The organism is Clostridium sp. CS001, from assembly GCF_020443565.1.
Lineage (GTDB): Bacteria > Bacillota > Clostridia > Clostridiales > Clostridiaceae > Clostridium_AD.
The window spans coordinates 57,672-99,998 of record NZ_JAIZZN010000013.1 but is presented as its reverse complement, the minus strand read 5'-3'; the positions used below and the strand labels follow the sequence as shown (position 1 = coordinate 99,998).

General features: G+C 32.3%; 35 protein-coding genes and 2 riboswitches (1 of these 37 cut by a window edge). Of the genes, 32 read left to right on the top strand and 3 right to left on the bottom strand.

Annotated features, from left to right (window positions below; genetic code table 11):
- Nucleotides 1–134 precede the first annotated feature (134 nt).
- The 11 genes from atoD (at nucleotide 135) to LGK97_RS10595 (ending at nucleotide 12,332) form a co-directional block, all read left to right on the top strand.
- Nucleotides 135–788 carry an acetate CoA-transferase subunit alpha gene (gene atoD, locus LGK97_RS10645; protein WP_226259747.1) on the top strand — a complete coding sequence of 218 codons (654 nt, stop codon included), beginning with the start codon at nucleotides 135–137 and terminating at the stop codon, nucleotides 786–788.
- Nucleotide 789: 1 nt separating this feature from the next.
- On the top strand, nucleotides 790–1,455 hold the full coding sequence (locus tag LGK97_RS10640) for a 3-oxoacid CoA-transferase subunit B (RefSeq protein WP_226259746.1): 666 nt from the start codon (nucleotides 790–792) through the stop codon (nucleotides 1,453–1,455).
- Nucleotides 1,456–1,469: 14 nt separating this feature from the next.
- Entirely contained in the window at nucleotides 1,470–2,507 is a 1,038-nt protein-coding gene (locus tag LGK97_RS10635) for an L-erythro-3,5-diaminohexanoate dehydrogenase (RefSeq protein WP_226259745.1), read from the top strand.
- Between the two features lie 107 nt (nucleotides 2,508–2,614).
- Nucleotides 2,615–3,868 (top strand): lysine 2,3-aminomutase, encoded by a 1,254-nt coding sequence (gene ablA, locus LGK97_RS10630; protein ID WP_226259744.1) that lies wholly within the window; start codon nucleotides 2,615–2,617, stop codon nucleotides 3,866–3,868.
- Nucleotide 3,869: 1 nt separating this feature from the next.
- Nucleotides 3,870–4,913: a hypothetical protein gene (locus LGK97_RS10625; protein ID WP_226259743.1), complete on the top strand. Its 1,044-nt coding sequence runs from the start codon at nucleotides 3,870–3,872 to the stop codon at nucleotides 4,911–4,913.
- A gap of 1 nt (nucleotide 4,914) precedes the next feature.
- Complete coding sequence (locus tag LGK97_RS10620; RefSeq protein WP_226259742.1) at nucleotides 4,915–6,384, top strand: MutS-related protein; 1,470 nt, start codon at nucleotides 4,915–4,917, stop codon at nucleotides 6,382–6,384.
- Nucleotide 6,385: 1 nt separating this feature from the next.
- Complete coding sequence (locus LGK97_RS10615) at nucleotides 6,386–7,942, top strand: lysine 5,6-aminomutase subunit alpha (protein ID WP_226259741.1); 1,557 nt, start codon at nucleotides 6,386–6,388, stop codon at nucleotides 7,940–7,942.
- Nucleotides 7,942–8,730, top strand: coding sequence for an OAM dimerization domain-containing protein (locus LGK97_RS10610; protein WP_226259740.1), 789 nt, complete (start codon nucleotides 7,942–7,944; stop codon nucleotides 8,728–8,730). The genes LGK97_RS10615 and LGK97_RS10610 overlap by 1 nt, the downstream gene beginning before the upstream one ends.
- 185 nt (nucleotides 8,731–8,915) lie before the next feature.
- Nucleotides 8,916–9,866, top strand: coding sequence for an AAA family ATPase (locus LGK97_RS10605; RefSeq protein ID WP_226259739.1), 951 nt, complete (start codon nucleotides 8,916–8,918; stop codon nucleotides 9,864–9,866).
- A gap of 10 nt (nucleotides 9,867–9,876) precedes the next feature.
- Nucleotides 9,877–11,016 carry a DUF58 domain-containing protein gene (locus LGK97_RS10600; protein WP_226259738.1) on the top strand — a complete coding sequence of 380 codons (1,140 nt, stop codon included), beginning with the start codon at nucleotides 9,877–9,879 and terminating at the stop codon, nucleotides 11,014–11,016.
- Nucleotides 11,013–12,332 (top strand): hypothetical protein, encoded by a 1,320-nt coding sequence (locus LGK97_RS10595; protein ID WP_226259737.1) that lies wholly within the window; start codon nucleotides 11,013–11,015, stop codon nucleotides 12,330–12,332. Before LGK97_RS10600 ends, LGK97_RS10595 begins: the two co-directional genes overlap by 4 nt.
- 370 nt (nucleotides 12,333–12,702) lie before the next feature.
- Here LGK97_RS10595 and LGK97_RS10590 read toward each other — a convergent pair whose 3' ends face one another.
- Both LGK97_RS10590 and abc-f read right to left on the bottom strand, forming a co-directional pair.
- Nucleotides 12,703–13,920 (bottom strand): IS256 family transposase, encoded by a 1,218-nt coding sequence (locus LGK97_RS10590; RefSeq protein WP_226259736.1) that lies wholly within the window; start codon nucleotides 13,918–13,920, stop codon nucleotides 12,703–12,705.
- Nucleotides 13,921–14,050: 130 nt separating this feature from the next.
- Complete coding sequence (gene abc-f, locus LGK97_RS10585) at nucleotides 14,051–15,973, bottom strand: ribosomal protection-like ABC-F family protein (RefSeq protein WP_226259735.1); 1,923 nt, start codon at nucleotides 15,971–15,973, stop codon at nucleotides 14,051–14,053.
- A 325-nt stretch (nucleotides 15,974–16,298) separates the two neighbouring features.
- Here abc-f and LGK97_RS10580 point away from each other — a divergent pair, with 325 nt between their 5' ends.
- From LGK97_RS10580 to LGK97_RS10505, 16 genes are all read left to right on the top strand, one after another.
- Nucleotides 16,299–16,937, top strand: coding sequence for a redox-sensing transcriptional repressor Rex (locus LGK97_RS10580; RefSeq protein WP_226259734.1), 639 nt, complete (start codon nucleotides 16,299–16,301; stop codon nucleotides 16,935–16,937).
- Nucleotides 16,938–17,130: 193 nt separating this feature from the next.
- Nucleotides 17,131–17,910: a short-chain-enoyl-CoA hydratase gene (locus tag LGK97_RS10575; RefSeq protein WP_226259733.1), complete on the top strand. Its 780-nt coding sequence runs from the start codon at nucleotides 17,131–17,133 to the stop codon at nucleotides 17,908–17,910.
- 21 nt (nucleotides 17,911–17,931) lie between these two features.
- Nucleotides 17,932–19,071 (top strand): acyl-CoA dehydrogenase, encoded by a 1,140-nt coding sequence (locus LGK97_RS10570; RefSeq protein WP_226259732.1) that lies wholly within the window; start codon nucleotides 17,932–17,934, stop codon nucleotides 19,069–19,071.
- 13 nt (nucleotides 19,072–19,084) lie between these two features.
- Nucleotides 19,085–19,867 (top strand): electron transfer flavoprotein subunit beta/FixA family protein, encoded by a 783-nt coding sequence (locus LGK97_RS10565; RefSeq protein WP_226259731.1) that lies wholly within the window; start codon nucleotides 19,085–19,087, stop codon nucleotides 19,865–19,867.
- Nucleotides 19,868–19,886: 19 nt separating this feature from the next.
- Nucleotides 19,887–20,891: an electron transfer flavoprotein subunit alpha/FixB family protein gene (locus LGK97_RS10560; RefSeq protein WP_226259730.1), complete on the top strand. Its 1,005-nt coding sequence runs from the start codon at nucleotides 19,887–19,889 to the stop codon at nucleotides 20,889–20,891.
- Nucleotides 20,892–21,011: 120 nt separating this feature from the next.
- A complete protein-coding gene (locus LGK97_RS10555) occupies nucleotides 21,012–21,854 on the top strand; it encodes a 3-hydroxybutyryl-CoA dehydrogenase (protein WP_226259729.1) in 843 nt (280 codons plus the stop codon).
- A 121-nt stretch (nucleotides 21,855–21,975) separates the two neighbouring features.
- The gene (locus LGK97_RS10550; protein ID WP_226259728.1) at nucleotides 21,976–23,889 is read left to right on the top strand and encodes a sigma-54-dependent Fis family transcriptional regulator; all 1,914 of its coding nucleotides are present in this window, start codon (nucleotides 21,976–21,978) and stop codon (nucleotides 23,887–23,889) included.
- A gap of 348 nt (nucleotides 23,890–24,237) precedes the next feature.
- A complete protein-coding gene (locus LGK97_RS10545; RefSeq protein WP_226259727.1) occupies nucleotides 24,238–25,404 on the top strand; it encodes an iron-containing alcohol dehydrogenase in 1,167 nt (388 codons plus the stop codon).
- A gap of 378 nt (nucleotides 25,405–25,782) precedes the next feature.
- Nucleotides 25,783–25,886: riboswitch (glycine riboswitch) on the top strand.
- A 263-nt stretch (nucleotides 25,887–26,149) separates the two neighbouring features.
- Nucleotides 26,150–27,019, top strand: coding sequence for a sulfide/dihydroorotate dehydrogenase-like FAD/NAD-binding protein (locus LGK97_RS10540; RefSeq protein WP_226259726.1), 870 nt, complete (start codon nucleotides 26,150–26,152; stop codon nucleotides 27,017–27,019).
- Nucleotides 27,019–28,401 (top strand): NADPH-dependent glutamate synthase, encoded by a 1,383-nt coding sequence (gene gltA, locus LGK97_RS10535; RefSeq protein ID WP_226259725.1) that lies wholly within the window; start codon nucleotides 27,019–27,021, stop codon nucleotides 28,399–28,401. Before LGK97_RS10540 ends, gltA begins: the two co-directional genes overlap by 1 nt.
- 332 nt (nucleotides 28,402–28,733) lie before the next feature.
- A complete protein-coding gene (gap, locus tag LGK97_RS10530; RefSeq protein ID WP_226259724.1) occupies nucleotides 28,734–29,750 on the top strand; it encodes a type I glyceraldehyde-3-phosphate dehydrogenase in 1,017 nt (338 codons plus the stop codon).
- A gap of 325 nt (nucleotides 29,751–30,075) precedes the next feature.
- Entirely contained in the window at nucleotides 30,076–30,318 is a 243-nt protein-coding gene (locus LGK97_RS10525) for a C-GCAxxG-C-C family (seleno)protein (RefSeq protein ID WP_226259723.1), read from the top strand.
- A gap of 797 nt (nucleotides 30,319–31,115) precedes the next feature.
- Nucleotides 31,116–32,519, top strand: coding sequence for an RNA-guided endonuclease TnpB family protein (locus tag LGK97_RS10520; RefSeq protein ID WP_226259722.1), 1,404 nt, complete (start codon nucleotides 31,116–31,118; stop codon nucleotides 32,517–32,519).
- 322 nt (nucleotides 32,520–32,841) lie between these two features.
- Nucleotides 32,842–33,045: a C-GCAxxG-C-C family (seleno)protein gene (locus LGK97_RS10515; RefSeq protein ID WP_226259721.1), complete on the top strand. Its 204-nt coding sequence runs from the start codon at nucleotides 32,842–32,844 to the stop codon at nucleotides 33,043–33,045.
- A 21-nt stretch (nucleotides 33,046–33,066) separates the two neighbouring features.
- Nucleotides 33,067–33,948, top strand: coding sequence for a DNA-3-methyladenine glycosylase family protein (locus LGK97_RS10510; protein WP_226259720.1), 882 nt, complete (start codon nucleotides 33,067–33,069; stop codon nucleotides 33,946–33,948).
- 83 nt (nucleotides 33,949–34,031) lie between these two features.
- Complete coding sequence (locus LGK97_RS10505; RefSeq protein WP_226259719.1) at nucleotides 34,032–34,745, top strand: TVP38/TMEM64 family protein; 714 nt, start codon at nucleotides 34,032–34,034, stop codon at nucleotides 34,743–34,745.
- 33 nt (nucleotides 34,746–34,778) lie between these two features.
- Here LGK97_RS10505 and LGK97_RS10500 read toward each other — a convergent pair whose 3' ends face one another.
- Complete coding sequence (locus LGK97_RS10500; protein ID WP_226259718.1) at nucleotides 34,779–35,438, bottom strand: TIGR01906 family membrane protein; 660 nt, start codon at nucleotides 35,436–35,438, stop codon at nucleotides 34,779–34,781.
- A gap of 329 nt (nucleotides 35,439–35,767) precedes the next feature.
- On the opposite strand from LGK97_RS10500, the gene groES reads away from it, so the two are divergent.
- The 5 genes from groES to LGK97_RS10475 all read left to right on the top strand — a co-directional run.
- Nucleotides 35,768–36,055: a co-chaperone GroES gene (gene groES, locus LGK97_RS10495; protein ID WP_226259717.1), complete on the top strand. Its 288-nt coding sequence runs from the start codon at nucleotides 35,768–35,770 to the stop codon at nucleotides 36,053–36,055.
- A 75-nt stretch (nucleotides 36,056–36,130) separates the two neighbouring features.
- Nucleotides 36,131–37,756 carry a chaperonin GroEL gene (groL, locus tag LGK97_RS10490; protein ID WP_226259716.1) on the top strand — a complete coding sequence of 542 codons (1,626 nt, stop codon included), beginning with the start codon at nucleotides 36,131–36,133 and terminating at the stop codon, nucleotides 37,754–37,756.
- A 233-nt stretch (nucleotides 37,757–37,989) separates the two neighbouring features.
- Nucleotides 37,990–38,087: riboswitch (purine riboswitch) on the top strand.
- Between the two features lie 445 nt (nucleotides 38,088–38,532).
- Nucleotides 38,533–39,987 (top strand): IMP dehydrogenase, encoded by a 1,455-nt coding sequence (guaB, locus tag LGK97_RS10485; RefSeq protein WP_226259715.1) that lies wholly within the window; start codon nucleotides 38,533–38,535, stop codon nucleotides 39,985–39,987.
- Nucleotides 39,988–40,023: 36 nt separating this feature from the next.
- The gene (gene guaA, locus LGK97_RS10480; RefSeq protein WP_226259753.1) at nucleotides 40,024–41,553 is read left to right on the top strand and encodes a glutamine-hydrolyzing GMP synthase; all 1,530 of its coding nucleotides are present in this window, start codon (nucleotides 40,024–40,026) and stop codon (nucleotides 41,551–41,553) included.
- 591 nt (nucleotides 41,554–42,144) lie between these two features.
- On the top strand, nucleotides 42,145–42,327 hold the start of the coding sequence (locus LGK97_RS10475) for an O-antigen ligase family protein (RefSeq protein ID WP_226259714.1). It continues 672 nt past the right edge of the window; the window shows 183 of its 855 coding nt (coding positions 1–183); its start codon is at nucleotides 42,145–42,147; its stop codon lies beyond the right edge, outside the window.

Genomic DNA, 42,327 nt, shown 5'->3' with positions numbered 1-42,327 from the left:
ATTCTAGAGACTTGTCAAGTGTTTTATGCAAAAAAAGTGGGGGAAACAACAAAAATCAATGAAATTAAAAATGAGTAATCACAGGGGCTAAGGAGTTTCCGTGAACGCTCAGGTATTACAAGGAGGAAAGGTAAATGAATAAAGTTGTATCTTTAGATCAAATTAGACCACTACTTAAAGATGGAATGTCAATAATGATAGGTGGATTTTTGGCATGCGGGACACCTGAAAATTTAATAGATTTAATAATAGAAACAAACGTTAAAGATTTAACTATAATAGCAAATGATACTAGTTTTGTAGAGGTAGGAATAGGTAAGCTTATTGTAAATGGTCAAGTTAAAAAGGTTATAGCTTCTCATATAGGTACAAATGCCGAAACAGGAAGGCTTATGACAGAAGGAAAGATGGAAGTAGAACTTGTACCACAAGGAACTCTAATTGAAAGAATAAGAGCCGCAGGTGCAGGACTTGGTGGAGTACTTACACCAACAGGTGTTGGAACAATGGTTGAAGAAGGAAAACAAAAACTAACCATCGAAGGAAAAGAATATTTGTTAGAACTTCCAATTAAAGCAGATTTAGCCCTTGTTTATGCAAGTGTTGTAGATGAAATTGGAAACGCACTTTATTATGGAACAACAAGAAACTTTAACCCTACCATAGCTACTGCTGCAGAAACTGTGATAGTTGAAGCTCAAAGCATTGTTAAAGTAGGAGAAATGGATCCGAATAATATCGTTACTCCTAGTGTGCTTGTTGATTATATTGTAAAGGGGGTAAGCTAAGATGATTACAGATAGTAAGATTGCAAAACAAATCATTGCGAAAAGAATTGCAAAAGAACTAAAAGATGGTCAACTTGTTAACTTAGGAATAGGCCTTCCAACATTAGTTACAAATTATATTCCAGAAGGAGTGCATGTTACTTTTCAATCTGAGAATGGAATGGTTGGGATGGGAGCGGCACCAAATGAATCCCAAGAAAACGCTTGCATAACAAATGCAGGAGGACAACTTAGTACAATACTTTCTGGAGGAGCTTTTTTCGACAGTGCGATGTCATTCACTTTAATAAGAGGTGGACATGTTGATATGACTGTTCTTGGAGCACTAGAAGTAGATCAAGAAGGAAATTTGGCTAACTGGATAGTACCAGGAAAAATGGTTCCAGGTATGGGTGGAGCTATGGACTTAGTAGTAGGAGCTAAAAAAGTTATTGTTGCAATGCAACATACGGCTAAAGGAATTCCTAAAATATTAAAGAGATGTGCATTACCTTTAACAGCTAAAGCACAAGTTAACCTTATAGTTACAGAGCTTGGAGTAATGGAAGTTACAGCTAAGGGTCTTGTACTTACTGAAATTCATAAAGAAACTACAGTTGAGGAAGTTAAATCACTTACTGATGCAGAACTTATAATATCAGACAATCTAAAAATAATGGATGTATAATAGGAGGAAAAATAATGAAAATAGGATGTAAATACGGAACTCACAGAGTAATGGAACCAAAGGGTGTATTGCCACAACCAGCAACTAAGATTTCAAATGACATGGATCTATTTGATAATGAAATCTTAATTGATGTTCAAGCATTAAATATAGATTCAGCTAGCTTTACTCAAATAGAGGAAGAAGCTGGACATGACATCGAAAAGATAAAAGCTAAGATTCTTGAAATTGTTGCTACAAAAGGAAAAATGCAAAACCCGGTAACTGGATCAGGCGGAATGCTTATTGGAACAGTTGAAAAAATAGGTGAAGCTTTAATTGGAAAAACAGATCTTAAAATTGGAGATAAAATCTCTACATTAGTTTCACTATCATTAACTCCGTTACAAATAGATGAGATTATAGATGTTAAACCAGACATTGACAGAGTTGTAATTAAAGGAAAAGCTATTTTATTTGAAAGTGGATTATATGCAATACTTCCAAAAGATATGGATGAAAACTTAGCATTAGCAGCATTAGACGTTGCAGGAGCACCAGCTCAAGTTGCTAAACTTGTTAAACCTGGCCAATCAGTTCTTTTACTTGGTGCAGCAGGAAAATCAGGAATGCTTTGCTGTTATGAAGCAGTTAAAAGAGTTGGACCAACAGGGAACGTTATTGGTCTTGTAAGAAACGAAGAAGAAGCAGCAAGACTTAAAAGACTAAACTTAAGAATGCATATTGTTATTGGAGATGCTAGAGAAGCTATTGATGTAATGAACGCTACTCTAGAACACAACAATGGGCAAGAAGTAGATGTAGCAATAAACATAGTAAATGTTCAAAATACTGAAATGTCAACAATATTACCAGTGAAAGATGATGGAATTGCTTACTTCTTCTCAATGGCTACAAGCTTTACAAAAGCAGCACTTGGGGCTGAAGGTGTAGGTAAAGACATTACCATGATAGTAGGAAATGGATACACTAAAGGACATGCTGAAATAACTCTTGAAGAATTAAGAGAAAATGAAACATTAAGAAAAGTATTCGAAGAATTATACGTTTAATTGTAATTTAAAGATGCAGTATAATGCTATATTGTAGTCTTAAAATATATTAATTTATCCGCTATGAATTATAAAATTTGAAATAATTATATGATGGAGGTAACAATATGAAAGTTAATAGAAGATTTGAGTTATTTAAAGATGTTACAGATGAGCAGTGGAATGATTGGAAATGGCAGGTTAAAAATAGAATTGAAACTGTAGAGGAACTAAAGAAATATATACCATTAACAGAGGAAGAAGAAGAAGGCGCTAAAAAATGTGTTCAAACACTAAGAATGGCTATAACTCCCTACTACTTAGCATTGATAGATCCAACTGATCCTCATGATCCTATAAGAAAACAAGCTATACCAACAGGACTTGAGCTTCATCAAGCACATGCTGATCAATTAGATCCACTACACGAGGATGGAGATTCTCCAGTACCAGGTCTTACTCATAGATACCCAGATAGAGTATTACTATTAATAACTGACATGTGTTCAATGTACTGTAGACACTGCACTAGAAGAAGATTTGCAGGACAAAGCGACAATGCTATGCCAATGGAAAGAATTGATAAAGCAATTGAATACATCAGAAATACGCCACAAGTTAGAGACGTATTATTATCAGGTGGAGATGCTCTACTTGTTTCAGATGATAAGTTAGAATATATAATCAAAAAATTAAGAGAAATTCCACACGTTGAAATAATAAGACTAGGTTCAAGAGTACCAGTAGTTCTTCCACAAAGAATTACACCAGAGCTAGTTGATATGTTAAAGAAATATCACCCAATTTGGTTAAACACTCACTTTAATCATTCAAATGAAATAACAGCAGAAGCAACACTTGCTTGTGAAAGACTTTCAAATGCAGGAGTACCTCTAGGAAACCAATCAGTTCTTTTAAGAGGAGTTAATGACTGTGCACATATAATGATGGATTTAGTACATGATCTCGTTAAAATTAGAGTTAGACCATACTACATCTACCAATGTGACCTTTCAATGGGACTTGAGCACTTTAGAACACCAGTATCTAAAGGAATTGAAATCATTGAAGCTTTAAGAGGACATACTTCAGGATACTGTGTACCAACATTCGTTGTTGATGCTCCAGGCGGCGGTGGAAAAACTCCAGTAATGCCAAACTATTTGATATCTCAAAGCCCAGAAAAAGTAGTACTTAGAAACTTTGAAGGTGTTATAACTACTTACGAACAACCAACTAACTATACATCTGGCTGCCACTGTGATGTATGTACTGGAAAGAAAAAGGTTCACAAAGTAGGAGTAGCAGGATTATTAAACGATGAGCAAATGTCTATGGAACCAGTTGGACTTGAAAGAAGCTTAAGAGGACATCACGAGTAAAATGAAAAATAACCATAAACTACCTAGCATTTTTGATATGATTCATACCTATGATAGTATTTCTATCATAGGTATGAATAAAAATGTAGGGAAAACAACCACCTTAAATCACATATTGAGAGAAGCGAGAGGGAAAATATCCCTTGGACTTACTTCTATAGGAAGAGACGGAGAAGAACTGGACCTTGTAACTGCCACAGAAAAACCTAAGATTTACATAGAACAAGGAACTATAATTGCTACTGCCAAGCAATGTCTGCTAAATAGTGACATCACCAAGGAAATTTTAAAAACCACCGGTTTTAATACCCCAATGGGTGAAATAATTATATGCAGAGCTCTAAGTGACGGATACGTAGATCTAGGGGGTCCATCTGTAAATTCTTATATGACTGTAATATGTGATGAGCTTAAAAGGTTTGGAAGTGAGCTTGTAATTGTTGATGGTGCCCTTAGTAGAAAAACCTTCGCTTCCCCATCAATTACAAAGGCTACAATTTTATCAACTGGTGCAGCAATGTCAAGAAGTATGGCTAAGGTTATAGAAGAAACTAGCCATACTGTTGACTTACTATCTTTAGAAAATGAAGAGAATAGTGAAATATTAAAGCTAGCGAGTGAAGTTTTGCATAGAGGTAGAATAGGTATTATACACAAGGATAATACTATAAATATGTTAGATGTGCTAACTGCATTTGAATCTTCTAAGGAAATTGTTATGGCTTTAGACGAAAACACTTCTTATGTAGTTATTAAGGGTGTAGTTTCAGATAAACTTTTGGAAGATATTATGACCTCCACAAATAAGTATAAAGAAGTAACTTTCCTAGTTGAAGATGGAACAAAACTATTTTTGACTAGGGACACTCTTTACAAGTTTAAAAAGCAAGGTGGAAGCATAAAAACAATAAATAAAATTAATGTAGTATGTGTTACATCCAATCCCAAATCACCTTACGGATATGAATTTGATAAACGTAAGTTTTTAGATGGTCTTAGGGATAAGTTAAGCGTCCCCGTATTTGATGTAATTGGAGGAGAGTAAAATGAAATTTCTAGACAACCTACAGAGAGATCAAATTGGATTTTCTTTTGTTATGGATAAGCTGGGCATAACTACCACCTATGGACTTGAAGAAAGAAAAAATATTAAGCCCTTTAAAGCTTCAGAAATAAATGAATTAACTCATGAATTAAATAGTGTAGAGAAGATAATTAATTCCATAAAAACATATACAGATGAGTATAAACAAATTGGAAGAATTTTTTGTAAGTTAAAGGATATTAGAAGTTCTATTAAAAGATGTAGTGAAAATGAAATATTAGACGAAGTTGAATTATATGAAATTAAATACTTTTCAATATTAGTAACGGAGTTAAAAAATATTTTAGATAAGCTACATCTGGATATAGAAGAAGTTCAGTTAAACTCTTTAGAAGAAGTTATTACTTTCCTTGACCCACAAGGGAATGGATTACCTACTTTTTATGTTTATGATGAATATTCGCAGGCTTTGAGGAAGATTCGTGAAAACAAAAGACAAAAGGAAAAAGAAATTTTTACAGCAGAAACTGAGGAAGAGATAAGTCAGTTAAAACAGAAAAGATTAGACTTAGTTATAGAGGAAGAAGAAGAAGAACTACGGATTAGAGAAGAATTAACATTGCAAGTTTCTAAAAAAGCTAAAAAGGTAATTCAAAATATTAAAGCCATAGGTAAATTAGACTTTTTAATTGCTAAAGCAGATTTATCCATAGCTTATAATGGCACTAGACCAAAGATCTGTGAGGACATGAAAATTAACCTTGAAAGCGCCTTTAACCCTGAAGTTAGACAAATATTAGAAAAGGGTAAAAAGATGTTTACCCCAGTTAGTATTAATCTATGCAGTGGTACAACGATTATAACTGGAGCTAATATGGGCGGGAAAAGTGTTACACTAAAGACCATTGTTCTAAATTTACTTCTTGGTCAAATGGGTTTTTTTGTATTTGCAGAAAGTGCGGAGTTCCCAATCCTCGGTTTTATTCATTTTGTTTCAGATGATATGCAGTCTATATCTAAAGGACTAAGTACATTTGGGGCAGAAATAATAAAGCTAAAGGAAGTAGTAGAGTGTGCTAAAAGAGAGAATGGATTTATAGCTTTAGATGAGTTTGCAAGAGGTACTAATCCAAAGGAAGGTTACTACCTTGTTAAATCCCTTTCTAAATACTTAACAAAGTTTAAGTCTGTAAGCTTAATTTCAACCCATTATGATGGAGTGGTAGAAGATAATATGGAGCACTATCAAGTAACAGGGCTTAAAAATGTAGATTTTAATGCCCTAAAATATAAGATAGATTTAAATAAAACTCACTCTGTTGAAATAATACAAGAGCATATGGAATATAAGCTTGAGAAGGTTTCAAAAGAGAATAAAGTACCAAAAGATGCACTAAATATAGCCGTATTATTAGGACTTGAAAAAGAAATAGTAGATATAGCAAAAACATTTTATAATGAGGAGGAATAATATGGAAAGCAAGTTAAACTTAAATTGGAGTCTTGTTGAGAAAGCTAGAGAATCAGCTAAAAATATAGCAAATGATACTCAAGTATTTATTGATTTGCATACAACGGTAACAGTAGAAAGAACTGTATGTAGACTTTTAGGTATAGATGGGGTAGATGAAGTAGGGGTACCAATTCCAAACGTGGTAGTAGATAACATTAAAAATGGCAATGGACTAGCACTTGGTGCTGCAATGTTCATTGGAAATGCTATGCTTGAAACGGGTCTTTCACCACAGGAAATTGCAGAAAAAGTAGCAAAGGGTGAAATAGATTTAACTAAACTTCCTATGCACGATGCATTTGAAATCAAAATGACTGTAGATAAAGTTGCTAAAGCTATGGTTGCTAAAATCAGTGAAAATAGAGGTAAGAGAGAAGCGTACCTTGAAAGATTTGGCGATAAGAGTGGTCCATATCTTTATGTAATAGTTGCTACAGGAAACATTTATGAAGACATAATCCAAGCAAGAGCAGCTGCAAAGCAAGGTGCAGATGTAATAGCAGTTATAAGAACAACAGGACAAAGTCTACTTGACTTCGTTCCATATGGAGCTACAACAGAAGGTTTTGGAGGAACAATTGCAACACAAGAAAACTTTAGACTTATGAGAGCGGCGCTTGATGAAGTTGGAGAAGAAGTGGGAAGATACATAAGACTCTGTAACTATTGCTCGGGATTATGTATGCCTGAAATAGCTGCAATGGGAGCTATAGAAAGATTAGACGTAATGCTTAATGACGCTTTATACGGAATTCTATTCCGTGATATCAACATGCAAAGAACAATAGTGGATCAATATTTCTCAAGAATAATCAATGGATTTGCTGGAGTTATAATAAACACTGGTGAAGACAATTACTTAACTACAGCTGATGCAGTAGAAGAGGCGCATACTGTACTTGCTTCTCAAATTATAAATGAACAATTTGCATTAATTGCTGGACTTCCAGAAGAGCAAATGGGACTTGGTCATGCATTTGAAATAAGCCCAGATGTTGAAAATGGCTTCGTATATGAACTTGCGCAAGCACAGATGGCAAGAGAAATATTCCCTAAGGCTCCACTAAAATATATGCCTCCAACTAAGTTTAAGACTGGAGATATATTCAAAGGACAAGTACAAGATACATTATTCAACATGGTTACTATTATGACAGGACAAAAATTACATCTTCTTGGAATGATTACAGAAGCAATACACACTCCATTTATGGCTGACAGAGCTATATCAATAGATAATGCTCAATATATATTTAACACTATGAAGGATTTAGGATCGGAAATTACCTTCAAAGAAGGTGGCATAATGCAAACAAGAGTAGATGAAGTGTTAACTAAAGCAACAGATCTAATTCAAGAAATTGAAAAAGAAGGGTTATTCAGTACACTTGAGCAAGGAAAATTTGCAGGAATAAAAAGACCTTTAACTGGTGGAAAAGGACTTGCAGGAGTCGTTCAAAAGGATAAAGCTTATTTCAACCCATTTGTAGATTTAATGTTAGGAGGGAAAAAGTAATGAGCGAAGGACAATATTCATTAGAAGTTAAAGAGTTTGATAAGAATTTAGATTTAACAAAGCTTAAACCCTATGGAGATACAATGAATGATGGTAAAGTTCAAGTGAGCTTTACACTTCCAGTAGAAGATAATGAAAGAGGAGTAGAGGCGGCAATTCAGCTTGCTAAATCTATGGGACTTAAAGATCCAAACTGTGCTCATCATGGAGCTTTAGATAAAGAATTTACTTTCTATGTAATTTATGGTTCATTAACACATACTGTAAACTATGAAGAAATCCATGTTCAAACTGTAGAGTGCGATGTAATGGATATGCAAGAAGTTGGAGAGTATATAAAAGAGCATATTAAACGTGATGTTGTAATAATCGGAGCTAGTACTGGAACAGATGCTCATACAGTTGGTATAGATGCTGTAATGAACATGAAGGGCTTTGCAGGACACTATGGTCTTGAGAGATATCCTATGATAGAAGCTTTAAATTTGGGAAGCCAAGTTGAGAATGAAGAATTCATTAAAAAAGCTATAGAGCTTAAAGCAGATGTTCTTCTAGTTTCTCAAACTGTAACTCAAAAGGATGTACACATTCAAAACCTTACTAATCTAGTAGAATTATTAGAAGCAGAAGGAATTAGAGATAAAGTTATATTAATTTGTGGAGGTCCAAGAATAACACATGAACTTGCTAAAGAACTTGGATACGATGCAGGTTTCGGACCAGGAAAATTTGCTGGAGACATAGCTAGTTTTGCTATCACTGAAATGGTTGAAAGAGGACTTGCTTAATATTTTAGATTAATTCATATTAATGATAAAGAACTAACAAAATGTGACGACATTTTGTTAGTTCTTTATTTTTGCGTATTTGGTTACACAATATTACATTTTATTCAAAAGAAATGTTGTATAATGTATTTAATAAACAGTAGTTCTATTTATAGATGTGTACAAGAATAATGAGGGGGATATTTATGGAGGTAGAAAGATTCAAATCATTTGCAGCTAAGGTAATAGACAATGTTAGTAAGGTTATCGTAGGAAAAGAAAAAAATATAAGAAAAATAATTGTAGCGTTTATTTCTTCAGGGCATGTATTGCTTGAAGACGTGCCTGGACTTGGAAAAACAAAGCTTGCAAGAAGTTTGTCAAAATCTATGAATTGTAGTTTTAAGAGAATACAATTTACCCCGGACCTGTTACCGTCAGATTTAGTCGGTATTTATTATTATAATCAAAAAATACAGGAATTTGAGTATAGGCAAGGACCTATATTAAGTCAGTTTTTATTGGCTGATGAAATAAATAGAGCAACACCTAGAACACAATCTGCATTACTAGAATGTATGGAGGAAAGACAAGTAACAGTAGAAGGAAATACTATAAAACTTAGTAAGCCATTTTTCATTATTGCAACACAAAATCCAGTAGAGCAGTTTGGGACGTTCCCATTGCCTGAGGCACAACTCGATAGATTTTTTATGAAACTTTCTATGGGATATCCAGATTTTGATGATGAGAAGAATATGATTGATAGATTTATTATAGAGGACCCCCTAGAGGAATTGCAGCCTGTTGTAAACATGGAAGAAATAGAATATGTTCAAAATAATTTTAATGAAGTATATGTAAGTGAAGATATAAAAAAATACATACTAAATATAGTAGTAGCTACTAGAAGCCATAAAGATGTAGAGCTTGGATGTAGTCCAAGGGCAACATTAAATCTTATAAAAGGAAGTCAAGTATTAGCTGCTATTAGTGGAAGGACTTATGTAATACCGGAAGATATTAAAGAACTTGCTGTAGACATACTACACCATAGATTAATATTAAAAAGTGAGATGAATTTAGGAAATGATAAGGCGGATAAAATAATTGAAGAAATTATAAACACTATCGAAGCTCCATTAGAAAAGCTATAGGGGTGTTAGTATGGAATCAAAAATTATATTAATAATGTCAATAATATTAATATCCTGGACTATGTTAGAGATATCAAATATTACAAAGAAAATGGGTTTTAAAAAACTTAAAATTCAAAGAGAAATAAGTAATTCAAAAATCTTTGAAGGAGAAGTGTTTTCAATTAAGACAACTGTGGAGAATAATAAGCTTCTGCCCCTATCTTTTTTAGTTATAAATGAAGTTATTCCCGATGGTATAAAGTTCAATAATGAAGTTGTTAGCTATAAGGATGGAAGTCAAATATGTCACATAAGTAGGTATAAGATAGGTTGGTATGAAAGACGAAAAAGAACATATGAATTGGTTGCGGAAAAGAGAGGCGCTTATATACTTAAAAACATACGAATCACAGTGGGTGATATCTTTGGATTATCAGCGGAGTCTATAGATACAGAAAATTATGTTGAAGTATTGGTTTATCCAAGATTAAGAAATATATCTAGCTATAATTTTGATACCACTAGTTTTCAGGGAGACAACACTGTAAAGAGATGGATTTTGAAAGATACATTGTATATAAAGGGCATAAGAGAGTATAACGTTGAAGATAGAATGAAAGATATTCATTGGAAAACTAGTTTAAAGATGGACAAGCTTATGGTTAAGGATTATGATACCACTTCAGATAAAGAAGTAGTTATAATAATGAATGTTCAGTGTGGCGATCCAGCTTGGTCACATGTAGTTAATGAGGCTATTGAAAATGGGATAAGAGTTGCGGTATCATTGGCAAGTAAGGCTGTAAAAGAAGGAATTGCAACAGGCATTTGGACCAATGCTAGAATAATTTCTATGAATGGAAATTTAGCTAGAGAAGTTAAACCTGATTTAAACTCTTTTAAAAGAATTATTGAACTACTAGCTAGAGTTGATTCAGAAGTTAAAGTGGACTTCAATGATTATTTGAGATTGAGAGCAAATAAATTCAATAAAAATACAACCTATGTAGTAATAACGCCATTCCTAAATGAAAAGAGCATAGGTGTACTTAATAAGTTATGTAAAAGTGGTTTTAAACTTAAAATTATAGATGTTTCTATAAATGGAGATATTCCTTTTATAAGTGGAATCGAAAAAATAACTTATAAAGGAGAGAAAGTAATATGAGCTCACTTAGGCAGATTAGAACACTAGTAGCCTTAGACCTTACATTAATTATTTTTGTAGCGTGGATGGCTATAACAAACTTTTTATTTGAAAATATAGTAAATTACAAATTATTTTTTCTTTCTTTAGCATTAGTATTCTTAATGCAATGCATCTATATTAAGAAAAGCAATAAATATATATCTATAATATTACCTATTATCGTAAGTATGCCTTTCATGTGGATTTTATTTGATGGGTTAGGAATTTTACTTAATTTAGTCTTTGTGATTGTCTCTTTATTTGCAAATTTGGCTATGGAAGTGTTACCTGTAAATTATGAAGAATATAAGTCGAAAGCCAAACTAGGAGCAGTTATTATTGGGATAGTATCAATAATGTCATTTTGGCTAGAAAAGTCTATTGTTGATTATTTGTTTAGATTTTTTGTAAATTACATAATAGTAACAGCAATACTCCTTAGAGAAAGTAGAGCTTATTATTATAAAGTAACAAAAACTATTAGAAATACAGAAAAAACAAAAGAGGTAGAAACTATAAAAGGCCTGGTTATAAATATATTATTTAAGTATGGAATAGTTTTAGTTTCCACCATTATGTTAACTACTGATTGGTTTTTAAAAAAATCTCTTAATGTACTAAATGGTTTAAATAAATTTATGGATGTCGTAACAGACAATATTTTAGATTTAATTATAAAGATAGTAGGGCCTATTGTAGATTTTATAGTAGATATATTGAGACGGCTTTCAATTAAAATGGGTATTTCAATAGGATTTGAAAGGTTTTCAAAAGGATTTAATGAGGTCAATCCTCAGCGATTGGATAAGAATGGAGCAACTATATCTGATAATATGCTGTGGAAAAGTGCACTTAAAATTATAATTTTGTGTATTATTATTCTATTCATTGTTGATGTAGTAAAAAAAATGAAGTTTATGAAAGTTAAAGATGAACAGTATACAGAAGAAAAAGAAAAAATAAACAAAGGTGATAAAGATCTGAAAAACCATAAGCATAGGAAGAATGTATTAAGCATATTAAAGAATGCATTTAGAATGAATAATACTATTAAAGAAAAAATTTTAAATGCATATAGAGATTTTGAAATAATAACAAAAAAGGATGAGATTTACAATCCATCCATGACGGCAACTCAATTAAAAAATAAAACAAAAGTAAGAATGGAAAATCATAACTATCTGGATGAAATGACAGACATATATAACGAGGTTAAATTTTCAAATTATGAGTCTAACGAAGAGCAACTAGATTTAGTGAAAAAGTCTCTTGATAATGTAAAAAAACAGTTATAATAATGAAGGTTCGGCAAGTACTATTTACATGGCTTGTTTAAATAGTACTTGCCAAACCTTTAGATTGGGTGTGTAAATAATTTTGTGTATTCTCTTTCTTTAGGCAAAAAATTGATTTATTAGTTTTTGTAAAAAATGTTGTTTAAGGTCGACTAATGCGGTTAGTTTGTCTTCCTCATATAGTATATTATTTCCACAATCGGGGAATAATATACATGTTTAATAACAGGATAGGGCAATGCCGAGGGGCAACCTGAGCGGTTATTGATCTTCTATACAGGAACGGGTGGCTATTGGGGCTGCCCGTTTTGTACGTTCCTGTTAGAACTAAAGCGATAAACCTCAGGGGTTTGGGGACAGAGTCCCTAAGCTACGCTCCTGCATTTAGTATTTCACTAAATATTATATTGAGTTGGCTAATAACAAGATCCCAATTTGCATATACGCGATTCCATTTTTTGCTTACCTTTTCGGTAGCTAAATATAGCATCTTCATAAGACTCTCGTCACTAGGGAATATAAGCTTTGTTTTAGTGACTTTCCTAAATTGACTGTTAAGGCTTTCTATAGCATTGGTGGTGTACATTATTCTACGAATATAATCTGGGAATACAAAGAAAGTTATAAGATTATCCCAATTATCTTCCCAGCTTTTTATTGCATTTGGATATTTATCTCCCCATATTTCCTTTGCAGACATTAAATTCTCAAGTGCAACATTCTCGTTTAATGCACCATAAACAGCTTTTAAATCTTTGGCGAAAGCCTTCTTATCTTTATGTGGTATATATTTCATACTCGCTCTCAATTGATGGATTATACAACGTTGTATCTTTGCAAAGGGATATACGGATCCTATTGCTTCCTTGAATCCATTTAAGCCATCTACGCAGAACACCAAAACGTTCTGTAAGCCTCTGTTCCTAAGATCATTAAGCACTGAAAGCCAGAATTTACTGCTTTCATTTGCCCCTACCCATATACCAAGAACTTCTTTTTCTCCATCCATATTTACACCTAATACAACATAAGCTGCTTTGATTACAATATGCTTGTCATCACGTACTTTGTAATGAATTGCGTCCATAAAAACAAAAGAATATGTTTTCTCAAGAGGTCTATTTTGCCACTCTGTAACAACTGGCATGATTCTGTTTGTTATGTTTGATACCATTTCAGCAGATATTTCAACATCATATAAATTTTTTACTTGTTCAGATATATCTCTTGTAGTCATTCCAGCTGCATACAAAGACATTATTTTATCTTCAATTCCAGTTATATTTCTCTGATACTTAGGTAGGATTTTAGGCTCAAATTCACCATTTCTATCGCGTGGTATATTAAGTTGCACTGTTCCAAGCTCAGATTTTACAGTTTTCTTAGAGTAACCATTTCTACTATTTGGAGTTTGTTTTTCTGATATATCATACTTGTCATATCCAAGTTGCATATCCATCTCTGCTTCTAATGTTTCCTGAAGAATATCTTTGAACATACTCTTCATAGCAGTTAAAACCTCATTTGGGTTTGAAAACTTTTGTTCATTGATATAATTCCTTAAAATTTCCTTAGAATAATCCGACATAAAAATACTCCTCCTTACAATATTGGGATAACTAACTTATTCCAATTATTGCCAAGAAAGAGTACTTTTTATTCTGTTTACACAAAATTATTTACAGGCTCTTTAGATTTAAAATAGTCATTATAGTTTATTATGTTTCTGCAATAAATTCTTCCCAGGTAGCGTAAAGGCCTTCAAGTTCATCGTTAACACTTAATATTTGTTTATTTACATCCGAACTTTTACTTGGATTTGAATAAATCTCTTCAAGGCAAAGGTCGTTATGTAACTTTGTTAGTTCCTGTTCTAATGAAGAAATATTATCTTCTATAGATTTTAAATCCACTTTCTTCTGCCTTTCTAACTTTTCTTCCTCTCGCTTCTTTTTTTTATCAGAATTAATTTGAGTTTTTGACATACCCGCCTGAGCTTCTTCTTCCTGAAACCTTTGAGGATTTTTCTTTTTTTCTATATAATAGCTATAATTTCCTAAGTACTCTTTGAGGCCATCTTGATTTAATTCAAGTATTTTATTAATTACCTTGTTTAAGAAATATCTATCATGGGATATTACAATAACAGTGCCATCATATCCTAGTATTGAGTCTTCTAAAGCTTCGCGAGACATAATATCTAAGTGGTTCGTTGGCTCATCTAGTAGCAAGAAGTTAGACTTAGATAGCATTATTTTTAGTAGATTAATCCTACATCTTTCGCCACCACTCAAGGTTGATATTTGCTTAAATACATCTTCTCCTACGAATAAAAATGCAGCCAGCGCCGTGCGTAGCTCTGTGGTAGTAAGCTTTGGAAAGTCATCCCAAACTTCATCAATTATTGTCTTTTCCGGATTTAAGTTTGATTGTTCCTGGTCATAATATCCTAGAAAGATATTTTTTCCGAGTATCTTTATACCAGTATCACTTGGTAATTTGTCCATTATAATTCTAAAGAGAGTAGTTTTACCCCGGCCATTTTCACCAATAAGGGCTATCCGCTCTGATCTTTTCACATCTAAGTTTAGATTTTCAAATAAAAGATTATCTCCAAACCGTTTTGATAAATTCTCTGCGTGAAGAACATCATTACCACTCTTAATTTCTGTTTCAAACTTAATCTTAGTTGCCCTAGGGTCCTTGTCAGGAGAGTCAATTCGGTCCATTTTGTCTAAGGACTTTTGTCTACTCTCTGCAGCCCTTACACTTTTTTCTCTATTGAAGGATCTATATTTAGTTATGATATCTTCTTGCCTTTTTATTTCTGATTGTTGAAGATTGTATGCTTTTAATTGAACTTCATAATTCTTCTTTTTTAGATCAATGAAGTTCGTGTAGCTTCCATTATAGCAATCTACATGACCATTAAGAAGTTCAAAAGTTTTGCCCGTAATGGCATCTAAGAAAAATCTATCATGAGATATTATAAACATGGTGCCTTTATAGGATTTTAAATATTCCTCTAGCCATTCAATAGCAGCTAGATCTAGATGATTGGTAGGTTCATCTAATAAAAGTATATCTGGATTTTTAAGTAGTAGCTTGCATAGCGCAACCCTAGTCTTTTGACCGCCACTTAATATACTTATTGGTTTATCATAGTCTTCTTCTATAAAACCAAGGCCCTTTAAAATTCTACCGATCTCACCTTTGTAGGTGTATCCACCCCTGTTATTGTAAAGTTCGAAGGCTAAGGTATATTCTTTTATTATTCTATTATGATATTCTTCTTTAGAAGCATCATAAGGCTCATTCATTTTCAACTCTAAATCTTTAAGGCTTTTTTCAAGACGTAATAGATCGCCAAATACTAAAAGTGTTTCTTCATATATAGTATTATTAAAATCTAAGGCTAGATCTTGAGAAAGATAACCAACCTTTTTGCTCTTATCTATAAATAGGTCACCACTATCAGAATCTAGTTGGGAAGTGAGTATTTTAAATAGTGTGGATTTACCCGCTCCATTAGCTCCTATAAAACCAACTTTTTCACCTTCATTTATGCTAAAAGTTATTTTGTCTAAAATAACATCTATACCATAACTTTTATGGATATCCTTGCAACTCAAAACTATCATTATTTTCACCTTTCCTGCAGTTTAACTTAAGTATTATAAAATATATTGTTAATTGAAATACTAAAAGCTGCAATTTAAATAATTATTAATATTAACCACGAGCATTAATTATAGCTCATACCTATATTATTGTACTATTTTTATTTAGACTTTTGTAGTAAAAAACAAATATATAGCATTTTTTTTAAAAAAGTGTGGTAAAAGACGATAAAAAGAGGATAAGTGAGCGTAACAATTATATTTATTGTGAAAAGTAGTGTTAAATCCTAATATTGTGGTAAAATAAATAATAAGAATTTATGATGTTCGTAGGAGAGTGTAAATAGTGGAAAGAAAAAAGAATATATCAATGGCTGTTATTAGAAGATTACCGAAATACCATAGATACCTAAGAGAACTTTTAAGGAATGATGTAGATAGAATATCATCAAAAGAGTTAGGCGAGAAAATTGGGTTTACAGCATCCCAAATAAGACAAGACTTAAATTGTTTTGGAGACTTTGGGCAGCAAGGGTACGGATACAATGTTAAAGAATTGCTAAATGAAATTAACGGTATACTGGGATTATCAAAAGAGTACAATATGATAATTATAGGCGCAGGTAACATTGGGCAAGCAATTGCCAACTATACTCGTTTTGAAAAGTTATCATTTAATTTGGTGGGCATTTTTGATGTTAATCCAAAGCTTATAGGACTAAAAATTAGAGATGTAGAGGTAATAGACATAGATAAATTAGCAGATTTTCTTAAATCTACACAAATAGAAATTGGAGTAATTTGCGTTTCAAAAAACAGCGCTCAAGCAGTTAGTGACATTATGATAGCAAATGGGGTTAAAGGCATATGGAACTTTGCACCTGTGGATTTAAATGTTCCTAATGAAATAATTGTAGAAAACGTCCATTTAAGTGAAAGCTTACTAACCCTAAGTTGCTTAATGAATGACAGAACCTATCCATAGAATCCACAAACACAAAAAAATGTTCCCAAATTGGATTACCTTTTTCTATTAAGAAAAAGGTAATTTTGGTTGAAATAAATTTAATAGTAAGGTATACTATAATTGAAGCGAAGGGCTTTAATTATTTTTGGTCGCATTTGTTATATTATTAACAAATGTTAAAGAACGGATTAATTCATAGGAGTTGATTGTTGTGGAATACAAAAATATTCTTCTTCAAAAAGAAGAAAGAGTTGCAGTGATTACAATTAGTAGACCTAAAGCTCTAAATGCACTAAATACAGAAACATTAAAAGAGTTGGAACTTGTAATTGATGACATTGCTAATGACGATTCGATCTATGCAGTGATTTTAACAGGTGATGGAAAAGCTTTCGTGGCAGGGGCAGATATCACTGAAATGAAAGACCTTGATGTAATGGGTGGCAGAAGATTTGGAAATTTAGGAAATAAAGTCTTTAGGAAAATTGAAACCTTAGAAAAACCTGTAATAGCGGCAGTGAATGGGTTTGCATTAGGTGGAGGATGTGAGCTTTCTATGGCTTGTGATATTAGAATAGCCTCATCAAAAGCAAAGTTTGGACAACCAGAAGTAGGTCTTGGAATAACACCTGGTTTTGGAGGTACTCAAAGATTAGCTAGACTTGTGGGCATGGGTATGGCTAAACAATTAATATATACTGGTGATATTATTAATGCAGAGGAAGCCTTAAGAATTGGACTAGTTAACAAGGTGGTAGAGCCTGAACAATTAATTGAAGAAGTAAAGTTATTAGCTAAGAAGATTGCAAGTAATGCACCTATTGCTGTTAAGTTGTCAAAAACAGCAATTAACAGAGGGATGCAGATGGATATAGATACAGCTTTAATGTATGAAGCTGAAATTTTTGGAGAATGTTTTTCAACCATTGATCAAAAGAGTGGAATGAAATCATTTCTTGAAAAAACAGAAAAATGTTTTGAAAACAAGTAGGATAACAAGGAGGAATAGGTAATGAATTTTGCATTGACAAAAGAACAAGAATTTGTAAGAGAGATGGTAAGGGAATTTGCAGAGAATGAAGTTAAACCATTAGCTGCTGATATAGATCAAACAGAAAGATTCCCTACAGAAACTGTAGAAAAAATGGCTAGATACCATATGCTTGGTATTCCAGTTTCAACTGAATTTGGTGGAGCAGGTGGAGATAACTTATCTTACGCTATTTGTGTAGAAGAATTATCAAAGGTATGTGGAAGTACAGGAGTTATAGTTTCAGCTCATACTTCATTATGTGCTTCTCCAATAGATATGTTTGGTACAGTAGAGCAAAAGAAAAAATATTTAGTTCCACTTGCAAAGGGTGAAAAACTAGGTGCTTTCGGATTAACTGAACCTAACGCAGGAACAGATGCTGCAGGACAACAAACTACAGCCGTTTTAGATGGAGATAACTATATATTAAATGGTTCAAAAATCTTCATAACAAATGGTGGAGTTGCAGATATATTTGTGGTATTTGCTATGACTGATAAGAGCCAAGGAACAAGAGGAATTACTGCTTTTATAGTTGAAAAAGAATTCAAAGGATTCTCAATTGGTAAGCATGAAGATAAATTAGGAATAAGAGCATCTTCAACTACAGAACTTGTATTTGAAAACTGCGTAGTTCCAAAAGAAAATTTACTTGGGAAATTAGGTAAAGGCTTTAGTGTAGCAATGAAAACTCTTGACGGAGGAAGAATTGGTATAGCTGCTCAAGCTCTAGGAATTGCGGAAGGAGCTTTAGAAGAAGCTACTAAATATATGAAAGAAAGAAAACAATTTGGGAAACCACTTTCAGCATTCCAAGGTTTACAATGGATGATGGCAGAACTTGATGTTAAAGTAGAAGCTGCTAAACTTTTAGTTTATAAAGCTGCATGGAACAAAGACAATGGTCTTCCATACAGTGTAGAAGCTGCTAGAGCAAAACTATATGCGTCAGAAACAGCTATGGAAGTTACAACTAAAGCTGTTCAAATCTTCGGAGGATACGGATATACGAAAGAATACCCAGTAGAAAGAATGATGAGAGATGCTAAAATAACTGAGATTTATGAAGGAACTTCAGAAGTTCAAAAGATGGTTATTGCAGCAAACTTATTAAAGTAGGAGGAGATTAAGAGTGAATATAGTTGTATGTATAAAACAAGTTCCAGATACAAATGAAGTTAAAATAGATCAAGTAACAGGAACACTTATAAGAGAAGGCGTTCCATCAATTATAAATCCAGATGACAAAAATGCTTTGGAAGAAGCTTTAAGCCTCAAAGATAAACATGGTGCTCATGTAACAGTAATAACCATGGGACCTCCACAAGCGGAAAAAGCTTTGAGAGAAGCACTAGCTATGGGAGCTGATGAAGCGATATTAGTATCTGACAGAGCCTTTGCAGGATCGGATACATTAGCTACATCTCATACACTGGTAGCTACTATAAAGAAATTAGACTACGATGTAATTTTTGCAGGAAGACAAGCTATAGACGGAGATACTGCACAAGTTGGACCTGAAATAGCAGAACTTTTAGATCTTCCACAAATAACATACGTTGAAAATGTTGATGTAATTAATGGTGGATTAAAAGTTAGAAGAGCTTGGGAAGATGGATATGAAGATATAGAAGTTAAAACACCTGTTCTTTTAACAGCTATAAAAGAGTTAAATGAGCCAAGATGTATGAATATAAAGAATATTTTTGAAATGTATGAAAATAAAGAAGTTAAAATGTGGAATGCAGAGTATATTGGAGCCGATAAAGAGCTTCTTGGATTAAAAGGTTCTCCAACAAAGGTTAAAAAGTCTATGACTAAAGAACCAAAAGGACGTGGAGAATTAGTACAATTACCACCTAAAGAAGCTGCTGAGTTTGTAGTTTCAAAATTAAAAGAAAACCACTTTATTTAAGATTGGGAGGGATTAAACAATGAATTTAGCAGATTACAAAGGAGTATGGGTCTTTGCTGAGCAAAGAGACGGAGAACTTCAAAAAATAGCATTACAACTTCTAGGTGAGGGAAGAAGACTTGCAGACAAATTAGGAGTAGAATTAACTGCAGTGCTTCTTGGAGATAAAACAGATAGTATGGCTGGTGAACTAGCAGCGTATGGCGCAGATAAAGTAATAGTTGCTGAGCATCCATTATTAAATCACTTTACAACTGATGCATATACAAAAGTTATATGTGAATTAGCAAGCGAAAGAAAACCTGAAGTAATATTCATAGGAGCAACTTACCTAGGAAGAGATTTAGGACCAAGAGTGTCAGCAAGACTTGCAACAGGACTAGTTGCTGATTGTACTTCATTAGATGTAGATCCAGAAAACAACAACTTACTTATGACAAGACCGGCATTTGGAGGAAATATAATGGCTACAATAGTTTGTGGAGATCATAGACCACAAATGGCTACTGTGAGACCAGGAGTTTTTGAAAAATTAGCTAGAGATGCAAAAAGAAGTTGTGAAATTGAAAAAGTTACTGTAAACCTAACAGCAGCTGATATCAGAACTAATACAATAGAAGTTGTAAAAGTTGCACAGGTTTTAGCAGATATAGCAGAGGCTAACATAATTGTATCTGGTGGTCGTGGAGTTGGAGCTAAAGAAAACTTTGCATTACTAGAGGAACTTGCAACTACCCTTGGTGGAGTTGTTGGAGGGTCAAGAGCTGCAGTTGAAAATGGTTGGGTAGATAAATCACTTCAAGTAGGTCAAACAGGAAAAACTGTTAGACCGAATGTATATATAGCATGTGGTATTTCAGGAGCAATTCAGCATTTAGCTGGTATGCAAGAGTCTGACTATATAATAGCTATAAACAAAGATGCAGGTGCACCTATTATGCAAGCTGCTGATTTAGCAATAGCTGGAGACTTCTCAAAAGTTATTCCAGAAATGATAGCTCAAATTAACGCGTTAAGAAACTAATAATTTAATTTTAAGTTGAAATGAACTTACTCTAATGCTAATATTTAGTATTAGAGTAAGTTTTAAAAATATTTACTGAGTTTAATTTCTAGCAAACTAAAATTTAAGGAGTGTGTTATTATGGAAAAGATTTTTGTACTTGGAGCTGGAACAATGGGAGCTGGTATTGCTCAAGCATTTGCAGCTAAGGGATATGAGGTAATATTAAGAGACATTAAAGATGAGTTTGTAGACAAAGGCCTTGCTGGAATCAAGAGCAATCTTGAAAGATTAGTTAAAAAAGAAAAAATGTCAGAAGAACAAATGGAAGATATACTATCAAGAGTTACAGGGACTATCGATATGAACTTAGCAGAAGATTGTGATTTAGTAGTAGAAGCAGCTGTAGAAAATATGGAGATTAAAAAACAAATTTTTGCAGAGCTTGATGTAATTTGCAAACCGGAAACTATTTTATCATCAAATACATCATCACTTTCAATAACAGAAGTTGGAGCAGCTACAAATAGACCTGATAAGGTTATAGGAATGCACTTCTTTAATCCAGCACCAGTAATGAAACTTGTAGAGCTTATTCGTGGAATGGCTACATCAGATGAAACTTTTAATTTAGTAAAAGAAGCATCTGTATCTATTGGTAAAGATCCTATAGAAGTTGCAGAGGCACCAGGCTTTGTAGTAAATAGAATACTTGTACCTATGATCAATGAAGCAGTAGGAATACTTGCAGAAGGCATAGCATCAGCAGAAGACATCGATAAAGCAATGATGCTAGGCGCTAATCACCCAATGGGACCATTAGCACTAGGTGATCTTATAGGCCTTGATGTATGTCTTGCTATCATGGATGTTTTATATAAAGAAACTGGAGATACAAAATATAGGGCTCATAGTCTTTTAAGAAAGTATGTTAGAGGTGGATTCTTAGGAAGAAAAACTAAAAAGGGATTCCATATCTACTAAAGAACGGTATTATGTTTCACTGGAATTATAGTGTGAAGTGTTGAATAATAAGGTTGCAGGGCATTATAACTTATAGAGAGTTATATGCCCTTATTTTTATATAAATTAGGAGCTGAAGACAATGATATACAACAAAGAGAACAGAGAAGAAATTATTAAAAAATCCCATGAGCGTTCTCGCAAATATGGTATTCAAAGAGAACAAGTGGTATCAAAAAAGATTTTAAAAGGTCAGGAAGTAGCTGATAATATAAAAAATAATGAGGAATTAATTAGAACAGCAGAACCTTTTATGAAAATTATTTATGACTTCCTAATAGGGTCAGGATTCTTTATTATATTAACGGATAAAGAAGGGTGTATTCTTAATATTATTGGTGATAAAGATATATTAGACGCTGCAAAAGATATGGATATGGTAATTGGCGCGTATATGGACGAGAAAAGTATAGGCACCAATGCTATGGGTATAGCTATAAGTGAGGATGTGCCTATTCAAATTTCTGCTACAGAGCACTTTGTTACGGCATACCATAAGTGGACCTGCTCAGCAGCTATTATTCATGATGAAAATGCGAATATAATTGGAACACTAAATTTAACTGGTAATAGTAAGTTAGTACATCCCCATACTTTAGGGCTTGTTGTGGCTGCTGTAGAGTCTATAGAAAGTCAGATGAATAGTGAAAAAATTCAAAATGAGCTGGTTAAAGCATATTTGTATATGAATGCAGTTATGGATTCCATGGATTATGGTATTATTGCTGTAGATATTAATGGAGTAGTTAAAAATATCAATATGGCTTCATGTGTTATGTTAAAAATAGTTAAGGAAGATATAATGAATGATTCTATAGAGAAGATATTAGGTAATTGGAAAGATGTTTTTACTCAAGTTAAAGATCAAAAAGATTATCATGACGAAGAAATAGTTTTAACAAGACATGGGGTACGAGAAAGGTATACCCTAAGCGCTTATGCTATTAAGGGGGAAAATAGTAATTTTATAGGCGTGGTGTTAACAATAAAAGAGATTCAAAAGGTTTTAAATTTAGTTAATAAGTATGCAGGTGGAAGAGCAAGATATGTATTTGATGATATTATAGGAGAAAGTACTTCAATAAAGAGAATAATAAGTAATGCCAGGAGGATTGCATCTAGCCCTTCAACTATATTAATTGAAGGTGAAAGTGGGACAGGCAAGGAAGTACTAGCACAAGCAATTCATAATGCAAGTGATAGAAGAGATAGTAGCTTTGTGGCAATAAATTGTGGAGCTATTCCTAAAAATTTAATTGAAAGTGAATTATTTGGGTATGAGGATGGTGCGTTTACTGGAGCTAAAAGAGGAGGAATGCCAGGAAAATTTGAACTGGCAAATGGAGGAACTTTGTTCTTGGATGAAATCGGTGAAATGCCACTTGATATGCAAGTGGATTTGCTTAGAGTTTTACAAGAGGGAAGCGTCACTAGAATAGGAAGCAGCAGAAATGTTCCTATAGACGTTAGAATAATAGCAGCTACAAATAAAGAACTTGGTAAAGAGATAGAAAAAGGAACCTTTAGACGAGACTTATATTATAGACTTAGTGTAATTCCAATTTGCCTACCTTCTTTAAGAGAGAGGGAAAAGGATATAATGCTTTTATTTAACCACTTTTTAAGTATGAAGGCAGAAAAGCTTAGAAAGAAAGTTCCTAGAATATCTGATGAAATATATAGTAACATTTTAACGTATAACTGGCCAGGAAACATTAGAGAAATTGAAAACTTTGTGGAGAACATAGTTAATTTAGATGGGAACACTACTTTTGATATTAAAAATAAGCAAGCTGTAGTTGACGTTATTACAAATGGTGTGGATGAATCAACTCACGAAGAAGAATATATATGTTCTTTGGAAGAATTAGAAAAAAGGGCAATAATAGCTTCCCTTAAAAAGTTTGATAGAAATATAACTAAGGTGGCGAAGGTGTTAGGAGTTAGTAGGAATACACTATATATTAAGATGAAGAAGTATAATGTTGAGATATAGTTTCGATATATTTAATATGAAAACTATGAAGAATTCAAAAGAACTATATGAAATAACCGAGAAAAGATTGATAAATAAATTGGAAATGCAAGTGTTTAAAAAACTAACAGTGTCATAAAAACTAACAATTAAATCGGTAGGATTGTTAGTTTTTATGACACTTAATTTATTGAATTACAACTAAATCGCTAAAAACAATGAGTATTTAAAGATTTAATAATAATTTTCTGTTGAGATTGTTATATTGTTAACGATATCTATGAGAAATTAATAAAGTTGGCACAAACATTGCTAAATATATTAGTATACAAATACATAATAATATATTTAAATATGGGGGGAAATATAATGAACAGATTTACTTTGCCAAGAGATATTTATTTTGGAGAAAATTCATTAGAGATGTTAAAGACTTTAAAGGGTAAGAAGGCAGTAATAGTTACTGGTGGAAGCTCTATGAAGAAGTTTGGATTCCTAGATAAGGTTGAAGCGTATTTGAAAGAGGCAGGTATTGAAGTTAAGCATATTGATGGAGTAGAACCAGATCCATCTGTAGAAACAGTTATGAAGGGCGCAGAAATAATGAGAGAATTTGAGCCAGACTGGATAGTATCCATAGGTGGGGGTTCGCCAATAGATGCAGCAAAAGCTATGTGGATTTTCTATGAATATCCTGAGTTTACCTTTGAGCAAGCAGTTATACCCTTTGGTCTTCCAGAGCTAAGACAAAAGGCTAAGTTTATAGCTATACCATCAACTAGTGGAACAGCAACCGAAGTTACTGCGTTTTCAGTAATTACAGATTATAAAGCAAGAATAAAATACCCTTTGGCGGATTTTAATTTAACACCGGACATAGCAATAGTTGATCCTGCAATAGCTCAGACAATGCCACCTACATTAGTAGCCCATACAGGTATGGATGCATTAACTCATGCAATTGAAGCTTATGTAGCAGGATTAAGATCAAGTTTTTCTGATCCTTTAGCAATGCAAGCTATAACTATGACTAAAGAAAACTTATTAAAGTCCTTTGAAGGAGATGAGCAGGCAAGAAATGAAATGCATATTGCACAGTGTCTTGCAGGTATGGCATTCTCAAATGCATTGCTTGGAATCACTCATAGTATGGCACATAAAACAGGGGCTGTATTTCATATTCCACATGGCTGTGCAAACGCAATATTCCTTCCATATGTCATAGATTTTAATAAAAAAGCATGTGGGGATAGATATGCTCAAATAGCAAAAAACTTAAACTTGGCTGGATCAACGCAAGATGAGTTAATAGATTCATTGACTAATATGATAATAAATTTAAATAAAGTTATGAATATACCTTGTTCTTTAGCTGAATATGGGATAACTAAAGAAGATTTTGAAACAAATGTAGATTTTATATCTGAAAATGCCATAAAAGATGCATGTACAGGATCAAATCCAAGAGCAATAAATGTTGATGAAATGAAAAAAGTATTTACTTGTACATTTACGGGTGAAAAAGTTAATTTTTAATCTTAGGAATATTTTTAATTTTTACGAATTTAATCTTGACAATGCATTGTCAATGATATATCATTAACAATGTAATGAGTAAACAATAAACTTTAAAAAGAAGCAACAATTAAATGATTAGCACACACTAATATAAATTAGATTTGCAGGGTTAGGATTTATTCTAAAATTGCAAATCTATGCTATTTATAGGAAAAATCAATAAGAGAAAAAATAGTTTATGTTGACTATACCTGTCGAAGGACTTAAAATATAGATGTAATTTAATATGGGTGGATGATGATTATTGGAGATATTCCGTTTATGGGGATAACCGTAGAAGAAATGAGTAAGTTTTGCTAGGACTTACTTTGAAGCTTTCAGGTTGAGCACAATAATTGGACATACCCTGGAGAGATCTAATTAATTTTGGACATCGAAGAAGAAACTAAAAGTTAGTTAGCTTTTAGGAAACTTTCAGATAAAAGGACAGGTGGTAAATAGCATTGGTATTTCTATGCTCTTTACTGCCTGTCTAATTTTGTTTATAAACTTAATAATAGTGAAGATTATAAGTGAAAATGAATTTTAATCGTTAGATATCATAAGTTTTGTGGTAAAATGAAGTTAAAATTAGCATAATATATCTTAGAGTATTAAAGATATAAATTTAGCCAATGTTAACGATTAAATAGCATAAGAGATAGTTATTTTAAGCCAAGTTATAAAAAACCAAAATATATATGTGAATATGGAGGAAAGAAAAATGTATAAAATCATTGATAAGCGAGCATTAGCACCACAAATATTCTTAATGGATATTGAAGCACCAAGGGTTGCAAAATCTGCAAAACCAGGACAATTTGTAATTATCAAAATGGACGAAAAGGGTGAAAGACTACCACTAACAATATCTGATTATGATGTTGAAAAAGGGACTGTTACAATAGTAGTTCAGACAATAGGTTCTTCAACAAAAGCAATGGAAAACTATGAAATTGGTGAATCTTTCTCAGATTTCGTAGGACCACTAGGTCAAGAATCAGAATTAATGCATGAAAGTATTGAAGAATTAAAAAATAAAAAAATTGTATTTGTAGCTGGTGGACTCGGAACAGCTCCAGTTTATCCCCAAGTTAAATGGTTAAGTGAGCAAGGGGTAAAGGCTGATGTAATAATAGGTGCAAAAGCTAAAGATTATGTAATTATGGAAGAAGAAATGAAGAAAGTGGCAGGCAACGTTTATCCATGTACTGATGATGGTTCTTATGGATATAAGGGACTTGTTACAAATAAACTAAAAGAATTAGTTGAAGTTGAAGGCAAAAAATATGATTTAGTTGTTGCTATAGGACCAATGATAATGATGAAATTTGTTTGTAAATTGACTGAAGAACTTGGAATAACAACTATTGTAAGCATGAACCCTATTATGGTTGATGGAACAGGTATGTGTGGAGCGTGCAGACTTACTGTAGATGGTGAAGTTAAATTTGCTTGTGTAGATGGACCAGAATTTGATGGCCACAAGGTTAATTTTGACGAGGCTATGAGAAGGCAAGCAATGTACAAAACACAAGAATTGTCCAGCGGTGAAATAATGAAAGCAGGATGCGGTTTAGGAGGTACTAAATAATGGATAGAATGAAACAAACTAAAATATCAGAACAAGATCCAAAGATAAGAGCAACTAACTTTGAAGAAGTATGCCTTGGCTATACAGAAGATGAAGCAGTTCAAGAAGCTACTAGATGTTTAAATTGTAAAAAACCACTTTGTGTTGGAAAGTGTCCAGTAGCAATAGATATCCCAGGGTTTATTCAACATGTTAAGAATAGAGAATTTGAGCAGGCTGCGAAGGTAATAGCAAAATATAGTGCACTACCAGCTGTTTGTGGAAGAGTCTGTCCACAAGAAACTCAATGTGAAAGCAAATGTATATTAGGAATAAAGGGAGAATCTGTTGCAATTGGTAAACTTGAAAGATTTGTAGGAGATTATTCAAGAGAAAACAATGTGGACCTTTCAGAAACAAAAGCTAAAAGTGGAAAGAAAGTTGCTGTAATAGGAAGTGGTCCTGCTGGACTTACTTGTGCAGGAGATTTAGCTAAAGAAGGTTATGATGTAACAATTTTTGAAGCACTTCATGAAGCTGGCGGAGTTTTAGTATATGGAATTCCAGAGTTTAGATTACCGAAAGAAACAGTTGTTAAACATGAAGTTGAAAACGTTAAAAAATTAGGCGTTAAAATAGAAACAAACGTTATTGTAGGAAGAACTGTAACTATAAACCAGTTAATGGAAGAAGAAAACTTTGAGGCTATATTTATTGGTTCAGGTGCAGGACTTCCAATGTTCATGGGAATACCTGGAGAAAACCTAAATGGTGTATTCTCTGCTAATGAATTCTTAACTAGAAATAACTTGATGAAAGCATTTAAAGAAGGATACCAAACTCCTATAAGAGCTGGTAAGAAGGTTGCTGTTGTTGGTGGCGGAAACGTTGCTATGGATGCTGTACGTACTGCTGTAAGATTAGGTTCAGAAGGACACATAGTGTACAGAAGATCAGAATCAGAACTTCCAGCAAGAGTTGAGGAAGTTCATCATGCAAAAGAAGAAGGGGTTATAATGGATTTACTTGTGAATCCAATTGAAATCCTAGGAGATGAAAAGGGAAATGTTATAGGAATGAAGTGCATAAGAATGGAACTTGGAGAACCAGATGCTTCAGGTAGAAGAAGACCTGTTGAAATAAAAGGTTCAGAATTCACAATGGATGTAGATACAGTTATTATGTCTCTAGGTACATCACCAAATCCATTAATTCCTTCAACAACTGAAGGATTAGAAATTAACAAGTGGAAGTGCATAGTTGCAGAGGAAGAAACAGGACTTACTTCTAAGGAAAAAGTATATGCTGGTGGAGATGCTGTTTCAGGAGCGGCTACAGTTATATTAGCTATGGAAGCAGGAAAGAAAGCAGCTAAAGCTATAAATGAAATGTTAACAAAATAATAAAGCTACATATAAATGACCCCATAAACTAATGTTTATGGGGTCATTTATATGTAATCAAAGTTTAAGGAAAAAGGAGAATTAGGTAGCAATATTTACATATGTAGACGTATTCACGAAAATATATATGTTGTCACTATTGACAAAAGTGTAGCACATTGTTATAAATAATAGGTACATATAACTTAGCAGTGCATATTATTTAGTATATAGGATAGTTTTTATCAAGAAAAGTAATATTGAGATGTTAGAAATATGTATAGAGTTAATATTATATAAAAGTTGTGTAACATAATATATAAAATGATGGGGATATAGGAGGGTAATATAACATGAGTATAAAAATTGCTATTAATGGATTTGGTAGAATAGGAAGAGTGGTGCTAAGGATTGCACAAGAAAATTTATTTGACGGTGCAGAAATAGTTGCCATAAATGCAAGAGCAGATGCAAAAACGCTTGCACACCTTTTTACCTATGATTCTTGCTATGGAACATTTAAAGGTGAAGTAGAAGTGCAAGATAATTCATTAATAATAAATGGTAAAGAAATAAAAGTCTTTAACGAAAAAGAAGCTAAGGATTTACCTTGGAAGGAAATGGGTGTTGATATAGTTATAGAATCAACAGGGAAATATAATGATAGGAAACAAGCCATTCAACATATCGAAGCAGGTGCAAAAAAAGTAGTGATTACTGCACCGGCTAAAGATGAGGATATAACAATAGTTATGGGAGTTAATGATGAAAAATACGATCCGCTAAAACATCATATAATTTCAAATGCGTCTTGTACTACTAACTGCCTTGCACCCTTTGCTAAAGTATTAAATGAAAAGTTTGGCATAGTGGCAGGAAGTATGACCACAATACACTCATATACTAATGACCAACAAATATTAGACAAAACTCATAAAGATTTAAGACGATCAAGGGCTGCAGGAGAGTCAATAATTCCTACAAGCACTGGGGCTGCAAAAGCTCTTGCAAAGGTAATTCCGAACCTTTCAGGTAAAATAGATGGATCATCATTAAGAGTGCCTACAGCAGCAGTATCTATAACAGAACTTGTATGTGAGATGTCTAGAGAGATAACTGTAGAAGAGGTTAATAATGCATTCAAATATGCATCAAAGCACGAGCTTAAGGGCATATTAGGATATTCAGAGGAGCCCTTAGTATCTATCGATTATAAAGGTGATTCTAGATCATCTATAGTTGACGGACTTTCAACCATGGTTATAGGAAAGAAAATTTTAAAGGTACTGTCATGGTATGATAATGAATGGGGATATTCAGCAAGGGTAGTAGATTTAATAAATCTTGTGGCAAGTGAAATAAACAAGTAAACCAATATGAGAATGTTAATATAACTAACCATAATTAGTATTTAACTTAAGGAATTATTTTTGAGTAAATAAAAAAACAAAATGCAGTTCATAAGGCTTAAGGAAAAGCTGGTAATCTAATAGTATTAACCATTTTAATGGTTAATACTATTAGATTACCAGCTTATTTTTTTAGGCTGGTAGCCTTTTTCATAAGACTTAAAAATATAAAATAAATATAATACTTTAAAATAATTTGGTATAATAAGTTTACATACTAGAAACTTATTATTAAAGAATATAGATTAATATATTCTTTAAAAATTAACGTGGAGGGATAATAAATATGTTAATGGATAAAATAAACAAATATTACACTAAGGAATATGACCTTAATTGCTCAGAGGTAATGATTTATGCTGCTAGTGACGAATATAATATGAATTTAAAAAGTGAAACATTTAAAACTATGTCATCCTTTGGTGGTGGAATGGGTATTGAGAGCGTATGTGGAGCTATAACAGGTCCATTAGCAGTTATAGGTATATTATTCACTAAAGAAAGAGCACATGAAGGAGCAACTCATTAGTTGTATAAAATATATACGAATGTACTCAAACATGTACAAATGTAATATTTTATTCAAATAAAGCTCCCTACATTCGTAAAGAGTGTAGAGTGCGTTTGTATAGACGCCAAAACTCCTTTAATTGCTGGAAGTCCCTAAAGACTAATTAACCACAACGTAGATATGAAACAAAATCAAGCGTGATGGTGACGAAAGTAGAAAAAATAATTAGTATGGTGCAAGGTTAAATCCTAAACACCAAACAACTTTGTAAAAGTTGTAATAATGGGTAATCAGCAGCTAAGACTCAAATAGAGTAAAGTTCAACGACTAGAGAGAAATCTCGTACCTGCAAGTGTGGGGAAATGGGGAGAATCCTATTATGTCTATTATGCAATAGTTCCTATTATGCAATAGGGAAATAGGATTGTGATATAGTCTGTGCTTATATGAAAGTATAAGAAGTTCATAAGAGAACTGCATAGAATTAACGAATTTATGTGAACACTCTAAAAATAATGTATAAGTGTAAATTATATAATTTAGACAACCGTATTTTAAAGTTTTATAATGATCAGCTATTTTTCTAAATCTTTAGCAATTAAATTATAAACGTAATTACTTACAGAACATTGTTCTTTATCGGCTTTTAATTTTAGGTTTTTATTTATCGCGCTTAGAATAGTTGTTTTAATTCTTATATTGTTTTTGCTTATAGCTATTTATATACCCTCAATAAAATATTTTATATCATAAGAAAAAAATATCGATAAGATAGGCGACTTATGATAATAATAAAATATAAAGAGGTGAAGATAATGGATACTATAATAAAAACTGTTAAGCAATATTCCTATGAATTAGACGAAGTTACTTTAAAAGAATTAAAGTTCATAGCAAATCAATATAAGAATGTTAAAAACTATGTTTATTCAAGGTTTAGTGGCATCAATAGTATTCCATTATTAGGTAAGGAAAGACAAATAAGAGATGAATGGGTAAAAACTAAATTTGCAGAGCAGTGGAAGTTACCTGCGAGATATTGGAAGTTAGCTTTAAGTGAAGCTATGGGAAATATAAAATCTCAATGGTCTAATATTAAAAGAAGAATTAGAGAACAAATTAAAGTAAATGATAATTTATCAAATGAAGATAAGCATTATATTAATTATATTTTAAAGTTTGATAATTATTATTACAAAGTATTAACTAATCAAATTTTCAATATTCCTAAAATATTTCAAGATAAGCAGTTAAATTATAAATATCTTAAGAACTTGATTAAAAGATATACAAGAAAATATAAAGGGAATATACCTTATTCTAAAATAGGTGCTACTTTTTCAATAGACACAGGTTTATATTCATATAAAGATGGACATATAAATATAACCTGCATAAAAAGAGGAAAAAGGTTACCCGTTAGATTAACTGATAGTAATGTTAGAAATAGTACCTTAACAGTTAAAATAATAGAGAATAAAGTAGAAATTCATTGTCCTTTAAAAATAAAACCTAAAGATAATAATAATCAAGAGAATGTTATAGGAATAGATAAAGGATATAAATATTTATTTGCAGTATCCAGTGGTAAATTTTACGGTGAAAATCTTAATAGTTATCTAAGTAAAGAGACTGAAAGATTAAATAAAGTTAATAAAAATAGAAATAGATTTTGGGCTTTATATAATCAGTATTTAGAAGAAGGTACTATTAAGAACGCTAATAGAGTAAAAGAAAGTAATTTAGGTAGAGTAAAATACAATCATAATAAAGCTAAACATGACCAAACAGTTAAATCTTATATAAACTATTCATTAAATCAATTAATAAAAGAAGAAAAACCAACTGAAATAGTAATGGAACAATTAGATTTTGCTAATTGGAATGATAAATATCCTAAAAGTATAAAAAGAAAATTATCAAGATGGATTAAGGGTTATATAAGAGAAAGACTTGAATATAAATGTGATTTAAATAGCATTAAATATAGCTATATAAATCCAGCGTATACCTCTAAGGTTTGTAATGTTTGTGGTGAGTTTGGCGTGAGAAGTGATGATGTATTTACTTGTTCTAAATGTGGAAAAAGTCATTCAGATACTAATGCAAGTAAAAATATATTAAAAAGAAAATATGATAAGGAAATTACGTTATACACAAATTATAAGAAGGTTAAAGAAGTTTTAGAAAATAGATTAAATCATCATCGACCATGCTGAAATATTAACGACTTCAGAAGGCCATTAAAACTCTTACTTAAAAAAGATGAGGCTTTCCTTCTGAAATGTCGTTAAAAGCAAATTAGTGATTTTAAAAAGAATATTTAATCACAAATGTATGTATCTTCTGTGAAAACAGAAAGCATGTATTTTATCAGAAATGAGGGTTGAATAAATCTTTTAGGTATAAAATTTTAAAATACGGTTGTAGGAAGTAGAGTAATATTTGCATGGAAGAAGTGCCTATGAAATATCACTGGTACAACCAAGGCTTAAAACTATCATAAGATAGAATAAGTGCGAACTATCTAATTGAGTACATTTGTACACATTTTTAGAACCAGATAGGGTTAAAAAGCTATGTCAGGAATTCTTCCAAAGGTTTGAAGAAAAACTAGGTAGTAATAACTGTGCTGAGCTTAAAGCAAAATACAGAAAAGAAGATACAGGCTGTAGAGTAATCATTGAAGCAGCTGCGCAAATATTAGATGATATTGTAATAAGAGAATTGCAGGCCAATAATTAATCTTAGTGAAGGGGAAAAATCATGGATTATAAAGAGATTGAATCATTTAATGAAGGCATTATCATAAAGGGCGTAAAGAACTTTGAATTAGACCATATATTTGAATGTGGGCAATGTTTTAGATGGGATAGGGGGTCTAATGGGAATTATATAGGAGTGGCGTATGGTAAGGTAATAGAGATAGAAAAGAAAAATGATGAAGTAATAATATATAATATAAATGAAGAAGAATTTGATAAGCTTTGGTGTGATTATTTTGACCTTAAAAGGGATTATACAGTTATTAAGAAGAAGTTTCAAAAGGACCCTCTTCTTAAAAAGTCTGTTGATTTCGGATATGGTATCAGGCTGCTTCAGCAAGAACCCTTTGAACTTACCATATCATTTATAATTTCTTCAAATAATAGGATACCTATGATAAAAAGAGCCATAAACAACTTGAGCGAAAAATGGGGAAAACCTATTGAGTATAAGGGCAAGACCTACTATACATTTCCAAACATTTCAGATTTAGAGAGTGCTTCTGTAGAAGAAATTGCTACTTGTGGTCTAGGGTTTAGATCTAAATACGTAAGAGATACTGTTCATAGAATACATACTGGTGAAGTAAGTTTGGAAACTATTAAATCAGAAGAAGATGATATTTGTCATGAAGAATTAAAAAAGCTTAATGGCATTGGTCCAAAGGTGTCGGACTGTATTATGTTGTTTTCTATGCAAAAATACTCTGCTTTCCCTGTGGATGTTTGGGTTAAAAGAGCAATGCAATTTTTTTACTTAGCACCAGATGTATCTCTGCCAAAGATAAGGGAATTTGCTAGAGACAAATTTGGAAATTTGGCAGGTTTTGCACAACAATATTTATTTTATTATGCGAGAGAAAATAATATTAAAATAGAGTAAAATAGCAAATACTAAGGATAGAATCAGGATACATAAGTCTATGTAAGCAATTAATAACATGAAGATAAAGAGGATAAAAGACGATGAAAAGTATATGGGATACTCTTAGAATAAAAGCTTCGTCAATGAAACAATATATAGTGCTATTAGTAGTTTTGGTATTTTTCATATATATTGGTTATGAATATTATTTTAAGTATTCATACATATTAAAGGATCCCAACGTGTTGAAAGAAGTTATTCTTTCTTATGGGAACTTTAGTATTTTAGTTTTTATTTTTATGCAGGTTTTACAAGTAGTTGTTTTTTTTATTCCTGGAGAATTCATACAGATTGCTGGAGGGTACATTTTTGGCACTTTCATAGGTGGATTAATATCATTAATTGGTATTACATTAGGAAGCACTATAGCATATTTCATTTCTAATAGATATGGTAAACCTATTGTAGAAAATCTGATATTAAATAAGAAGATAAGACTCTTTAAAAAGATATTAAATGCAGGAAGTAAAAATGTTGTTGTATTTATGTTTTACTTAATACCTGGAATACCAAAGGATGCGCTGGCATATATATGTGGAGTGTCAAATATTTCTTTTATGAATTTTTTGATATATTCTACATTGGGTAGGGTTCCAGGAATCTTTATTTCATCCTTTTTTGGTCAAAAGATATATGCACGGGATTTTACAAGCTTAATCATCATAGGTATAACAATGGTGCTAGTGTCAATAATAGGAATACTTAAAGGGGATACTATAATTAAAGCAATTGTTAAAAAGAAAAAGACTTATTAGAAATCTAATAAAGTCTTTTATCTTAATAAAATGCTACAAAGAGTGTAGCTTTTTATGTTGAGCCTTATATATACGCCTAAAAATTATACTGGTTACAATAATTAAGCCAATTATCAATAATGCACAATGAAAGAAGAAATCCTGTGGGAGGATACTTATTATTGGGTCATATTTAATATCAAATAACCAGTAGTCGTTGTTAAAGAAGATTTTATGAAAAGCTGTAAAGCTTTTATCAAAATTAATTAAGAAGGGTATAAGTAATATCACGGGTAAGACTAAAAGGACGATTGAACTAGTTAACAAGTAATTTATTTTTTTGTATCTATTATTTAAAAATACACCAATGATACTTATCAATATGGAGAATGCTAGCATTACTTTTAATTTATCGAATATTACTTTAACCTCTTTAAAATGGGTTTTACCATTATCAGAGGAAGGTAGTGTTGGAAGATTAAACTCCTCTGTTTTATTCTGAGTTAAATATGTAATTACATAGTCATAATTGGCTTTTAGTTCATTTTTATTTAAACCAGAAGATTCCTCGATATTTAAAACATCAATATCTATATAATATAATGGTTTAAAAATCAATGTAAAGTTTACAATCAAAGCCATAAAGGAAAAAGTGAAACATAAGATAAAAAAGGTTTTCAATAAGAAATTAAAGAATCTATTTATTGTATCCATAAAATCACCCCTATTTAGTGATTTTAACAATAAACATAAGTGTTTTCAAGAACAATCTGAATAATTTGATGATAATGAAATATATTAAAAGGTAATAAGAATATGGAAAAGACATAAAAGCAGGGAATGTAGAGAAAAAACTAGAAAAGCTCTAAAAGTGGGTGATATATAAACATAACTTGATTTTTTGAGCATAAATGGTACAATATATAGTGTAGAGCAATTTGATATTATTATAATTATTAATTATGATTAGAAGTATAAGATGCGTTAGCACTCAATTGTATTGAGTGCTAACAAAACCAAAAAATATATAAGGAGGGGTTTAAATGAACATTAGACCACTTAGTGATAGAGTATTAATAAAAAGAGTAGAAGCAGAAGAAACTACAAAAAGTGGAATACTGCTTGCTGGAGCTTCAAAAGAAAAACCACAAGAAGCTGAAGTAGTGGCAGTAGGACCAGGAAAAATTGAAGATGGAAAAGAAATTAAAATGGAAGTTAAGGTAGGGGATATAGTATTATTCTCTAAGTATTCTGGAAGTGAAATAAAATATGATGGTACTGAGTACATCATATTAAAGCAAGAAGAATTATTGGCTATAATTGAAAAATAAATTTAATAAAACGCAATAATAATTAAGTTTAATCTTTGAAGTAAATTTAATTATTAGCGTAGAGGAGGGTTTAAAATGGCTAAAAGTATATTGTTTGGAGAAGAAGCAAGAAGAGCTATGCAAAGAGGTGTAGATAAACTTGCAGATACAGTTAAAATTACATTAGGACCTAAAGGTAGAAATGTTGTTTTAGATAAGAAATTTGGAGCACCTTTAATAACAAATGATGGTGTTACAATAGCTAGAGAAATAGAACTTGAAGATCCATACGAAAATATGGGAGCGCAGCTTGTTAAAGAAGTTGCTACAAAGACAAATGATGTAGCAGGAGATGGAACAACTACAGCTACACTTCTTGCTCAAGCTATTATAAGAGAGGGTTTAAAAAACGTTACAGCTGGTGCAAACCCTATGCAAATAAGAAATGGTATAAAAATGGCCGTAGATGTTGCAGTTGAAGAAATTAAAAAATCTTCTAAACCAGTTAGCGGCAAGGAAGATATATCTAGAGTTGCGTCAATTTCAGCAGGAGACGAAGAAATTGGAGCTCTAATTGCTGATGCTATGGAAAGAGTAGGTAATGAAGGTGTTATAACTATAGAAGAATCAAAATCTATGGGAACTGAACTTGATGTAGTTGAAGGAATGCAGTTTGATAGAGGATACCTAAGTGCATATATGGTTACTGATTCAGAAAAGATGGAAGCTAATCTTGATGAACCATACATTTTAATAACTGATAAGAAAATTACAAACATACAAGACATACTTCCAATACTTGAGCAAATTGTTCAACAAGGAAGAAAATTATTAATAATTGCTGAGGATATTGAAGGCGAAGCTTTAGCTACATTAGTTGTTAATAAGCTAAGAGGAACCTTTACTTGCGTAGCTGTTAAAGCACCAGGCTTTGGTGATAGAAGAAAAGAAATGCTTCAAGATATAGCAATCCTAACAGGTGGAGAAGTTGTATGTGAAGAATTAGGAAAAGAATTAAAAGATGTTACCCTTGATATGCTTGGAAGAGCAGAAAGTGTTAAGATATCTAAAGAAAACACTACTATAGTAAACGGAAAAGGTGAAAAGAATTCAATTCATGATAGAGTTTCACAAATTAAGAGACAAATCGAAGATACTACTTCGGATTTTGATAGAGAAAAATTACAAGAAAGACTTGCAAAACTTGCAGGCGGAGTAGCTGTAATAAAAGTTGGAGCTGCATCTGAAACTGAACTAAAAGAAAGAAAACTTAGAATAGAAGATGCTCTTGCAGCTACAAAAGCAGCAGTTGAAGAGGGAATTGTTCCTGGTGGTGGAACAGTTTATATTAATGCTATTTTAGAGGTTGCCAAATTAGCATCAGATATAGTAGATGTTCAAGTAGGTATTAATATAATAAAAAGAGCTTTAGAAGAACCATTAAGACAAATAGTTACAAATGCTGGTGCAGAATCTTCAGTTATAATTGAAAAGGTAAGAGAAAGTGCAGGAGAAGCTGGATATGATGCATTACGTGGAGAATTAGTGAACATGATAAAAGCGGGAATTGTTGATCCAACAAAAGTTGTAAGATCAGCGCTTCAAAATGCAGCATCAGTTGCAGCAACATTCTTAACAACAGAAGTTGCAGTAGTAGATATCCCAGAAAAGAATCCAGCACCAATGGGTGCTCCAGGCATGGGAATGGACGGAATGTACTAGAAGCAATATAATTAATAATTACAACTATTATTGTAAATATATAAAAGCAAAAGAGTTAACTAGGCGATGCTTAGTTAACTCTTTTATTTGTTAATTAGTGTTATACGATTACATTCACTGTGTATGCTTTTAGCTTATCTAATTTGGATTTGAAGTTTTAATATTTTTTCTCAAATAGTTCAAAAAACTTATTGACAAATGTTTAAGCATTAACTATCATGGTAATAATAACTTTAAAAAACAATAACTCGCCTCATATATCCCTTGAATATGGCAAGGAGTATCTACCGGGAGCCGCAAATTCCCGACTATGAGTAATTTTGGTATGATCTTATTTTAGGCATGCTAGTTTTACTTTAGTCAAAGTAGGATTAGTATGCCTTTTTATGCTATCTTTCTTGTGTATGCGACACATAATAGATTACAATATAAACTGGTGTTTTTAAGATGCAGCATATAGCGTTGTGAGTGTAAAATTTAGATTTTACAGTCACAAACCTATATTAAGAGAGATACTATTAGTTACTCTCTATTGCTTAGCAGCCTTTACTAGATAGTTTTAAATGCTTAATGTACCCATTACCTTAAGTGTTTAAAGCTATCAAAATTTTTATCATTATATTTAAGCAGTTTTATAATTATAAATTTCTTTTTAATAATTATAAATTTAAAGGATTATAAATTACATAGGGAATATGTATTTTATGTATAAAGTAGGTTAAATAAATATGTATAGTGCAAACTATACAACATAGAATAGAAGGGGTGTTGATTAAATGGCAAAAATATTAAAACAAGCATATACTTTTGATGATGTATTGCTAGTTCCTAATAAATCTGAAATATTACCTAGGGATGTTAGTTTAGTTACTTATCTTACAAAGAAAATAAAACTTAATATACCTCTAATGAGTGCAGGAATGGATACTGTTACCGAGTCTAGAATGGCTATTGCTATGGCTAGAGAAGGCGGAATAGGTATTATCCATAAAAATATGAGTATTGAAAAACAAGCTATCGAGGTGGACAGAGTTAAAAGGCAAGAAAATGGTGTAATTACAGATCCTTTTTTCTTATCACCAGACAATACTTTAGAGGATTCATTAGCATTGATGAGCAAATATAGAATCTCAGGAGTTCCAATTACAACAGATGGCAAGTTAGTTGGAATAATTACTAATAGAGATATACTTTTTGAAACTGATTATACTAAAAAAATTAAAGATATAATGACAAGTGAAAAGCTAATTACTGCACCTGAGGGAATAAGTATGGATGAAGCTAAAAACCTACTTAAAAAACATAAAATAGAAAAGTTACCTCTAGTAGATGGCAAAAACAACTTAAGAGGCCTTATAACTATTAAAGATATAGAAAAAACAATAAAATTTCCAAGTGCAGCGAAGGATTCTAGAGGAAGATTATTATGCGGTGCAGCTGTTGGTGTAACTGCTGATATGATGGAGAGAGTAGATGCATTAGTAAAAGCTGGAGTAGATGTAATAACTATAGATACAGCTCATGGTCATTCACTAGGAGTAATGGATGCGGTAAGAAAGATAAAAGCTGAATATCCGGAGCTTCAAATAATTGCAGGAAACATTGCAACTGCAGAGGCAACTAGAGATTTAATTGAGGCAGGGGCAGACTGTGTAAAGGTAGGAATTGGACCTGGATCAATTTGCACTACAAGAATTGTAGCAGGAGTAGGAGTTCCACAACTTACTGCAGTTATGGATTGCGTAGAAGAAGGGAATAAATATGGAGTACCTGTAATTGCAGATGGTGGTATTAAGTATTCAGGAGATATAGTTAAGGCACTAGCAGCAGGAGCTAAAGTTGTAATGATGGGCTCTATGTTTGCAGGATGCGAAGAAGCACCTGGTGAAATCGAAATGTACCAAGGAAGAAGCTATAAGGTATATAGAGGCATGGGTTCTTTAGGAGCTATGGCTTGTGGAAGTAAAGACAGGTACTTTCAAGAAGGAAATAAAAAGCTAGTACCAGAAGGTGTAGAAGGAAGAATACCTTTTAAGGGAAGCGCTATAGAAACAATATATCAAATGATAGGTGGAATACGTTCAGGAATGGGATATCTAGGTTCTGAATCCCTAGAGAAATTATTTGAGACTGCAACATTTGTTACTCAAACCTCAGCTGGGCTAAGAGAAAGCCATCCACATGATGTAGCTATTACAAAAGAAGCACCAAATTATAGTACTAGTAGCTAATTAAAACAATTAAATACATAGGAGGAATCACCATTGATAAATAGAGAATTGATTTTAGTAGTTGATTTTGGTGGCCAATACAATCAACTTATTGCAAGAAGAGTTAGAGAAAACAATGTTTACTGTGAAATAATACCATACACACATTCTGTAGAAAAGATTAAAAGTATGAATCCAAAAGGAATAATATTCACTGGTGGACCCAATAGCGTTTATGGTGAAGGTGCTCCAAGAATAGAAAAAGAGATATTCGAGCTAGGTATTCCTATATTAGGAATATGCTATGGTGTTCAACTAATGGCACATGTTCTTGGTGGAGAAGTTAAAACACCAGATGTTCGTGAGTATGGAAAAATAGAAGTTGATTTATGTAAGGATTCTGCTATTTTTGCAGGAATAGAAGAAAATCAATGTTGGATGAGTCATACAGACTATATCTCAAGAACACCAGAAGGGTTTGATATAATAGCAACTACTAAAGATTGCCCAGTAGCAGCTATGTCCAATGTATCTAAGAAACTTTATGGGGTTCAATTCCATCCAGAAGTAAAACATACTCTATTTGGTGAAGAAATGATTAGAAAGTTCTTATATGATGTATGCCATGTTAAAGGTGATTGGTCAATGTCATCTTTTGCAGAAGAAAAGATTAAGTCTATACGCGCCCTAGTTGGAGATAAAAAGGTGCTTTGTGCTTTTTCAGGAGGAGTAGATTCTTCAGTTGCTGCAATGATTGTTCATAAAGCAATAGGAAAACAGTTAACTTGTGTATTTGTTGATCATGGTCTTTTAAGAAAAGATGAAGGAGACCAAGTTGAAACAATATTTAAAGGCGAATTTGATATGAACATAATAAGAGTTAATGTTCAAGATAGATTCTTAGGTAAGCTTAAAGGTATAAGTGACCCAGAGCAAAAGAGAAAGATAATTGGAGAAGAGTTCATAAGGGTTTTTGAAGAAGAATCTAATAAGCTCGGACAAATGGATTTCCTTGTGCAAGGTACAATATATCCAGACGTAGTTGAAAGTGGTACAGATACTTCAGCTACTATAAAAAGTCACCATAATGTTGGGGGACTTCCAGAGGATATGCACTTTAAATTAATAGAGCCTCTAAGAGAGTTATTTAAAGATGAGGTTAGAGCTGTTGGAGAAGAACTTGGAATTCCTCATCATTTAGTATGGAGACAACCATTTCCAGGACCAGGCCTTGCTATAAGAGTACTTGGAGAAATAACAGATGAAAAACTACTTATAACTAGAGAAGCTGATGCAATATTTAGAGATGAGGTAGCTAAAGCAGGACTTGAAAGTGAAATATGGCAATACTTTGCATGTCTTCCAAACATACAATCAGTTGGTGTTATGGGTGATGAGCGAACATACTGCCATACAGTTGCACTAAGAGCTGTAACTAGCTCTGATGGAATGACTTCAGATTGGGCTAGAATACCTTACGAAGTATTAGATAAAGTATCTCGTAGAATTGTTAACGAAGTTCAAGGAGTAAACAGAATTGTTTATGACGTAACGAGTAAACCACCTTCCACTATTGAGTGGGAATAGAAAATAGAAAGCCTACAATCCTTATTAAACAAAGGATTGTAGGCTTTTGTTTTGTTTTTTAATTATAAAATGTTAAGCAATTTAAACTAAACATAAGATTTTCTTAATGTACATTACCCTACAGATGTTTTAGCAGGTATGATTTTAGGACTTATGAGCAGTATAATAATAATTTACTTATTTGGGAAAGGAAACAATAACATTAAGGCTATACTATAAGTGTAAGAGTTAGAATGTATACAATATGGGAAAAATAAAGGTGTTAGCTAATTGTTCAGATTACCATAAAAGGAAGTAGGTTTTATTATAGGTATTTTAATTTTATTAATAGTCATTTCCCCTTATACAAACATAATACCAGCCATATATATAACGTATATGGTGTTGTCTCGAAAGGTAAGGATAAACAAAAGCTCCTGGAATATAGGGCTCTCTTTACTATTTATATGGTCTTTGATAGTAGGGATTATAAATTATAGTTTTACATCAATTATTGCATCTTTTGGTCTCTTTGTGTACCTATGTATTAGTGTCTTTTTACAAGATTATTGCCAAAATGAAAATAAGGTAGAAGAGATATGCACATATTTAGTGTGGTTTTCACTGCTAGCAGCGATTTTTGGAATCATTGAGAAAATTATATATGTGTATTTTAATTATAATATTTGGTCAAGGTTTCTTGAAATTACGTCTCAGCCAGTGATTAACGACAGAATATATAGTACCTTTGGTAATCCCAATGTAGCTGGTAATTGGTTTGCCATAATGATTATT

Coding starts and splice junctions, on each gene's coding strand:
- atoD (WP_226259747.1), top strand. CDS start 135: ATGAATAAAGTTGTATCTTTAGATCAAATTAGACCACTACTTAAAGAT.
- LGK97_RS10560 (WP_226259730.1), top strand. CDS start 19,887: ATGAATTTAGCAGATTACAAAGGAGTATGGGTCTTTGCTGAGCAAAGA.
- LGK97_RS10600 (WP_226259738.1), top strand. CDS start 9,877: ATGGAATCAAAAATTATATTAATAATGTCAATAATATTAATATCCTGG.
- LGK97_RS10595 (WP_226259737.1), top strand. CDS start 11,013: ATGAGCTCACTTAGGCAGATTAGAACACTAGTAGCCTTAGACCTTACA.
- abc-f (WP_226259735.1), bottom strand. CDS start 15,973: ATGATAGTTTTGAGTTGCAAGGATATCCATAAAAGTTATGGTATAGAT.
- gltA (WP_226259725.1), top strand. CDS start 27,019: ATGGATAGAATGAAACAAACTAAAATATCAGAACAAGATCCAAAGATA.
- groL (WP_226259716.1), top strand. CDS start 36,131: ATGGCTAAAAGTATATTGTTTGGAGAAGAAGCAAGAAGAGCTATGCAA.
- LGK97_RS10610 (WP_226259740.1), top strand. CDS start 7,942: ATGAGCGAAGGACAATATTCATTAGAAGTTAAAGAGTTTGATAAGAAT.
- ablA (WP_226259744.1), top strand. CDS start 2,615: ATGAAAGTTAATAGAAGATTTGAGTTATTTAAAGATGTTACAGATGAG.
- LGK97_RS10615 (WP_226259741.1), top strand. CDS start 6,386: ATGGAAAGCAAGTTAAACTTAAATTGGAGTCTTGTTGAGAAAGCTAGA.
- LGK97_RS10545 (WP_226259727.1), top strand. CDS start 24,238: ATGAACAGATTTACTTTGCCAAGAGATATTTATTTTGGAGAAAATTCA.
- LGK97_RS10555 (WP_226259729.1), top strand. CDS start 21,012: ATGGAAAAGATTTTTGTACTTGGAGCTGGAACAATGGGAGCTGGTATT.
- LGK97_RS10635 (WP_226259745.1), top strand. CDS start 1,470: ATGAAAATAGGATGTAAATACGGAACTCACAGAGTAATGGAACCAAAG.
- LGK97_RS10520 (WP_226259722.1), top strand. CDS start 31,116: ATGGATACTATAATAAAAACTGTTAAGCAATATTCCTATGAATTAGAC.
- LGK97_RS10570 (WP_226259732.1), top strand. CDS start 17,932: ATGAATTTTGCATTGACAAAAGAACAAGAATTTGTAAGAGAGATGGTA.
- LGK97_RS10505 (WP_226259719.1), top strand. CDS start 34,032: ATGAAAAGTATATGGGATACTCTTAGAATAAAAGCTTCGTCAATGAAA.
- gap (WP_226259724.1), top strand. CDS start 28,734: ATGAGTATAAAAATTGCTATTAATGGATTTGGTAGAATAGGAAGAGTG.
- LGK97_RS10550 (WP_226259728.1), top strand. CDS start 21,976: ATGATATACAACAAAGAGAACAGAGAAGAAATTATTAAAAAATCCCAT.
- LGK97_RS10590 (WP_226259736.1), bottom strand. CDS start 13,920: ATGTCGGATTATTCTAAGGAAATTTTAAGGAATTATATCAATGAACAA.
- LGK97_RS10625 (WP_226259743.1), top strand. CDS start 3,870: ATGAAAAATAACCATAAACTACCTAGCATTTTTGATATGATTCATACC.
- LGK97_RS10640 (WP_226259746.1), top strand. CDS start 790: ATGATTACAGATAGTAAGATTGCAAAACAAATCATTGCGAAAAGAATT.
- groES (WP_226259717.1), top strand. CDS start 35,768: ATGAACATTAGACCACTTAGTGATAGAGTATTAATAAAAAGAGTAGAA.
- LGK97_RS10525 (WP_226259723.1), top strand. CDS start 30,076: ATGTTAATGGATAAAATAAACAAATATTACACTAAGGAATATGACCTT.
- LGK97_RS10620 (WP_226259742.1), top strand. CDS start 4,915: ATGAAATTTCTAGACAACCTACAGAGAGATCAAATTGGATTTTCTTTT.
- LGK97_RS10540 (WP_226259726.1), top strand. CDS start 26,150: ATGTATAAAATCATTGATAAGCGAGCATTAGCACCACAAATATTCTTA.
- LGK97_RS10500 (WP_226259718.1), bottom strand. CDS start 35,438: ATGGATACAATAAATAGATTCTTTAATTTCTTATTGAAAACCTTTTTT.
- guaB (WP_226259715.1), top strand. CDS start 38,533: ATGGCAAAAATATTAAAACAAGCATATACTTTTGATGATGTATTGCTA.
- LGK97_RS10605 (WP_226259739.1), top strand. CDS start 8,916: ATGGAGGTAGAAAGATTCAAATCATTTGCAGCTAAGGTAATAGACAAT.
- LGK97_RS10510 (WP_226259720.1), top strand. CDS start 33,067: ATGGATTATAAAGAGATTGAATCATTTAATGAAGGCATTATCATAAAG.